At 68.9% G+C, this 57,262-nt stretch carries 56 protein-coding genes and 1 tRNA gene (1 of these 57 cut by a window edge); 53 read left to right on the top strand and 4 right to left on the bottom strand.

The window, feature by feature from the left end; translation table 11 throughout:
- From VKZ50_18785 to VKZ50_18750, 8 genes are all read left to right on the top strand, one after another.
- Positions 1-1,173, top strand: the 3' portion of a protein-coding gene (locus tag VKZ50_18785) for an MmgE/PrpD family protein (protein HLJ61776.1). Its footprint begins 210 nt before the window's first position; 1,173 of the gene's 1,383 nt are visible here — the last part of the coding sequence; the start codon falls outside the window, past its left edge; its stop codon occupies positions 1,171-1,173.
- 35 nt (positions 1,174-1,208) lie between these two features.
- Positions 1,209-2,333: an amidohydrolase/deacetylase family metallohydrolase gene (locus tag VKZ50_18780; GenBank protein ID HLJ61775.1), complete on the top strand. Its 1,125-nt coding sequence runs from the start codon at positions 1,209-1,211 to the stop codon at positions 2,331-2,333.
- 76 nt (positions 2,334-2,409) lie between these two features.
- A complete protein-coding gene (locus VKZ50_18775; GenBank protein ID HLJ61774.1) occupies positions 2,410-3,213 on the top strand; it encodes an aspartate dehydrogenase in 804 nt (267 codons plus the stop codon).
- 105 nt (positions 3,214-3,318) lie between these two features.
- Positions 3,319-4,254, top strand: coding sequence for an acetamidase/formamidase family protein (locus VKZ50_18770; protein ID HLJ61773.1), 936 nt, complete (start codon positions 3,319-3,321; stop codon positions 4,252-4,254).
- Positions 4,255-4,475: 221 nt separating this feature from the next.
- A complete protein-coding gene (pgi, locus tag VKZ50_18765) occupies positions 4,476-6,113 on the top strand; it encodes a glucose-6-phosphate isomerase (GenBank protein HLJ61772.1) in 1,638 nt (545 codons plus the stop codon).
- A 364-nt stretch (positions 6,114-6,477) separates the two neighbouring features.
- Positions 6,478-8,526, top strand: a complete 2,049-nt coding sequence (locus VKZ50_18760) for a hydantoinase/oxoprolinase family protein (protein HLJ61771.1) — start codon at positions 6,478-6,480, stop codon at positions 8,524-8,526.
- The gene (locus VKZ50_18755) at positions 8,523-10,565 is read left to right on the top strand and encodes a hydantoinase B/oxoprolinase family protein (GenBank protein ID HLJ61770.1); all 2,043 of its coding nucleotides are present in this window, start codon (positions 8,523-8,525) and stop codon (positions 10,563-10,565) included. Before VKZ50_18760 ends, VKZ50_18755 begins: the two co-directional genes overlap by 4 nt.
- 284 nt (positions 10,566-10,849) lie before the next feature.
- A complete protein-coding gene (locus VKZ50_18750; protein HLJ61769.1) occupies positions 10,850-11,368 on the top strand; it encodes a hypothetical protein in 519 nt (172 codons plus the stop codon).
- On the opposite strand, the gene VKZ50_18745 is transcribed toward VKZ50_18750, so the two are convergent.
- Entirely contained in the window at positions 11,358-11,954 is a 597-nt protein-coding gene (locus tag VKZ50_18745; protein ID HLJ61768.1) for a LysE family translocator, read from the bottom strand. The genes VKZ50_18750 and VKZ50_18745 overlap by 11 nt on opposite strands.
- Positions 11,955-12,056: 102 nt before the next feature.
- On the opposite strand from VKZ50_18745, the gene VKZ50_18740 reads away from it, so the two are divergent.
- Positions 12,057-12,875, top strand: a complete 819-nt coding sequence (locus tag VKZ50_18740; GenBank protein ID HLJ61767.1) for an AraC family transcriptional regulator — start codon at positions 12,057-12,059, stop codon at positions 12,873-12,875.
- A 328-nt stretch (positions 12,876-13,203) separates the two neighbouring features.
- Here the strand turns inward: VKZ50_18740 and VKZ50_18735 are convergent, their stop codons facing one another.
- Both VKZ50_18735 and VKZ50_18730 read right to left on the bottom strand, forming a co-directional pair.
- On the bottom strand, positions 13,204-13,428 hold the full coding sequence (locus tag VKZ50_18735) for a hypothetical protein (GenBank protein ID HLJ61766.1): 225 nt from the start codon (positions 13,426-13,428) through the stop codon (positions 13,204-13,206).
- 205 nt (positions 13,429-13,633) lie between these two features.
- Positions 13,634-13,710 (bottom strand) — tRNA-Pro (locus VKZ50_18730).
- Positions 13,711-13,855: 145 nt separating this feature from the next.
- Here VKZ50_18730 and VKZ50_18725 point away from each other — a divergent pair.
- The 24 genes from VKZ50_18725 to VKZ50_18610 all read left to right on the top strand — a co-directional run bounded on the left by VKZ50_18725 (position 13,856) and on the right by VKZ50_18610 (position 36,610).
- Positions 13,856-14,776, top strand: coding sequence for a DMT family transporter (locus VKZ50_18725; GenBank protein ID HLJ61765.1), 921 nt, complete (start codon positions 13,856-13,858; stop codon positions 14,774-14,776).
- A gap of 110 nt (positions 14,777-14,886) precedes the next feature.
- Positions 14,887-15,666 carry an enoyl-CoA hydratase-related protein gene (locus tag VKZ50_18720; GenBank protein ID HLJ61764.1) on the top strand — a complete coding sequence of 260 codons (780 nt, stop codon included), beginning with the start codon at positions 14,887-14,889 and terminating at the stop codon, positions 15,664-15,666.
- A 65-nt stretch (positions 15,667-15,731) separates the two neighbouring features.
- Positions 15,732-16,970: a CoA transferase gene (locus VKZ50_18715; protein ID HLJ61763.1), complete on the top strand. Its 1,239-nt coding sequence runs from the start codon at positions 15,732-15,734 to the stop codon at positions 16,968-16,970.
- 137 nt (positions 16,971-17,107) lie between these two features.
- The gene (locus VKZ50_18710; GenBank protein HLJ61762.1) at positions 17,108-17,626 is read left to right on the top strand and encodes a helix-turn-helix domain-containing protein; all 519 of its coding nucleotides are present in this window, start codon (positions 17,108-17,110) and stop codon (positions 17,624-17,626) included.
- Between the two features lie 4 nt (positions 17,627-17,630).
- Complete coding sequence (locus tag VKZ50_18705) at positions 17,631-18,797, top strand: glycosyltransferase (protein HLJ61761.1); 1,167 nt, start codon at positions 17,631-17,633, stop codon at positions 18,795-18,797.
- Between the two features lie 16 nt (positions 18,798-18,813).
- Positions 18,814-22,443, top strand: coding sequence for a chromosome segregation protein SMC (smc, locus tag VKZ50_18700; GenBank protein HLJ61760.1), 3,630 nt, complete (start codon positions 18,814-18,816; stop codon positions 22,441-22,443).
- Entirely contained in the window at positions 22,436-23,386 is a 951-nt protein-coding gene (gene ftsY / locus VKZ50_18695; protein ID HLJ61759.1) for a signal recognition particle-docking protein FtsY, read from the top strand. Before smc ends, ftsY begins: the two co-directional genes overlap by 8 nt.
- A gap of 82 nt (positions 23,387-23,468) precedes the next feature.
- A complete protein-coding gene (locus VKZ50_18690; GenBank protein HLJ61758.1) occupies positions 23,469-23,903 on the top strand; it encodes a sigma factor-like helix-turn-helix DNA-binding protein in 435 nt (144 codons plus the stop codon).
- Positions 23,900-24,508 carry a methyltransferase gene (locus tag VKZ50_18685; GenBank protein HLJ61757.1) on the top strand — a complete coding sequence of 203 codons (609 nt, stop codon included), beginning with the start codon at positions 23,900-23,902 and terminating at the stop codon, positions 24,506-24,508. The genes VKZ50_18690 and VKZ50_18685 overlap by 4 nt, the downstream gene beginning before the upstream one ends.
- On the top strand, positions 24,501-25,829 hold the full coding sequence (gene ffh / locus VKZ50_18680; GenBank protein HLJ61756.1) for a signal recognition particle protein: 1,329 nt from the start codon (positions 24,501-24,503) through the stop codon (positions 25,827-25,829). Before VKZ50_18685 ends, ffh begins: the two co-directional genes overlap by 8 nt.
- 54 nt (positions 25,830-25,883) lie before the next feature.
- Positions 25,884-26,162 (top strand): 30S ribosomal protein S16, encoded by a 279-nt coding sequence (gene rpsP / locus VKZ50_18675; protein ID HLJ61755.1) that lies wholly within the window; start codon positions 25,884-25,886, stop codon positions 26,160-26,162.
- On the top strand, positions 26,159-26,392 hold the full coding sequence (locus VKZ50_18670) for a KH domain-containing protein (GenBank protein ID HLJ61754.1): 234 nt from the start codon (positions 26,159-26,161) through the stop codon (positions 26,390-26,392). The genes rpsP and VKZ50_18670 overlap by 4 nt, the downstream gene beginning before the upstream one ends.
- Before the next feature lie 64 nt (positions 26,393-26,456).
- Positions 26,457-26,915 carry a YlqD family protein gene (locus tag VKZ50_18665; GenBank protein ID HLJ61753.1) on the top strand — a complete coding sequence of 153 codons (459 nt, stop codon included), beginning with the start codon at positions 26,457-26,459 and terminating at the stop codon, positions 26,913-26,915.
- 109 nt (positions 26,916-27,024) lie between these two features.
- Positions 27,025-27,537, top strand: a complete 513-nt coding sequence (gene rimM / locus VKZ50_18660) for a ribosome maturation factor RimM (protein HLJ61752.1) — start codon at positions 27,025-27,027, stop codon at positions 27,535-27,537.
- On the top strand, positions 27,537-28,277 hold the full coding sequence (gene trmD, locus VKZ50_18655; protein ID HLJ61751.1) for a tRNA (guanosine(37)-N1)-methyltransferase TrmD: 741 nt from the start codon (positions 27,537-27,539) through the stop codon (positions 28,275-28,277). Before rimM ends, trmD begins: the two co-directional genes overlap by 1 nt.
- A gap of 76 nt (positions 28,278-28,353) precedes the next feature.
- Positions 28,354-28,695, top strand: a complete 342-nt coding sequence (gene rplS, locus VKZ50_18650; GenBank protein ID HLJ61750.1) for a 50S ribosomal protein L19 — start codon at positions 28,354-28,356, stop codon at positions 28,693-28,695.
- A gap of 10 nt (positions 28,696-28,705) precedes the next feature.
- Positions 28,706-29,314: a signal peptidase I gene (lepB, locus tag VKZ50_18645; GenBank protein HLJ61749.1), complete on the top strand. Its 609-nt coding sequence runs from the start codon at positions 28,706-28,708 to the stop codon at positions 29,312-29,314.
- 81 nt (positions 29,315-29,395) lie between these two features.
- Positions 29,396-30,232, top strand: coding sequence for a ribonuclease HII (locus tag VKZ50_18640; protein HLJ61748.1), 837 nt, complete (start codon positions 29,396-29,398; stop codon positions 30,230-30,232).
- Positions 30,233-30,679: 447 nt separating this feature from the next.
- Entirely contained in the window at positions 30,680-32,350 is a 1,671-nt protein-coding gene (locus VKZ50_18635) for an ABC transporter substrate-binding protein (GenBank protein HLJ61747.1), read from the top strand.
- Between the two features lie 81 nt (positions 32,351-32,431).
- Positions 32,432-34,087: an ABC transporter substrate-binding protein gene (locus VKZ50_18630; protein ID HLJ61746.1), complete on the top strand. Its 1,656-nt coding sequence runs from the start codon at positions 32,432-32,434 to the stop codon at positions 34,085-34,087.
- Positions 34,088-34,126: 39 nt separating this feature from the next.
- Complete coding sequence (locus tag VKZ50_18625) at positions 34,127-35,146, top strand: ABC transporter permease (GenBank protein HLJ61745.1); 1,020 nt, start codon at positions 34,127-34,129, stop codon at positions 35,144-35,146.
- A gap of 3 nt (positions 35,147-35,149) precedes the next feature.
- On the top strand, positions 35,150-36,031 hold the full coding sequence (locus tag VKZ50_18620; GenBank protein ID HLJ61744.1) for an ABC transporter permease: 882 nt from the start codon (positions 35,150-35,152) through the stop codon (positions 36,029-36,031).
- 121 nt (positions 36,032-36,152) lie between these two features.
- Positions 36,153-36,377 carry a hypothetical protein gene (locus VKZ50_18615; protein HLJ61743.1) on the top strand — a complete coding sequence of 75 codons (225 nt, stop codon included), beginning with the start codon at positions 36,153-36,155 and terminating at the stop codon, positions 36,375-36,377.
- Positions 36,378-36,397: 20 nt separating this feature from the next.
- Positions 36,398-36,610 (top strand): hypothetical protein, encoded by a 213-nt coding sequence (locus VKZ50_18610; protein HLJ61742.1) that lies wholly within the window; start codon positions 36,398-36,400, stop codon positions 36,608-36,610.
- 137 nt (positions 36,611-36,747) lie between these two features.
- Here VKZ50_18610 and VKZ50_18605 read toward each other — a convergent pair whose 3' ends face one another.
- The gene (locus VKZ50_18605) at positions 36,748-37,263 is read right to left on the bottom strand and encodes a DinB family protein (protein HLJ61741.1); all 516 of its coding nucleotides are present in this window, start codon (positions 37,261-37,263) and stop codon (positions 36,748-36,750) included.
- Positions 37,264-37,481: 218 nt separating this feature from the next.
- Here VKZ50_18605 and VKZ50_18600 point away from each other — a divergent pair, with 218 nt between their 5' ends.
- The 20 genes from VKZ50_18600 (at position 37,482) to VKZ50_18505 (ending at position 57,110) form a co-directional block, all read left to right on the top strand.
- Positions 37,482-38,684, top strand: coding sequence for a Xaa-Pro peptidase family protein (locus VKZ50_18600; protein ID HLJ61740.1), 1,203 nt, complete (start codon positions 37,482-37,484; stop codon positions 38,682-38,684).
- Positions 38,685-38,724: 40 nt separating this feature from the next.
- Positions 38,725-40,311 (top strand): ABC transporter substrate-binding protein, encoded by a 1,587-nt coding sequence (locus VKZ50_18595; GenBank protein HLJ61739.1) that lies wholly within the window; start codon positions 38,725-38,727, stop codon positions 40,309-40,311.
- A gap of 64 nt (positions 40,312-40,375) precedes the next feature.
- On the top strand, positions 40,376-41,293 hold the full coding sequence (locus tag VKZ50_18590) for an ABC transporter permease (protein ID HLJ61738.1): 918 nt from the start codon (positions 40,376-40,378) through the stop codon (positions 41,291-41,293).
- 64 nt (positions 41,294-41,357) lie between these two features.
- On the top strand, positions 41,358-42,167 hold the full coding sequence (locus VKZ50_18585; GenBank protein HLJ61737.1) for an ABC transporter permease: 810 nt from the start codon (positions 41,358-41,360) through the stop codon (positions 42,165-42,167).
- Positions 42,168-42,307: 140 nt separating this feature from the next.
- Positions 42,308-43,282, top strand: coding sequence for a fumarylacetoacetate hydrolase family protein (locus VKZ50_18580; protein HLJ61736.1), 975 nt, complete (start codon positions 42,308-42,310; stop codon positions 43,280-43,282).
- 184 nt (positions 43,283-43,466) lie between these two features.
- Entirely contained in the window at positions 43,467-44,861 is a 1,395-nt protein-coding gene (locus VKZ50_18575; protein ID HLJ61735.1) for an MFS transporter, read from the top strand.
- Positions 44,828-45,034 carry a hypothetical protein gene (locus VKZ50_18570; GenBank protein HLJ61734.1) on the top strand — a complete coding sequence of 69 codons (207 nt, stop codon included), beginning with the start codon at positions 44,828-44,830 and terminating at the stop codon, positions 45,032-45,034. The genes VKZ50_18575 and VKZ50_18570 overlap by 34 nt, the downstream gene beginning before the upstream one ends.
- A 697-nt stretch (positions 45,035-45,731) precedes the next feature.
- The gene (locus VKZ50_18565; GenBank protein HLJ61733.1) at positions 45,732-45,896 is read left to right on the top strand and encodes a hypothetical protein; all 165 of its coding nucleotides are present in this window, start codon (positions 45,732-45,734) and stop codon (positions 45,894-45,896) included.
- Positions 45,896-48,013, top strand: coding sequence for a type I DNA topoisomerase (topA, locus tag VKZ50_18560; protein HLJ61732.1), 2,118 nt, complete (start codon positions 45,896-45,898; stop codon positions 48,011-48,013). Before VKZ50_18565 ends, topA begins: the two co-directional genes overlap by 1 nt.
- Positions 48,010-48,567, top strand: coding sequence for an ATP-dependent protease subunit HslV (gene hslV / locus VKZ50_18555; GenBank protein HLJ61731.1), 558 nt, complete (start codon positions 48,010-48,012; stop codon positions 48,565-48,567). The genes topA and hslV overlap by 4 nt, the downstream gene beginning before the upstream one ends.
- A gap of 6 nt (positions 48,568-48,573) precedes the next feature.
- The gene (gene hslU, locus VKZ50_18550; protein ID HLJ61730.1) at positions 48,574-50,001 is read left to right on the top strand and encodes an ATP-dependent protease ATPase subunit HslU; all 1,428 of its coding nucleotides are present in this window, start codon (positions 48,574-48,576) and stop codon (positions 49,999-50,001) included.
- Entirely contained in the window at positions 49,998-50,711 is a 714-nt protein-coding gene (locus tag VKZ50_18545; GenBank protein HLJ61729.1) for a carbonic anhydrase, read from the top strand. The genes hslU and VKZ50_18545 overlap by 4 nt, the downstream gene beginning before the upstream one ends.
- A gap of 289 nt (positions 50,712-51,000) precedes the next feature.
- Positions 51,001-51,813, top strand: coding sequence for a 30S ribosomal protein S2 (gene rpsB / locus VKZ50_18540; GenBank protein ID HLJ61728.1), 813 nt, complete (start codon positions 51,001-51,003; stop codon positions 51,811-51,813).
- A gap of 69 nt (positions 51,814-51,882) precedes the next feature.
- Positions 51,883-52,479 (top strand): translation elongation factor Ts, encoded by a 597-nt coding sequence (gene tsf, locus VKZ50_18535; GenBank protein HLJ61727.1) that lies wholly within the window; start codon positions 51,883-51,885, stop codon positions 52,477-52,479.
- Complete coding sequence (gene pyrH, locus VKZ50_18530; GenBank protein HLJ61726.1) at positions 52,479-53,255, top strand: UMP kinase; 777 nt, start codon at positions 52,479-52,481, stop codon at positions 53,253-53,255. Before tsf ends, pyrH begins: the two co-directional genes overlap by 1 nt.
- Positions 53,230-53,784 carry a ribosome recycling factor gene (gene frr, locus VKZ50_18525; GenBank protein ID HLJ61725.1) on the top strand — a complete coding sequence of 185 codons (555 nt, stop codon included), beginning with the start codon at positions 53,230-53,232 and terminating at the stop codon, positions 53,782-53,784. The genes pyrH and frr overlap by 26 nt, the downstream gene beginning before the upstream one ends.
- A 104-nt stretch (positions 53,785-53,888) precedes the next feature.
- Complete coding sequence (locus VKZ50_18520) at positions 53,889-54,137, top strand: PASTA domain-containing protein (GenBank protein ID HLJ61724.1); 249 nt, start codon at positions 53,889-53,891, stop codon at positions 54,135-54,137.
- Between the two features lie 165 nt (positions 54,138-54,302).
- Positions 54,303-55,085 carry an isoprenyl transferase gene (locus VKZ50_18515; GenBank protein HLJ61723.1) on the top strand — a complete coding sequence of 261 codons (783 nt, stop codon included), beginning with the start codon at positions 54,303-54,305 and terminating at the stop codon, positions 55,083-55,085.
- Positions 55,078-55,956 (top strand): phosphatidate cytidylyltransferase, encoded by an 879-nt coding sequence (locus VKZ50_18510; protein ID HLJ61722.1) that lies wholly within the window; start codon positions 55,078-55,080, stop codon positions 55,954-55,956. The genes VKZ50_18515 and VKZ50_18510 overlap by 8 nt, the downstream gene beginning before the upstream one ends.
- Complete coding sequence (locus VKZ50_18505) at positions 55,941-57,110, top strand: 1-deoxy-D-xylulose-5-phosphate reductoisomerase (protein HLJ61721.1); 1,170 nt, start codon at positions 55,941-55,943, stop codon at positions 57,108-57,110. Before VKZ50_18510 ends, VKZ50_18505 begins: the two co-directional genes overlap by 16 nt.
- Positions 57,111-57,262 lie beyond the last annotated feature (152 nt).

Genomic DNA, 57,262 nt, shown 5'->3' with positions numbered 1-57,262 from the left:
CCGCGTGCGAGCGTGTTCGGCCGGCCGCAGCGGACGTCGCTCGCGAACGCCGCGCTCGTGAACGGCACCCTTGGCTACTACTGCGACGTCGAACCGCATCACCCCGCGTCCGTCATGCACGCGCTCGCCGCGGTGTTTCCCGCAGCATTCGCCGTCGGCGAAGCCGCCGCCAGGGGCGGGCGGGCTGTCCTGACCGCGACGGTCATCGGCGTGGATGTGGCGTGCCGCCTCAGCGAGGCGCTGGACCCGCGCGCCCTGTACGCCCGCGGGTTCCACCCGTCGGCCGTCGCCGGCGCGTTCGGCGCCGCGGTCGCGGCCGGATGTCTGCTCGACCTGGACCAGGTCCAATGGCGGAACGCGCTCGGGTTGGCGTCGCTCCAGGCGTCGGGGCTGCTAAGCTGGACCAGCGACCACAGCGAACAGTCGCGCCCGTTCAACATCGGGATCGCGGCGCGAAACGGCGTCACGGCGGCGAGCCTCGCGGCCCTCGGGTTCGGCGGACCGACCGCGGTGTTGGAAGGGAAGTACGACCTCTTCACTGCGTTCTCCGGCGTCCGACGGCCGGCGCGGCTCACCGACGGCCTCGGCGTCCGCTACGCGACGTCGGCGCTCGCCGTCAAGCGGTATTCGTGCTGCGCGTTCCTGCACCCCGGGCTGGACGCCCTGACGGAGATCCTGGACCGGTACGGGGTCACCGCGGGCGAGATCACCTCGATCGACTTTCGCTTCCCGCGGTCAGGCGCGTCCGTGATCGACAACAACGAGCTCCGGTCCCATAACGCGCAGTACATCCTCGCGGTCGCCGCGGTGCGCCGCGCGATCACGATCGACGACATCCTCGCGGACCAGCGCGAGGACCCCGAGATCGCCCGGTTGGCCCGCAGCGTGCGGGTCGTCCACGACGATGTGCTGGACGCCCGGTATCCTGCGGAGTACAGCACCGTGGTGTCGGTCGCGACGGCCGATGGGTGCCGGCATGAGGCGCGCGTGGACCACGCGAAGGGCACGCCGCAGAACCGCATGACACACGACGAGGTCGTCGCGAAGTACCGCGCGATGACGGCGGGCGCCGCCGACGCGGCGCCGGTGCGCACGATCGCCGATCTCGCGCTGCGCCTGGAGGCGGTGGACGACGTGCGCGCGCTCGGCGACGCGATCCGGGCACTGCGGTAGGGCGGACGCCGGCCGGCGCCGGGCGGAGGAGGAGCATGGCGGAGCGCTACGACATCATCGTTCGCGGCGCCAGGGTCATCGACGCATCGCTGGCGCTTGACGGGCCGGCCGACATCGCCGTCGCCGGCGGCCGTATCGCGCGAGTGGGAGATCTCGCCGGCGCCCAGGCCGCGCGCGTGATCGACGCGCGCGGGCTCGTCGCGTCGGCGGGTTGGATCGATCTGCACGTGCACTGTGTCGAGGGCCCGAGCGTGGGCGGCGTCGACCCCGACCGCGACGCCGGGGTGGCCACCGGCGTTACGACGATCGTGGACACCGGTTCGATCGGCGCCGACGGGCTTCCGCTGTTCCTGGATGTCGCCCGGCGCGCGCGGACGCGCGTGCTCGGCTACCTCAACGTGTCCGCGACGCGAGGCTCGCCCATTCACGGAGACTGGCAGGCGTTCGACCAGGCGCGCACGATCGCGGCTGCGGAAGCCCACCGGGACCTGATCGTCGGCATCAAGGTGCTCGCCTCGCAGCGACACTGCGGCAACCTCGGCATCATCCCGGTCCAACTCGCCGCGCAGGCGTCCCGCGAGGCCCGCACGGGGTTGATGGTCCACATCGGGGTGGCGCCGCCGGTGATCCAGGACGTCCTGAACCTGCTCGGTCCGGGCGACGTCGTGACGCACTGCCTGAAGGGGTTCCCGGGCGGCCTGATGAGCCGGCGCGGGTTCCCGCTCGCGGAGGCGTGGGCCGCCGCGAGCCGCGGGGTGCGGTTCGATGTCGGCCACGGGTCTGGCAGTTTCTGCTTCACGGCGGCGAGGCAGGCACTTGCCGCGGCGTTTCCGATTCACTCGATCTCGACCGATCTGCACGGCTTGAGCGTCAAGGGCCCCGTGTACACGCTCGGCCGCACGATGGCGAAGTTCCTGCACCTCGGTCTTGCGCTTCCGGACGTTGTGCGCCTCGTGACCGTGGGGCCGGCGTCCATCGTCGGCCGTGCGGACGACTTCGGCACGCTGCGCCCGGGCGCGTGCGCGGACGTGACCGTGTTCCGCGTGACGGAAGGGCCGATCGCATACACCGACAGTCACGGCGTGACCGAGCAGGGGAACGTCGATCTGGTACCCGCGTGCACGGTGCGGGCCGGCGCGGTCGTCCAGGAGGCGTGGTGAACGACCCACAAGCCGGCCGCGGGGCGGGCCGAACGGGTCGAGGCGCGGGTCGGGGGGGAACGCGGTGGACGGGGTGATGCGGGTCGGCATCGTGGGCTTCGGCGCGGTCGGACAGCAGATCGCGGCCGCGATGGATCGGGGCGTGCCGGGCGCGGCGCTCGCGGCGATCACGAGCCGGGACCTCGACGCCGCCCGGCGACACGCCGAACGGCTGCTGCGCCGGCCCCCGCCCGTCGTCACGCTGGCGGACGCGGTGGCGCGGTCGGATCTTGTCGTCGAGGCGGCGCCGGCCGCGGCATTCCCAGAGATCGCGCGCGCCACCCTCGCCGCCGGCAAGGAGCTGCTCGTGCTCACGGTGGGCGCGCTGCTCGACGCACACGACGCGTACGTCGCGTTGGCGCGGCGTCACGGCGGCGTGATCCGCGTGGCGTCCGGGGCGATCGGCGGGCTCGATGCGATCGCCGCGGCGGCAGTCGGTGCCGTCGAGTCGGTAACGATGACTACTCGCAAGCCCCCTCAAGGGCTCGCCGGCGCACCGTATCTTGCGGCGCACGGTATCGATCTGACGGATCTAAGTGGTCCCCGCGTCGTGTTCGAGGGCAGCGCCCGAGAAGCGTGGCAAGGCTTCCCCGCCAACGTCAATGTGTCCGCGGCGGTGAGCCTCGCGGGAATCGGGCCCGACCGGACCCGTCTGCGCATTGTCGCCGATCCCGCCCTCGACCGGAACATCCACGATGTGGAGGTCACGGGCGAGTTCGGTCGGTTCGCGGTGCACATCGAAAACCGTCCCTCCGCGAATCCGCGGAGCGGTGTGCTGACCGCGCTGTCCGTGATCGCAACGATTCGGCGACTCACGGGCCCATTGCGCGTGGGTGGGTAGGCTCGGCGCGCGCGGCGGCGTGCGGGTTCCCACGGGGAGGAGCGTGCCGCGGCCTGCGGAAAGGGTGAGCGTCTGGACGATACCACGAGGAACGGGGGCCTGAGGATGCCGGTGACGCGGTACCTGCCCGAAGACAGCGTGCGGTTCACCTGGGATGTTAGCCATCCGCCCGCGATGACGATCGACAGCGGCGACGTCGTGGTCGTACACACGCGCGACGTGAGCGACAATCAGATCACGCCGGAGTCCACGACCGCCGATCTGCCCGGTCTCGACTGGCAGCGTGTCTACCCGCTCGCCGGACCGATCGCCATGGCCGGCGCGCGGCCGGGCGACACGCTTGCGGTGGAGGTCCTGGATATTCACACCCAGGGATGGGGCTGGACCGCGATTCTACCCGGGCTCGGTCTCTTGGCCGACGACTTCAAGACGCCGTACCTCAGAATCTTCGATCTCAGCGACGCCGACACCGCGTACCTGCGCGATGACATCGCGATTCCGATCGAGCCGTTCTTCGGGACGATGGGTGTCTGCCCAGCCGGGGCCTCGAACCAAGCCGTGATGCCGCCCGGCACGTTCGGCGGTAACATGGATACCCGACAGCTGGTCCGCGGCTCGACGCTCTACCTTCCGGTGCAGGTCGAGGGGGCGCTATTTGGGTGCGGGGATGCGCACGGCGCTCAAGGCGATGGCGAGGTCTGCGTGACGGGGATCGAGGCGCCGATGTACGCCGCGCTGCGCTTCACCCTGCTCAAGGGTCGAAAGATCCCGGCGCCGCAGTTTGCCACCCCCGGGCCGCTCACGCCCCGCGTCGGCCACAAGGGATGGTACGGGACGACCGGGGTGGGGCCGGACCTCTACAGGGCGGCGCAGGATGCGGTGCGGGCGATGGTCGCCCACCTGTCCGGGACCTACCGCCTGTCCGGAGAGGACGCTTACCTCTTGTCCAGCCTGTGCGTGGACCTCAAGATCTCGGAGATTGTGGACGCCGGCCAGTACATCGTAAGCGCGCTGTTGCCGCTCGCGGTGTTTCGGACCTAGACCGACGGGAGAGCGGCGCTCGCGAGTCGGCCCGACCACCGCGGTCCGGCCGCCGTCCCCCGAAGCTGAGCACCGATGCGCGTCTGGCCGGCGGCACATCAACCGGGAGCGTCTCCTGCGCGTCGTGTGGGCCCGCCCGGGGCTCCGGTGAATGGGGCGCAGGAGGACCGCTCACCGTAGTCGTATTCGCTGCCGAGAGCGCGAGGCAGAAAGGAACCGCGATGACCACCACGGCTCGGACGCTCGCCGACGCGTGGAGTGCGCTTGCGGCCCACCACGCGAAGATTTCCTCTGTGCACCTTCGCGAGTGGTTCGCCGCGGACCCGAACCGCAGCGACCGGATGAGCGTCGAGGCGGTTGGGCTGTTTGTCGACCATTCCAAGCATCGGGTGACGGACGACACCCTCGTATTGCTGCGCGCCCTCGCGGAGGCGTCCGGACTCCGTGCGCGCATCGATGCGATGTTCCGAGGAGAGAAGGTCAACACGACCGAGCACCGAGCCGTCTTGCACGTGGCCCTGCGCGCGCCGCGCAGCCAGGCGATCGTCGTGGACGGGCAGGACGTCGTGCCGGAGGTGCACGCGGTGCTCGACCGGATGGCGGACTTCTCGGATCGGATTCGCAGCGGCGTCTGGCGCGGACACACCGGGAATCCGATCCGCAACATCGTGAACATCGGCATCGGCGGTTCAGACCTCGGCCCCGTGATGGCGTACGAGGCGCTGCGGTGGTACAGTCGCCGCGACATGACGTTTCGGTTCGTGTCCAACATCGACGGCACCGACTTCGTCGAGGCCACGCGCGATCTCGATCCCGCCGAGACCCTGTTCATCGTCTCCTCGAAGACCTTCACTACGCTCGAGACCCTCACGAACGCGAAGGCCGCGCGCGCGTGGACGCTGCACGCCCTCGGCGATGAGCAGGCGATCGCGCGGCACTTCGTGGCCGTGTCGACGAACGCGAAGGACGTCGCCGCGTTCGGCATCGACACGGCCAACATGTTCGGCTTCTGGGACTGGGTGGGTGGCCGGTACTCGATGGACTCGGCGATCGGCCTGTCGACGATGATCGCCGTCGGCCCGGAGCAGTTTCGCGCGATGCTCGCCGGGTTCCACGCGATGGACGAGCATTTCCGCACGGCGCCGTTCGAGCGCAACCTGCCGGTGCTGATGGGGCTCCTCGCCGTCTGGTACAACAATTTCTTCGGCACCCAGACCGTGGCCGTGCTGCCGTACGATCAGTACCTGCACCGCTTCCCGGCCTACCTGCAGCAGTTGACGATGGAGAGCAACGGCAAGTCGGTCGCCCTCGATGGGTCGCGGGTCACGTACCAGACCGGGTCGATCTACTGGGGCGAGCCCGGCACCAACGGCCAGCACTCGTTTTACCAGCTGCTCCACCAGGGGACGAAGCTCGTGCCGTGCGATTTCATCGCGTTCGCGCGCCCGCTCAACCCGCTCGGCACCCACCACGATCTCTTGATGGCGAACGTGCTTGCCCAGGCAGAGGCGCTGGCGTTCGGCAAGACGGCCGACGAGGTCGCGCGGGAGGGAACCCCGGCCGCGCTGGTGCCGCACCGGGTCTGCGAAGGGAACCGGCCGTCCACGGTCATTCTCGCCGACCGGCTTGACCCTGAGACGCTCGGCAAGCTGGTGGCCCTCTACGAACACAGCGTGTTCACGCAGGGTGCGATCTGGCGGATCGACTCGTTCGATCAGTGGGGCGTCGAGTTGGGCAAGGTGCTCGCAACGCGGATCATCGCGGAGCTCGGCGCGTCCGGCGATGCCGCCCTCTCCCACGACGGTTCGACGAACGCCCTGATCCGGCGCTACCGACGGATGCGGCAGAGCGCCGGTTAGTGCGAGCGCCCGACCACCCGCGCTGACAGCCCACGACGCATCGCGGCGCGCTGACCGAGCGGACCGCCGCGGTCGCGGAACGTACGACGCCTGCCCGCGGTGTGTTCGCGTATCGCGCGGGTCCCCGCGAGGATGGAGATTCGACGCAGACACCGCGCCGCAACCAGGGTCGCGCAGCCGCCCAACGGTCCCGCGTGAGCGCGTCCGTGTGCGTGCGGCGCGCCCCCCAAGGAAACGGCGTGGCGCAAAGGAAATACTGAGACACATCGGAGACCAGCGTTCCGGCGGACGTGTGCCGGCGCGACGTGTCCGTGCGCACGCGAGATCCGTGTCGCAGCACATCGACTTCCCGGAGGCCAACACGTTGGACGCATTTCGCCTGGGTGTGGACATCGGCGGCACGTTCACCGATTTCGTGCTGCTCAACGAGTCGACCGGCGCCGTGAGCATTCTGAAGATCCCCACCACCCCGCGTGCGCCCGCGACGGCGGTGACCCGCGGCATCAAGTCGCTCGCGGCCGGGGTGCGGATCGATCCGGCCGCGATCCGCTATTTCGTGCATGGGACGACGCTCGCGGTCAACACGCTCATCGAACGTTCCGGAAGCTCGGCCGGCCTGTTCGTGACGACGGGCCTCGAGGATATCCTGGAGATCCGCCGGTTGCGCCTGCCCGATCCGCAGAATTTCTTCACGGATCCTCCGACGCCGCTGGTGCCGCGCTCGGCCGTGCGCGGCATCGACGAACGCCTGGCGCCGAACGGCGCGGTCGAGCGGCCGGTGGATCTCGACCACGCCGAGGCGGAAGCGGCCTCGCTCGTCGCCTCGGGCTGTAACGCGCTCGCGATCTGCTTTCTCCACGCCTACGCGAACGATCGGCACGAGAAGGAGGTCAAGGCTCGCATCGCCGCGCGATTTCCTGGTCTGTATGTGTGCGCGTCGAGCGAGGTATGGCCGCAGCGCCGCGAGTACGAACGGGCCCTGCTCACCGTGATCAACGCACACGTCGGCGAACGGATGCGCGAATACTTTCGCGCGCTGGAACGCGATCTGCGCGATCTCGGGGTGCGCGCGCCGATCCTGTCCACGAAATCCAACGGCGGGGTGATGACCGCGCGCACCGCCGGCGAGCGGTCGGTCGAGACGCTGTTTTCCGGCCCGGCGTCCGGCGTGATCGGCGCACACTGGATCGCGACGCACGCGGGGTTTCCGCGGGTGATCACGTTCGACATGGGCGGCACCAGCGCGGACGTGTCGATTGTCACGGAGCGGCCGTCGTACTCGACCGAGGCGCAAGCGGGAGATTTTCCGATCTTGATGCCGTCAATCGACGTCAAGTCCGTAGGGGCGGGCGGCGGGTCGATCGCTTGGATCGACCGCAGCGGAGTGTTGAAGGTTGGGCCCCAGAGCGCGGGGTCCGAACCGGGCCCGGCCTGCTACGCTCGCGGCGGCACCGAACCCACGATCACCGACGCGTATCTCGTGTTGGGGTGGTTGAACCCCGAGCGGTTCGCAGGCGGCGGTGTCGCGCTCGACCGGGCCGCAGCGGCGAGCGCGTTGGCGCGCCTTGGGGATCGCCTGGGGATGGGCATCGAAGCGGTCGCGTGGGCGATCGTGGAGGTGGCCACCGCGAACATGTACGCGCAGTTCACGCCGTTTCTGACCAGTCGCGGCGTGGACGCCGAGGAGTATGCCGTCGTGGCCTACGGCGGCGCCGGCCCGACGCACGTCTGCCTGCTCGCGCAGGAGCTTGGCCTGCCTCGCGTGCTCATCCCCCAGGTCCCCGGCGCGCTCTGCGCGATGGGGTGCCTGGTCGCCGATCTTCGAGCGGACTTTGTGCGCGTGTTCGGCGCGCGGTGTCAGGCACTCGAGCCGGACGTCCTGGAACGTCAGTTCCGTGAGCTCGAAGCGGAGGCACGCATGTGGCTGGATCGAGAGGCGCTGCCCGTCACGGCGTGCCGCTTCGAGCGTTCCGCGGACATGCGCTACGTCGGCCAGTCGTTCGAGCTGACGGCGCCGTTGCCCGACCGCATTACAAGTTCGCTGGCGCCGGTGCTCGATGCGTTCTACGGCGTCTACCAAGACGTCTACGGGTACGTCGACCATGAGGCGCCGGTCGAGATCGTCGACCTGCGCGTCCAGGTCGTCGGCGTCACCCCGAAGCCTCAGCCGACCGCGCGCCGCAGCGGCGGCGCGTCCGATCAGGAGCACCGGCCCCCGGCCAAGACGCGCACCATCTACTGGGCGGGCCGCCATGTGGAGGCGAGCGTGCATGAGCGCTCGGCCCTGCGGTCCGGGGATCGCTTGACGGGGCCCGCGGTGATCGAGCAGGATGACACGACGACCGTGATCCCGTCCGGGTTTGCGGTGCGCGTCGACGACCAGCTCAACGTGATCGCGGAGGGACGCAAATGACGACCAACGGACGCGCGACGAATCCCGTCCTGCTGGAAGTGCTCCGGAACCGGTTTCAGGCGATCGCAGAAGAGATGGCTTCCCTCGTTCTCCGCGCCGGCCACACCGTGTTGGTGAAGGAGACCGCCGATTTCGGGGCGGCGTTGGTCTCGCCGGACGGCGAGGTCGTGGCGGCGCCGATCAACACGGGAATCGCGCTGATGGTCGGCGTCCCGTGCGACGTTGCGATCCGGCACTCCAACGAGCTCGGGGTCGAAGACGGCGACGTGTTCGTGTCCAACGACGTGTGGAACACCGGGGGCATGGCGACCCATCTTCCCGACATCTATGTGTGGAGACCGATCTTTCACGACGGGCAGGTCGTCTGCTACGCGTGGGCGTTCGTGCACTCTTCGGACGTCGGCGGGATCGTCCCGGGCAGCATTGCGCCGTCGAGCCACGAGATCTATCAAGAAGGGCTGCGCATCCCCGTCTCCAAGCTGTTTCGCCGCGGGGCGCTGAACCGGGAGTTGCTCGGCGTGATCATGGCGAACTGTCGCATCCCCGACCAGAATTGGGGCGACATCAAGGCCATGGTCTCGGGGCTCTCGCGCGCCGAGCAGCGCATCGGCACGCTGATCGCCCGCTACGGCATCGACGCCGTGCGTCGCGGCATTCTGGATGTGCTGGACTACGCGGAAGAGCAGGCGCGGGAAGAGATCGAGAAGATCCCGGACGGGACCTACGTGTTCTGGGACTATCTCGAAGGTGATTCCGGCGGGGGACGAGCGATTCGGCTCAAGGTGCGGATGACGGTCGAGGGCAGCAGCATGACGCTCGATTTCTCCGACACCGATCCGCAGACTCGGCAATCGTACAACCTGCCGTCGCATTCGCGACGCGGCCACTGGCAGTTTGTGTTCTCGTTGATCGGGTATCTGCGGTCGGTCCGCAAGGGCATCACGTACAACTCGGGCCTGGCGCGCCCGATTGCGATCACCATTCCACGCGGGAGCGTGTTGAACCCGGAACCCGGCGTCGCGGTCGGCAACCGGTCCGCCACGCAGATTCGTCTCGTCGACGTGCTGATGGGCGCGCTCGCGCAGGCCCGTCCGGAGACGGTGCCGGCCGCCGGCGCGGGGCAGGGGTCGATCTTTCTCCTGCGCGTGCCCGACATGGAAACCGGACAAAGCAAGGTCAGCGTCATCCAACCACTCTGCGGGGGGTCTGGCGGCCGGCCAAACAAGGACGGCATCGACGGGATCGAATTCTCGATCGGCTTCTTACGCAACATCCCCGTGGAGTCGATCGAGGCCGATATGCCGGTGCGCATCCGCCGGTATGCCCTGCGGCCCGACTCCGGAGGGGCGGGACGAACCCGCGGCGGCGCCGGCTTGGAGATTGAGATGAAGCTGCTGGCCCCGGAAGCCACCGTCACCTCGCGCGCGATGGACCGCTACTCGTTCCGACCGTGGGGTCGGCTCGGCGGTCGTCCCGGCGCCTGCGGCTACACCGTGCTGAACCCCGGCACCCCGTCGGAGACGAACATCGGGAAGATCGACGTGCTCCACCTGAACTACGGCGACGTGCTGCGCATCGGCACCCCCGGCGGCGCCGGGTACGGCGACCCGCTCGAGCGCGATCCCGACGCCGTGGTGCAGGATATCCGCAAGAGCGTGCTGACCCGACCTCACGCGGCTCGCGAGTACGGCGTCGTCGTAAACGAAGACCTCACGATCGACGGGACCGAGACGCGCCGGCGGCGTGAGGCACTGGCGGCCGCCCGCGGCCCGGCCCGCGACTTTGACTTTGGTCCGGAGCGCGAACGCTACGAGGAGATCTGGTCCGATGCGTTCGTGACCGAACTCAACCGTAGCCTTTCGCCGTATCCTCCGCGTCTCCGGACGTTGCTGCGGGAACGCCTGTGCCGGTTGGTGGATGAGGCGGTTGCGGGCGACGGACGGCCGCCTGCACGGACGGAGCTGCCGGCGCTCCTCGAGCGGCTGTTGGCTCAGCTGGGATACCGGCCCGAGTCGGTGGTTCCGACGCCGGCGAGGTGACGCCGCGTAGAGAACTAGGAGGGCTGGGCCCACGTCACGCAGGGGGACGATCTGGGACAATCGTTCAACGTCCTGGGCATCGTGCGCCTACGGCTCCTGGAGCGGGGCGTCGCGACGGCGATCACGCCCCCGGGATGCACGCGTAGCGTCGTCGCGATACCGTCCATGAGCTGGAAGCGAGCGGCGGCCGGCCACTCCTCTTTTGTGGTGGCCGAACGACGGGTGAGAGGACAGCGGCCGCGCATCTCAAGGCAGACGTGCAGGGAGAGCGGCAGGCATTCCGAATGACCGGCGAACACGTCAAGCCTATGAACCCGCGTGCTCCGGTCGCGCCCCGGACGGGCGAGTACGATCCCTTCGCCCGGGGTCGATTTCCCGTTGGTGTGCGTACGGGCCAGGCGCTTGATACCCAACGGGACCGTCTGTTCCCGGTTGAAATCTGGTATCCTGCCGCGGCGCAACATGCGGGCCAGGATCTTACACCAGGGACCCAGGACGTCTTCACCGCGCCGGCACGCGCCACACCACGTAGCCAGATGGCTGTCCGCAACGCCGCCGCGCGGCCCGGCACCTACCCGTTGATCATCTTCTCCCATGCCAGCGGACATCACCGGCGGGGCGCCCCGTTTCTGTGCACGCACTTGAGCAGCCATGGGTGGCGGCAAGAGGACGCGCGGCGGTTCCTCGGGGGCGACACCGAAGCTGAGTTCGCGGCGCGGGCGTCGACGGGATGGTCCATAGAGCCTGACGCCGAGGACGGATCCGGCGACGCGCCGCTCATCCACCGCGACGCTACGAGATGAACAGGATCACAGACGAGGCAAGCAGCGCGCCCATGGCGACACTGAACAGACGGAACGCACGTTCGGATCGCAGGGCGCGCAGCAAGACCGCGCCGAAGGCGAGCCAGGGAAAACAGCTGGGCAAGCACGCAAGGAAGAAAACGAGCCCGAGTGCGGCGGACTGCCCCAGCGCGCTGCCCGGTCCCTCGTGGAGAAAGGTGGCGGCGGCGCTGGCACACACAAGCCACGACTTTGGGTTGACCCATTGAAAGGCCGCCGCGCCGATCAAGCCGATCGGTTTGCCGTCGGTCGCCGCGCCGGCACGGCGGGCCGTCGCGATCTTCCACGCGAGCCAGCAGAGCACCGCGGCGCCGCACCATTTGACACCCTTGAGGACGAAGGGATTGTTGAGGATCGCGCTGCCGAGGCCGAACGCCACGATGAACATCATCCACGCCATCCCGATCGCGACCCCCAAGAGGCTGGAAAGGCCGCGCAGCACACCGACACTGGCCCCCGTGGCGGTTAGCAGAACGTTACTGGGCCCGGGCGTGCCGGCGGCGGCGACCGAGAACACGAAGAAGGCGATGGCTTGCTCCCGCGTCATTTCAAGCGGCCTCCGCGTCTCGGGTATACTACCGGCATGGCATCTATCTTAGCGGGGCCCCGCGGCGAGGATCTTGTATGTTCGTGCGACGGCGGAGACTGGGTGTACACGTCCGAGCCGGGGGAGGGCGTCGGGCTGCTGCGCGCCTGGTTCAGAGGGCGCGCCTTCGGCAAGCATCGCCACGACACCTACGCCATCGGTGTCACCGACGTCGGCGTGCAGATGTTCGACTATCGTGGCAGGGTCGAACGCAGCACGCCGGGCCAGGTCATCGTGCTCCATCCCGACGAAATGCACGACGGCCGCGCCGGAACCGAGGTCGGGTTCAGCTACCGGATCGTCTATGTCGATCCCGCGCGCATCGCCGCCGCCCTGGGCGCGATCAGAGAACGACCGGCGTCACTGCCGTTTGTGCGCGAGCCCGTGTCCCACAACCCAACGCTCGCGCGGGCGGTTGCGGCCGCATTTCAGCCTGCCCCGGAGCCGTTGGCGCTCGACGCCCTGGTCCTGCGCCTGGCGGAAGGCCTGGTCGAAGGGGATCCCACCAGCCGCACTGCTGGTCCGCCCCGCCGCTTCGACCACGCGGCAATCGAGCGGGCCCGCGCATTCCTCGATAGCCGGCGCGCCATCGTACGGTCGGCCGAACTCGAGGCGGTCACCGGACTGAGCCGCTACGAACTCGCGCGTCAGTTCCGGATCTCGTATGCGATCAGCCCGTACCGCTATTCGCTCATGCGACGGCTCGAGTTCGCGCGGAACCGGCTGGGCAGCGGGACGCCGTTAGCCGAGTTGGCATTGGCGGCCGGTTTTGTCGACCAGGCGCACTTCACGCGCATGTTCAGATCCGCCTTCGGTGTCACGCCGGGACGCTACGCCCGGTTGCGCCGCGTGGAACCGGGCTGGAAAGGCCAGGGCGCATAGCCGGCACCCCCCCAAGAGGTCGCAAAACGTGAGTCCGCGTAGTACCGTGGGGCTCGCCCTCCACCACGACTGGATACGGTGAACTCGGAGCTGATGGATTCTCTGCGGTAACGATCAGGCAACGGGCGGTCTCGATGGCATGTCGAACGACGCGCACGCTTCCCGGATCGTGTCCCCGGTGTTGACGCGTCGCCGCCCTCGGCCATTCCCGTGAATAGGCTCGAGGAACATTGGCGCGCCGACATCCGTTATGTGGAATGTACGTGCGTGATGGAGCGTAGCCTGCTCGTCCCCCCGACGGCTACGCTCCTTCTTCTGGGAGTTTCCGCTACGCGACCTCGTGTCTGCCGGATCGAGCGATTGAGATCGGTTGAATGTGATGGTGCTGGTTCCTCCGGTTGAACGCGGTGGCCGTCCATTGAACTTTCCGCCGGGCATCAGCCCAACCTGCAGCCTCGATGTGTTTCGTCAGGATGTCCGCCTCGACCCGGTCGGCGGTGGCGGACCACACCACGAACTGCGCAGTATAGAGGTGCGAGGGACTGGACGCCATCGTGCGCTCCTACACTCATACGGTCGTGACATCGGGTTCGTCGGCGCCTGTCCTGTTTCCTTGAGCCGCCCGCATCGCGGCGCCCCAAGCTTGCCTGGGCAGGGTCGAGAAGCGCACGGAGGGCAAGCCGGGATGACAGAGGAGCGAAGGCGGGACAATCGGAGGCGCCGCCCGGAACATCTTCTTGATATAGAGGAGGTGCAGATGGTCGGGGAGGGGGGACTTGAACCCCCGGCCTCAGCGTCCCGAACGCTGCGCGCTACCAAGCTGCGCCACTCCCCGGCGCCGTTCATTGTAGCATCGGGTCCGGACGCTGACAATCAAGGCCCCCGGCGTCGGCGGGCGAAGCCCAGGACGCCTCCGCGCCGGCGGCGTATTGAGCACCATGTCACTTCAGTCGTCCCTCTCCCGCCGCGGGACCTTCGCCGTGAACCTGCCTGCGGCCACGCAGGGCACCGCGCTCGTCCTGATTTCCGCCGTCGGCTTCGGGACGATGTCGATCTTCGCGAAGACCGCGTACGCCGCCGGCGCGAACGTGCCCACGACGCTCTTCCTCCGTTTTCTGCTGGCGTCGGTTCTGCTCTGGGGCGGGCTCGCCGCCACAGGGCGCGTGCGCTTTGGGCTGTCGGCCCGGCAGGTCCTCGTATGCGTCGCCCTGGGGGCGATCGGGTACGCGGCGATGTCGCTGGCATTCTTCTCTGCGTTGGAGTACGTGCCGGCCTCGCTCGCGTCGCTCGTGCTGTACACGTATCCGCCGGTCGTGACCCTGCTCGCGTTCATCTTGCTGCGCGAGGGATTGGACGGGCGTAAGTGCCTGGCCCTGGCTGCGGCGGCGCTCGGGCTCATGCTCGTGCTGGGCATCGGTACGGGGGCGGTGCGCGGCGTCGGGGTCGTGCTCGCGCTCGTCGCGTCCGCGTCCTACTCGGCGTATATCATCGCGGCGCGCGTCCTGCTTCGCAGCGTCCCGCCGGTGGCAGCCTCTGCGATCGTGATCGCGGCTGCGGGAACGACGTTCGGGATCTACGGCGCGGCGTCGGGAACGCTGCGGCTTTCGATGTCGATTCCGGCCTACGCCGCGATTGCCGGGATGGCCGTCGTGTCGACCGTGCTGGCGATCGGTGCGTTCTTCGCGGGACTCGAACGCGTCGGCGCGTCGCGCGCTGCGATCCTGAGCACGGTCGAGCCGGTCGTGACGCTGGCGCTGGCCGCGGCGGTCCTCGGTGAGCGCCTGGCACCCGTGCAGGTGGCCGGTGGCGCGTGCATTCTCGGGGCGGTGTTCCTGTTGCACGCCGGGTCAGGACGCCGTGCAAGGCCGGCCGCGGACGTCTCCCGATCCGGCGAAACGTAGTCGCGAGTCACCCCGCATCGCTCGCGGTATGATGCGGGGACCCCGGGAATCCGCGCCGCGGTAGCGAAATAAGGGTGCAACGACTCGGACGTCGCACCGGAGGCGGTCGGATGGACGATCTGCGCATCGTGCGTGACGGACCGATCGCGACACTGGTGCTGAACCGACCGAACAAGCACAACGCGATCACGATCGAGATGTGGCGGACGATTCCGGGTGCGCTGCGCGGACTGGAACACGATCCGTCCATCCGGGTGCTCGTCGTCCGCGGCGCCGGCGAAGAGGCGTTTGCGTCGGGCGCCGATATCTCGGAGTTCGAGCGCGAGCGCTCGGACGTGCACGCGGCGCGCACCTACAGCGCGACCGTGGCCGGGGCGGAGCGGGCCCTCGCGAACTTTCCCAGGCCGACGATCGCGATGATCCACGGGTTCTGCGTGGGCGGGGGGTTGGAACTCGCGCTGGCGTGCGACCTGCGCTGGGCGGCCCAGAGCGCCAGGCTTGGCGTCACCGCGGCACGCCTGGGGATCGTGTACAGCGTTGAAGCCACCCGCCGCCTCACGAGTATCGTCGGACCGGCCCACGCGCGGGATCTGCTGTACAGCGGCCGGCTCGTCGACGCGGACGCCGCCTTGGCGATGGGCCTCGTCAACCGCGTCTGCGCCTCGGACCGGCTGGAACCCGACGCGTACGAGTACGCGTGGGGGCTCGCGCAGCAGGCGCCGTTGTCGCAGCGAGGCGCGAAGCTCATGCTGCAACACTGGCCGGGCGAGGGCGAACTCACGCAGGATGAACTCGCGGAGATCGTGGACCGGGCGTATGAGAGCGCGGACTACCGCGAGGGCGTCCGGGCGTTTCTCGAACGGCGGGCACCGACGTTCCGAGGAGAATAGACGAGGTCGGTGCCTGCGCCGCCGGCGAGCGTCGCCGCGGCATCGCGAGGAGGCGAGTGGACGGCATGTTTCCCCTGGACGGGATCAAGATCGTTGACCTGACACGGTTTCTCGCCGGGCCGTACTGCACGATGGAGTTGGGGGACTACGGCGCTGATGTGATCAAGATCGAGCCCCTCGAGGGCGATCACTCCCGATCCCAGACCCTCCGGCCCGATCTCGTCGGCAACAGCTACTTCTTCGCGGCCGCAAACCGCAACAAACGCAGCATCACCGTGGATCTGACGACCGATGACGGTCGGGAGATCGTGCTGCGGCTTGCCCGCAGCGCGGACGTCGTGATCGAGAACTTCCGGCCGGGCGTGATGGAACGCCTGGGGCTCGGCGCGCAGCGCCTGCGCGAGGCAAACCCGCGGTTGATCTATTGCGGCGTGTCCGGATTCGGACCAACCGGTCCGTACCGGACGCGCCCCGGCTTCGATCAGGTCGCGCAGGGGATGTCGGGGTTCATGAGCATCACGGGTCAGGAGGCCACCGGGCCGACGCGCGCCGGGATCGCGCTCGCCGACCTCACGTGCGCCACGACGGCGTGCCGCGGCGTGCTCTACGCGCTGCTCGCGCGGGAGCGCACCGGCCGCGGTCAGGAAGTGTATGTCGCGATCGTGGATTCGATGGTGGCGCTGCTCACGTGGAGCGCCGGGATGTACTTCGAGACCGGCACGCCGCCGGGCGTGGCCGGGAACCACCACCCGTTGTCCTCGCCGTTCGGCGTGTACCAGGCGAAGGATGGACCGTTTAACCTGTGCGCCGGCAATGAGGTGATCTGGAAGCGGTTGTGCGAGGCGGTCGGCCGCCCCGAACTGCCCGCCGATTCGCGATTCGCGACGGTGAACGACCGGGTGGCCCATCGTGAAGAGCTCAATCAAATCCTGACGGCGGCGCTGCAGGCTCGGACCGCGTCGGAGTGGGTGACGTACCTCAACGAGCGTGGCGTTGCGTGCGGGCCGATCTACAATCTGGCCGAGGTCTTCAACGATCCGCAAATCCGGCACCAGGAGATGCTCGTCGAGATGCCGCACCCGGTGCACGGCACCGTGAAGATGCTCGGCCTGCCCGTGAAGCTGTCGGAGACGCCGGGGCGGATTCGGCGTGTCCCGCCGCTCCTCGGCGAGCATACGGACGAAGTGCTCCGGGACGCGGGGTACGGTCCCGACGAGATCGCGCGCCTGCACGACGCACGGGTCGTGGGGGAACCGGTACGTGGCGGCGTGCCTTCGAGGCAACACCGCGACGGCGGCCGGTGACTGTCACGATGTTCGGGGGCGTACGCGCAGGTGTTCGCACGTTTGAGGTAGGCGACGGCAGGATTTTTCTCAGTATTCTCGAACTACGCCCCAAACTTAACATCGAAAAACCTACGCAGCATTCATCGGAGCAGCATATGCGACAGCGACTGCAGGACTGGTATCGCTATCTCGAGCAGCAAATGCACGTTTCTCTGCCGGAAGGGCCGCCCGATGTGCCTCCCGGGTACCGACGCGGGGGCGACGTCCTTCAGGATCTTCCTCGAAATGGTACGCCCCGCGGGGGTATCCTGTCAGAATCGCCGGGGTCGGTGGTTCGTCCGGCCCGGGCGCGGCTCGCCGCACCGCCGGGCGCCGTGGCGGGCGCGCACCCGCCGCGGGTGTTGCCGGTCGGGCCACGGTCACCCGACCCGAGGCGGCGAGGGGGGCGGCGTCCAATCACCGAGACGCGCGAGGAGATCATCCGCCGACTGCTGGATCCAGAGCTCACGTTGCACGAGGCCGCGGCGGTGCTGAACCTCTCCAAGGCCACGGTGCGCCGCTACACAGATCAGGGCAAACTGGTGTGCCTCCGGACCCACGGGGGACAGCGCCGGTTTCGCCTGTCGACGCTGCTGGCGTTCCTCGACCGCCAGACGGCGGAAGGAGACGAATAGCCGGGTGCACATCGGGCTCTTCACCGACAGCTATCTGCCGCGACGGAGCGGTGTCGTCCAAGCGGTCGAGGCGGCGGGCCGCCACCTGCGGCGCCGCGGCCATCGCGTGTCGGTGATCGCGCCGGCGTATCCCGGCTACGTGGACGAGGACCCGGATGTGCACCGAGTGCCGTCCCTGGCCCCCCCGGGCCATCCGGACTTCCCGCTCGCGGTTCCCTATTCCGCATCCCAGCTGCGCGAGATCCGCGACCTGGGGCTCGACGTGGTGCACACCCACTCGCCGTTTCTGCTGGGCGGGGTGGGGTTGTGGATCGCGCGGACGCTCCGGCACGTGCCGGTGGCCTTCACCTATCACACGTTGTACGCCGAGTACGCGCACTACGCGCCGATCGTCGGGGATCTGACGCGGCCGCTCGTGGCGGCGTACACGACGGCGTACTGCAACCGATGCGACCTCGTGCTCGCGTCGGTGCCGTCGCTCGCGCGGCTGTTGGGACGCTACGGTGTCCGGGCGCGCATCGAAGTCATCCCGAGCGTCGGGATCGAGCCCGACACCTTCGCGGGCCCGCCCGCGCGCGGCGTCCGCGCGGCGTTCGGCGTGCCGGACAGCGCGCCGCTGCTGGTATTCGTCGGGCGGCTGGCCAAGGAGAAAGACGTACCGCTGCTGCTGGACGCGTTCGCCGCGGCCCCGGTGGACGCGCGGCTCCTGCTCGTGGGCGACGGTCCCGAGCGGGCGGCGCTCGTGGAGCACGCCGGCCGTCTCGGCCTGTCCGGCCGCGTGCTCTTCGTTGGCGGCCAACCCCACGCGCAGGTGGTGGAGATCCTGCGCGCGGCCGACCTGTTTGTGTTTCCGTCCCAGACGGAGACGCTCGGGCTCGCCCTGGTCGAGGCGATGGCGGCTGGGCTGGCCGTGGTCGCCGTGCGCGCCGGAGCATCGGCCGACATCGTGCGCGACGGCGACACGGGCCGTCTGGTACCGGCGGACCCGGCGTCGTTCGCGGACGCGGTCCGCGCGCTGCTGGGCGACCCCGCGCGGCGGGCGGAGATGGGCCGGCGTGGGCAGGTCGAGTCGGCCGCGTACACGCAGGATCGGATCATCGACCGACTGGTGACGCTGTACGAGACGCTCATCGCGGAACACGTCGTACCCGCGTCGCATCCAACGAGCTGACTTCGGGAGGCATCACGTGCGTCTCAGGCGACTGGAATTGGCGGGATTCAAAACCTTTGCGGAGCGAACGCCGCTGGAGTTTTCGCCGAGAATCACGGCGATCGTCGGACCGAACGGCAGCGGGAAGAGCAACATCTTCGATGCGATCCGGTGGGCACTGGGCGAAGGGAGCCTGCGATCGCTGCGCGGGGTCCGCAACGAAGACGTGATCTTTGCCGGGAGCGAGCACCGGCGTCAGCTCGGGATGGCCGAGGTGACGCTGACACTGGATAACGCGGACGGAACCCTCACCCTGCCGGCGGCGAGCGACGACGATGCGCCGCCTACGCCGCTGGCCTTCGCCGAGGTCACCGTGACCCGCCGTGCGCTGCGCGGGGCGGACAGCCAGTATCTGATCAACTCGCTGCCGTGCCGGCTGCGCGACATCCAAACGATGTTTCTCGGGACCGGCCTCGGCGGGCATTCGTACGCGCTGATCACCCAGGGCGAGGTCGACCACACGCTCGACGCGACCCCGGAAGAGCGGCGGATGATCCTCGAGGAAGCGGCGGGGGTAGCCAAGTACAAGCGGCGCCGCCGGGACGCCGAACGCCGCATGGCCGCGGCGGATCAGTTGCTCCTCCGCGTTACCGACATCCTCGGCGAACAGGAAGGCCACGTCGCGCAGCTCGCCGCTCAGGCCGACGCGGCCCAGCAGTACCAGGCGTACACTCAGGAGCTCCGTGAGAAGGAGCTCGCGCTGCAGGTCGAGGAGGTGCGCCGTCTCGCCCGCGCCCACCGCCGGGTGCGCGAGCAACTTGAGCAGGTCGCCGCGCGCCGGCGCGAGGTCGACGGGGTGTTGCGCGCGCTCGAGTCGGAGCGGGAGACGCTCGACCACCGCGCCGCAGAAGCCGGGCGTGAGTGGGACGAGGCGCAGCGCGCGCTCGTCCGCCTGACAGAGCGGCGCACCGCGGAGGAGGCCGGTCTGCGGCTGTTCGCGGAACGACGCCGCGGGCTCCAGGTGCAGCGGGACCGGATCGTCCGTGAAGCCGAGCGGTACGACGACGAAGGGACGGCGCTCGAGCGGGAGCGCGCCACGCTCGATGAGGCGGAGCACTCGCTCGCCCTTGAGCGGGACCGGGCGCAGGCCACGGTGACGGCCGCCGAGGCGCACCTCGCGGCCGTGGAGCGCGAAGCCGCCGAGGCCGAGCATCGTCTCGACGCGGGGCGCGACGAAGCGCGGGCCGTGGCCGAGGCGCGCAGCCGGGCGCGCAACGCGCTTGCGGCCGCCGAGGCCCGCGCGGCGGGCCATCGCGACCGGATCGCGTCGCTGATCGAGCGCAGGGCGTACCTGGACGCGCAACGGGCCGCATTGGACGAGCGCCGCCTGGAGCTTTCGGCGTCGCTCGATCGCGCGGCCGCCGACCTCGCGGCGATCCGGGAGCGCCTGGGGGTCCTTCGCGAAGCGCACGTCCGGGAGTCCGCGGCGCGCGAAGAGTTGCGCGCGGGGCTGCATCGGGTCGAGGTCGAGCAGGAGACGGCCCGCTCACACCTCCGGCATCTCGAGGACGCCCACGCCCAGTATCGCGGATACGACGCGGGCGCGCGCGAGCTGCTCCTCGCCCGCCAGCGAGACCCGGACGCGTTCGCGGCGATTCAGGGCGCCGTCGTCGAGGCCCTCGGGGTCCCGCGCGAGGCCCGCGTGGCGATCGAGGTCGCGCTCGGCCCCGCGTTGTCGGCGCTGATCGTGAAGTCCGTGGACGACGTGCGCGCCCTTCGGGAGGCGTGGGGCGCGCCGGACCTCGGCGCCGTTACGTTCGTGCCGGTCCCGCTGGCGCAGCGCCGGACACCGGAACCGCTCGTTCCCGCCGTGGCCGCCGACCCCGGCGTCCGCGGGCGCGCGCTCGACATCGTACGGGTCTCCGGGCCTCACCCCGAGGTGGTGAGCGCGCTGCTCGCGGACGTGCTCGTGGTGGAGGATCTGGACGCGGCGCTGCGGGCGCGCGTGACCGGCTATCCTGGCGCGATCGTGACGGTGGCGGGCGACCTGCTGTCGCGTGAGGGCATGCTCACGACCGGACGCGGCGCCGCAGCGCGCGGGACCGTGGTCGGCCGCGTGGAGGAGATCGAGGAGGCGAGGGCGGCGCTCGCGCGCGTGGAGCGTGCCACGCGGGAGCAGGGAGGGAAGGTCGAGTACGCGGCCACCCGGCTGCGTGAGATCGACGCCGCAATTGCCGACGCCGACGGCGCGATCGTCGGCGCGGCGGAGCGACGGGCCGAGGCCGAGCGGCGCCTCACGCTGCTTGACGCGGAGGCCGCGCGGATCGGCGAAGAAGCCGCCGGCCGGGCGGCGGAACAGGAGGCCGCCCACCGCGAGGCGGTGGCCCAGGAGACGCTCTGCGAGGGGTTACGCACGCAGGCGGAGGCGCTCGACGCGCGCCTCGCCGGGCTCGAGGCCGAAGCGGCGTCGTTGGGTACCCTCCTTCGCGACCAGGCCGCGGCGGCGCGCGAGGCACGCGACCAAATCCTCGAGATCAAGGTGGCGCTCACCGAAATCGCCGGCCGGGGCGCGTCGCTCCGGCTGCGGGCGGACGAGGTGACGCGCGCGGCGGCGCAGGCCGCGACACGCCGCGCCGCGTTAGACGAGGAAGCCGCGCAGCTCGACGCGGACGCGGCGCGCCTCGACGCCGACGAGGCGGTCGCGCGGGCCCGGTGCGAGGTGCTCGCGCACGAGGCGTCCGACCTCGAGCAGGCGATGCAGCAGCTCGATGCCGAGCGGACCGTCGTTGCGACGCGGCGCACCGCGCTCGACGGCGAACATCGGGAAGCGGCGGTCCGGGTCGACGCGCTCGCGGAGGACGCGCACCGCGTGGAGCTGCGCCAAGCCCAGGTGGATGCGGAGATGGGCAGCGCGCGGCGCCGCATCGAGGAGGAATTTGGACAGCCGTTCGAGCGCGCCGCCGAGGGCGTGGCGGAGGCGCTGGGCCGCGACGAGACGCTCGGCCGGATCGAGGCGCTCCGCGGGTTGATCGCCGCCCTTGGCCCCGTCAACCTGATCGCGATCGAGGAACACCGCCAGGCGGCCGCGCGCGCGGAAGCGCTGCGCGCGCAGCTCGGGGACGTCCAAGGCGCGCTGCTGGCGCTCCGAGCGACGATCGCCGATCTGGAGACAGTGATCCGGGAGCGGTTCGACGAGACGTTTCGGGCGGTGAACGCGGAGTTTTCGGCGCTGTTCGTGCGGTTGTTCGGGGGCGGCCGGGCCGGTCTCGAGTTGGTGGAGGTCGAGGGGAGCGACGAGCCCGGTGTGGATATCGCGGTGCAGCCGCCCGGCAAGGCGCTCCGCAGCCTGAGCGCGCTCTCCGGCGGCGAGCGGGTGATGGTCGCGCTGGCGCTGATCTTCGCGATGCTGCGCGTCCGTCCGAGCCCGTTCTGCGTGTTCGACGAAGTGGAGGCCGCCCTCGACGAGACCAACACCCGCAAGATCGCGCAGGTGCTCTGCGAGATCTCCGAGCGGTCGCAGATCATCATCATCACGCACAACAAGGCGACGATGGAGGTCTGCGACGTGATGTTCGGCGTGACGATGGAGGAGCCGGGGATTTCCCACATGGTATCGATGCGGCTCCAAGACCGCGAGCAGATCGAGGCGGGACAGCCGGTTGGCTAGCGCCGGCGGGTGGTTCGGCCGGTTTCGAGAAGGACTCGCCCGCACGCGCCAGGCGCTCTCCACGCGTCTCGACGACCTGCTCGGCCGCGAGCTCGATCCCGCGTTCTACGAGGAACTCGAGGAGACGCTGCTTCAGGCGGATCTCGGGGTCAGCACAACCGACGCCGTGATCGCGCGGCTCAAGGAGCAGGCGCGGGCCGGGGCGCGGACGCCGGACGCCGCGCGACAGGCGCTCCGGGAGATCCTCGCCGCTTCCCTCGGCGCCGGTGTTCCGCTCCTGCTCGAACCACCGCCGGCCGTCGTCTTGGTGCTCGGCGTGAACGGCGCCGGGAAGACGACCACGATCGGCAAGCTGGCGCACCGCCTGCGCGGGGACGGTCGCAAGGTGCTCCTCGCGGCCGCGGACACGTTTCGCGCCGCGGCGGCCGATCAACTCGAGGTGTGGGCGGCGCGCGCGAGCGTGGATCTGATCCGCCACCGCGAGGGCGCCGACCCCGCAGCGGTCGTGTACGATGCGGCCCAGGCCACGCGCGCCCGGCACGTGGACGTGCTCATCGTGGACACTGCGGGGCGCTTGCACACCAAGACCAACCTGGTTGAGGAGCTGAAGAAGATGGATCGCGTGGTGCGGCGGGAGCTTCCCGGTGCGCCAATTGAAGCGCTCCTCGTGCTCGACGCGACGACCGGGCAGAACGGCATCGCACAGGCGCGCCAGTTCAAGGCGGCGCTGCCCGTCACCGGGGTCGTGCTCACGAAGCTGGACGGGACCGCCCGGGGCGGGATCGTCGTGGCGATCACACAGGAGCTCGGCCTGCCCGTGAAGCTGGTCGGGCTCGGCGAGGGGATCGAGGACCTGCAGCCGTTCGATCCCAGTGCGTTCATCGAGGGCTTGCTCGCGTCCGGCGCGGAAGCCTCGTCCGGCACGCCGCGCGACGACGCCTGACCGCCGGCTCGTCCCCGCGCGTGCCTGGGCGCGGCACGGGGTGTGCGCGGATTCTCCCGGATCTTCCATCCGCCCCTGCGGTATGATATACTCGCTGTCAAGTATTATGACTTTACAGAGATCACCTTCTTCACCCAACGGACGTACGCGCACCCTCGCAGAGCGCACCGTCGTCATCGGATTGTTCGATGCGTACGCCGATCTGCTGACGGAACGGCAGCGCGTACTCGTGCGCATGTACTACCACGACGACCTCTCGCTCGGGGAGATCGCCGAGCGCCGCCGGATCACGAGGCAGGCCGTGTTCGACGCGCTGCGAAGGGCCGTCGCCGAGATGCAGCGTCTCGAAGGCCACCTCGGCGTGGCGGCCGGCCGTGAGCGGGCGGCGCGGGCGCGCGCGGAGGCGGACGCGCATCTCGCGGCGCTGGAGCACGGGCTCGCGCGCCTCGGCGCGCACAACGGCGCAGACGTTGCGTCGTTGCGCCGGGTGCTCGGGGCGCTCCGGGACAGCCTGTGAGCGGCTCGGCTCCGCAATACTTCACGCCGCTGCCGGCGACCGAACTGCGATCGCGGCTCATCCGGTGGCTCGACGGAGACCACGAGTTCGGGTTCCGCACCGCCGCCGGGGTGTTCTCGCGGAGCAGCGTGGACCGGGGCACACGCCTCCTCTTGGAGGCCGCGGACGTCCGCGGCGCGAGCGCCATCCTCGATCTCGGATGCGGGTACGGCGTCGTGGGGATCGTGCTGGCGCATCGTGCTCCCGACGCCCGGGTCACCCTTGTGGACGTGAACCCGCGTGCGGTCGCGCTCGCGGTCGAGAATATCCGGCTGAACGACGTGCCGAACGCGGAGGCGCTCTGCGGCGACGGATACGCGCCGGTCGCAGGACGGACGTTCGACGTCATCGCGATGAATCCGCCGATCCGCGCCGGGCGGGCGGTTGTGCTGCGGCTCCTCCGGGAAGCGCGCGACTGCCTGGCGCCGTCGGGGCGGTTGTACCTGGTGGCACGGACGAGTCAGGGCGCGCAGACGCTGGGGCGATTGATGGGGGAGATGTTCACGCGGGTCGCCGAGATCGAGCGGGGCGGCGGCTTCCGGGTCTACGAGGCAACTCATGTTTGAGCAGCTGCAAACCAAGCTCGGCGATATCCTGACTCGGCTGCGGGGACGGGGCACCCTCTCGGCGGACGACGTCGAGGCGGCGCTCCGGGAGATCCGGCTCGCGTTGCTGGAGGCGGACGTGAACGTCGGGGTGGCGCGCACGTTCATCTCGCGGGTGCGCGAGGCCGCGGTCGGGCAGGAAGTGTGGACGAGCCTGAGCCCAGGCCAGCAGGTCGTGCAGATCGTGTATGCGGAGCTGACGCGCCTGTTGGGGTCTGCGAATCACTCGATCTCGCCCGCGCCGCAGCCCCCGACCGTGATCCTGCTGGTGGGCCTGCACGGCACCGGGAAGACGACGACCGCCGGAAAGCTCGCGGCCTATCTGAAGAAGCGCGGGCGCACGCCGGTGCTCGCGGCGGCGGATCTGTCGCGCCCGGCCGCCGTCCGCCAGCTGGAGATCGTGGGCCAGCAGGCGGGGGCGACGGTTGTGGTCCCGGACGGCGGCGAGGATGCGGTTGCCCTCGCTCGTCGGGCGTTGACCCGGTGTCGCGAGCTCGCCGCCGACACGCTGATCGTGGACAGCGCCGGCCGGCTGCACATCGACGACGACCTTGTGGCCGAGTTGGTGCGCGTGCGGGAGACGGTGTCGCCGCACTACACGCTGCTCGTCCTGGACGCCATGGCCGGGCAGGACGCCGTGCGGATGGCGGAGGGGTTCCACGCCGCTGTGCCGCTGGACGGGCTGATCCTGACCAAGCTGGACGGCGACGCCCGAGGCGGCGCCGCGTTGTCCGTCGTCGCGACCCTGGAACGGCCGATCTTCTTCATCGGGACCGGCGAGCGAATGGATGCGCTCGAGGCGTTTCACCCCGACCGGGTGGCCTCGCGGATCCTGGGCATGGGCGACGTGCTCACGCTGATCGAGCGTGCACAGGAGCAGGTCACCGTCGACCAGGCCAAGGAGCTCGAGCGAAAGCTCCGGCGCGCCGAGTTCACGCTTGAGGACTTCACCCAGCAGATCCGCCAGGTCCGCGCGATGGGGCCGCTGGACCAGGTGCTCTCCATGATTCCGGGCATGGGCGCGAAGCTCCGGGGGGCGCAGATGGACGAGGGTGAGCTCAAGCGGATCGAGGCGATGATCGGCTCGATGACCCCGGGGGAGCGACGCCACCCTGAGACGATCGATGGCAGCCGGCGGCGGCGCATCGCCCGAGGAAGCGGAACCTCGGTGCAGGAGGTGAACCGCCTGTTGCGTCAGTTCGGCGAAGCCCGCAAGATGCTGAAGCAGATCGAGGGCATGGGGCGACGTAAGGGCAAGCTGCCGCTCCCCTTTCAGTCCTAGAGACGCACGACCGGAGCCGGCCCGATGCCGGCGAGATCGCAAGGAGGGAAGAGAATGAGCGTCAAGATCCGACTGATGCGCCGGGGCGCCAAGGGGCAGCCGTTCTACCGGCTGGTCGTCGCCGATTCTCGGAGCCCCCGAAGCGGGCGCTACATCGAAACCGTGGGGTTCTACAACCCGAGAACGGAACCGTCGACGATGACGGTCAACGCGGAGAAGGTGATCGCGTGGCTCCGGAAGGGGGCGCGGCCGTCCGACGCCGCGCGCGTGGTGCTCGAGAAGACCGGGGTGCTCCGGCAGTGGGAGGAGTCCCGGGCGAAGGCGGCGCGGTGAAGGCGCTCGTCGAACTCGTGGCACGATCCCTCGTGGAGCGCCCGGAGGCGGTCGCCGTGCGCGTTGTGGACGGTCCGCAGGAGACCGTGATCGAGGTGCAGGTCGCGGCGGAGGATGTCGGTAAGGTGATCGGCCGTGGCGGCCGCGTGATCAAGGCGATCCGGACGCTCGCGCGCGCCGCGGCGACGCGCAGCGGCAAGCGGGTCAACGTTGAAGTGCTCCGCCCATAGGTCTCGCAGGCGCGCGGGACCGGTTCGGTCCAGTTGGCGGGAGCACGACAGAGGAGGAGTTGAGATGGCGTCGATTACGGTGCAGCGGCCGGTCGTCATTAAGGCGATCGTCACCGAGAGTTTCAAGCGTCTGTACGTCGCGGACCTCGAGGATGCGATCAAGCGGGTGGACGCGATCGTCCAGCAGATCGATGTGCAGTTCCGCCGGTTCGAGTTGGAACGCCAGGTGAACCCGCAGTCGAGGGCGATCCGGCAGCAACTCGAGTTGGAGCGGGCCCGCCAGGACGCGACCCGCATGGAGTTGCAGGCGAGACTGCGCGAGGCCCAGGAGTTGGAGCTGAACTCCGAGTTCACGCAGGGCACCATCGAGGGGACCGTGGAGGTCGCCGTCGGGGACAATCTGTTCGACAAGATCTCCCGCACCGAGATCATCGTCAAGGACGGCATCGTCTTGGAGATTCGAGAGGCGGCTCCGTCCATGGTACCTCAGTCCGGCGGGATCATCACGCCCGCGACGCGGTAGCCGCGTGACTTTGCCGCGCCCTCGGTCGGCGTCGCGCGAGGTGGAGCGGGGCTCTCGGCCACCCCGAGATGGCCGCGGGCCGCGCCCGTTCCCGCGTCGACCGATCGAGGTGTCCGATCCCCGGGATCTCGTGATCGTTGGGGAAGTAACTCGCCCGCATGGGCTGCGGGGAGCGGTGCGGGTCGTACCGGTGACGGACTTCCCCGACCATCTGGTCGCGCTCGCGGAGGTCGTGGTCGTGGACGACCACGGTGCCCGGACCGCGTCGGTCGAGTCGGCGCAGGCCGCGGGGCGATTCGTCGTCATGAAGCTCGCCGGGGTCGACACGCCGGAGGCGGCCGAGGCGCTGCGTGGCGCGACGCTCCGGATCGCCGCCTCCGAGGTCCGGCCGCTCCCCGCGGGGCAGTACTACGTGTTTCAGATCGTGGGGCTCCGGGTCAAGACCCCGGAGGGACAGCCGGTCGGCGAAGTCACGGACGTGTTGCGCACGGGCAGCAACGACGTATATGTGGTGCGCTCGGCCGGCGGTCGCGACACGCTGGTGCCGGCCGTCGAGGGCGTCATCGAGACCATCGACGTGGCGGCAGGGGAGATCGTCGCGCGCCTCCCCGAGTGGCTGTGATGCGGATCGACGTCGTTACCATCTTTCCCGAGATCTTTCCGGGGCCGCTCGGTGTGGGCATCCTCGGCCGGGCCCGTGAGCGCGGCCTGCTCGATCTGGTGGTGTGGGACCTTCGGGCGTTCACCGATGACCGGCATCGCACCGTGGACGACGCGCCGTACGGCGGGGGCGTGGGCATGGTCATGAAAGTGGAGCCGATCGTCCGGGCCGTCGACGCCATTCGCGCCGTCCACCCGGGCGGACAGCCGACCGTGCTCCTGACCAGCCCCCAGGGTAAGGTGCTAACTCAGGCGCGGGTGCGCGCGTATGCTGCCATCCCGCATCTCGTGCTGGTGTGCGGTCGATACGAAGGCGTGGACGAGCGCGTCGCGGCGCTGCTGGGGGCCGAAGAGATCAGCATCGGCGACTATGTGTTGACGGGCGGCGAGCTCGCGGCGATGGTGATTGTCGAGGCGGTGGGGCGGCTGCTGCCCGGCGCCGTCAAGGACGAGGCCTCGGTCGCCGGAGACTCGTTCTCGACGGGCCTCCTCGATTTCCCCCAGTACACCCGGCCCGTGGAGTACCATGGCCTGCCGGTGCCCGAGGTGCTGCTGAGCGGACATCATGAACAGATCCGGCGGTGGCGGAAGCGCGAGGCGCTCGAACGCACGCTTCGCCGTCGGCCAGACCTGATCGACGCCGCCGCGCTCGACGAGGAGGCGCGGGTCCTGCTCGCGGAGCTGCGGCAGCGTCCGACGTAGACGTCGCATCCGGCTTGTGACCGTGACGAAACGCATGCTATAATGCGCTGTCACGAGTGCAGAAGGGGGACATGGAATGGAGAAGCTCATGGCCATCGAGCGGCAGCAGCTCAAGCCCGGCCTGCCGTCCTTTGGCGCCGGCGACACCGTTCGAGTCCATATGAAAGTCGCCGAGGGTGGGCGCGAGCGCCTGCAGGCGTTCGAGGGCGTCGTGATCGCGCGTCGCGGTGGGGGGATCCGGGAGGCGTTTACGGTCCGCCGCGTCTCCCACGGCGTCGGCGTCGAGCGCACGTTCCCGTTGCACTCGCCCCGCGTCGAGAAGATCGAGATCCTCCGGAAGGGGCGCGTGCGCCGCGCGAAGCTGTACTATCTTCGGGAGAAGATCGGCAAGGAGAGCCGTATTAAGGAAAAGCGGTAGCGTCGGGGCCGTGGGCACCCTCAGCATCCCCACCGTCATCCTCGGGATCTCCGCGCTGCTCGTGGCGTCCCGTATCATCATCAAGCGGGCGGCCCAAATTCCGCAGGCCGCGCGCAGTTCGATCATCGAGACGCTCGACGCGTGCATCTTCGCCGCGGTTCTCAGTCTCGTCATCATCACGTTTGTGGTGCAGGCGTTCTACATCCCGTCCGGCTCGATGGAGCCGACGCTGATGGTGGACGATCGCATCCTCGTCGCGAAGTTTCTCTACCGGTTCGAGCCGGTCCAGCGGGGCGACGTGATCGTGTTTCGCTACCCGCTGAACCCGTCCCGCGACTTCGTGAAGCGCGTGATCGGACTCCCGGGCCAGCACGTGCAACTGAAGGAAGGCGTCGTTTACGTCGACGGGGCCCGCGTCTCGGAGAAAGGCTACACGATCCGCCCGGACTTCGGCAACTACGGACCAATTACGGTGCCGCCGAATGAGTACTTTGTGCTCGGCGACAACCGGAACAACAGCGAGGACAGCCGGTTCTTCGGCTATGTGCCTCGTGCGAACATCATTGGTCGGGCGGTCTTCATCTACTGGCCGCCCCAGCGGATTGGCTTCGTGCGTTAACCTGGGCCCGGGACGTGGCGGGGCGGGTGTGACCCGTGCCGCGGCGTCCGTCGTCCGGGCTGCGGTCTTGCCGGGTGTCCGATGGACCCCGCGCGACTGACCGTTCCCCAAATCGCCGCCTATCTGGCGTCGGCTCGCCGAGTGCCCGAAGAGGTGTTCAGGCGTCTCGCGGGTGACCCCCGCGCTTCGGTGGCCGCCTTGGTCGGCCGGTATCAGGCGATCCGGGCCGCCGAGCGGCGGGAGCGCGCGAGGCTGCGTGCCCTGTACCGAGAAGACCGACGGCGCACACCGTTGGGGCGGCTCGTGGCCGGCGTCGACGAGGCAGGCCGGGGTCCGCTCGCCGGCCCGGTGTTCGCCGGCGCGGTCATCTTGGGCTCGGCGGTCGTGCTGACCGGCCTCGACGACAGCAAACGGCTCACCCCCGAGGCGCGCGAGGTACTCGACGCCGAGATCCGCGCCTGCGCGCTCGCCGTGGGGATCGGTGAAGCTTCGGTCGAGGAGATCGACCGCTGGAATATTCTCGGCGCAACGCGCCTCGCGATGCGTCGAGCGGTCGCGGCGCTGACGCCGCCCCCCGATTACCTGTTGATCGACGGTCGGGATCGATTGCCCGCGCAGGTGGCTCAGGCCACGGTGATCGACGGGGACGCGACCTGCGCCTCGATCGCGGCGGCCTCGATCGTGGCGAAAGTCGCGCGCGATCGGACGATGCGGGCGCTCGACGAGGTGTTCCCCGGATACGGGTTTGCCCGGCACAAGGGATACGCGACGGCGGAACACCTCGCGGCCCTCGCCCGCCACGGGCCGTGTCTTGCGCACCGCCGTGCGTTTCTCCCCGAGGACCAACTCTCGTTGTTCGAGTGCGAGCCGTCTCAATCGGCGCACCTAGGGAGCGCGGGAGGCGGGGGGGCGCGGTGAACGGGGCATGATCGCCACGGGTGGGACGGGCGCGTGGTGTGGCAGGTCGACTGGACGTGCGGCGGGTGTACGACCACCGCGTTGGCGTGCATGATGAGTACGCGAATCGTGGCGCCAAGGCGAAGTCCACGGCTCGGCTGAAGTCGAACCAAGCGATCAAGAGGCTGGCCGTTGTTTGCAACGAAGCCCGGGAGCATCGAGGGGCGCACGTCCTTCTCAACGTCTTCACCGCGGGCAGCAGGGATGATCGGAATCCCGTCCCGGCCGATGTGTGTACGAAAACAGGAGAGATCGTATGATGGGACGAAGCAAAGCCGTTACGCAGGCCGTGGCCGAGACCGAGACGGTCCGGGCTGCGGAGGGACGGGGCGCGGGATAGCGGCGGTACGCGATTCCCGCCCGCCGGAGCGTTCTCGGCGCAGATTGGCGCCTGGAGGGGGATGAGGAATGGGCCAAGGAAAGCGGCGGCTCGGGACGAGCAGTAGCACGCGGCGGGTTAGCCGGCGGACATTTCTTCGGACGGCGGGGGCCGGGGTGGGGTTAGCCGCAGCGGGCCTGCTGAAACCCTCGCCATGGACCCCGCGGGCCGAGGCGGCGAGCGCCGACATGGGATCGCTGCTGTTTGCGATCGATTTTGCGGGAATCAAGACCCTCGATCCCGGCCGTACCATCGAAGTCACCGGCATGATGGTCGAGAAGGTCACCTATGACACCCTGTTAACGTTCGCCGGTGAAGACCTGCGCACGCCGCGGCCGCATCTGGCGACCGGCTGGACCGTGAGCTCGGACGCGAAGACGTTCACGTTCACGCTGCGGCAGGGCGTGAAGTTTGCGAGCGGCAACCCCCTGACCTCGGCCGACGTGAAGTGGACCTACGACCGGATTCTCAACCTCAAGGCGAACACGTCCTTCTTGTTCGACGGCGTGAGCAGCGTCGAAGCGCCCGACCCGAAGACCGTCGTCCTCCGCACGAAGGACCCGTTGTTGCCGTTGATCCCGATCCTTTCCCACCCCGGCCTGGGGATTCTCGACAGCAAACTCGTCATCCAGAACGGTGGGGATGCTGGGCCGAACGCCAACAACGCGGACCACGCGGAACCGTATCTGCTGGCGCACTCCGCCGGAAGCGGTCCGTTTATGACGCAAAACTACACGGCCGGCCAGGAGCTCGTGCTCGTGCGCAACCCCAACTTCTGGGGGAGTCGTCCGAAGTTGGAGCGCATCGTCATCCGAAATGTGCCGGACCCGGTCACCCAGGCGCTCCAAGTCGTGCGGGGGGACCTCGATGTCGCGGCCAACATCGGACCCGATCAAATTCCATCGCTCCGCCGCGCGCCGAACGTCGTGGTCCAGACGAGCCCGTCGGCGACCACGTTCTACGTCCTGATGAACAACACCCCCGAGGTCGGCGGCGCGTTCGCGAACCCCAAGGTCCAGCAGGCGGTCCGATATGCGCTCGACTACGACGGCATCTTGAAGATCGCCGGGCCGGGAGCCGTGCGGCTCGCCGGGGTCATTCCGACCCTGTTGCCAGGCTCGCTCCCGAGTAGCGCGGCGACGAAGACCGACCCTGAGAAGGCCAAGAGCCTCCTGAAGGAGTCCGGGCTGAGTACGGTCAGCGGGACGTTCTCGTACTCGAGCGACGCGATCCAGTTCGGCATCCCGACCGCGCTGTTGGCCCAGAAGATTCAGTCTGATCTCGCAGCCGTCGGGATCCAGCTCAAGCTCGACGGCCTGCCCACCGTGACATCGCTCGCGCTCTACCGCGGCGGAAAGGACCAGTTCGGCGTCTGGGGCTGGGCGGCCGACTATCCGGACGCCACCGACTTTCTCGTCTACGCGCCCGGGCGCGTGGTCGGGAAGCGTGCCGGCTGGCTGCCGTCGGCGTCGGCCGACGCGCAGAAGCTCGCGACGATGGCCGATGCGGCGGAGGCGGAGGTCGACCCAAAGAAGCGTGTCGCGTTGCTCCAGCAGTGGGAGCGGATGCTCGCCCAGGTCGGCCCGTACGCGCCGCTGTTCCAACCTGCGATCCCGTACGCATTCCGGTCCAACGTGCGGGGGGTGACGTACAACAGCGTGTGGGCTATGGACCTGTACACGATTAGCAAGACCGCGTAGACGACGCCACACCCGCCCCAGGGAGCACGGCGCCGACGCCGGTGTTCCCTGGGGCGTCAGTCTCGAAAAGGGGGGCCGCGCATGACACGAACGGGAGCACTGGTGGGGTCCACCGCAACAGGCCGACTGAGCCGCCGGACGCTGCTCAAGGGAACGGGCGGGGCGGCCGGGCTCGCGGTCGCGGGACGATTGGGACGGGACCGGACGGCCGCCGCGGCGACCGCGCCGACTCCGAACACGCTCATCATGGCGCCGAACTTCGTCATCCGGAGCCTGGACCCGGGGCACACGCTGGAACCGGACGGCGAGATGGTCACGCACGCGTGCTATGACGCGCTCGTGACGTTCGACGGGGCGGACCTGTCCACACCGAAGCCGCACGTTGCCACCTCGTGGAAGGTCTCCGGAGGCGGCCGGCTCTACACGTTCACGCTGCGCCAGGGGATTCGATTCGCGAGCGGCAATCCGCTGACATCAGCCGACGTGAAATGGTCGTTCGACCGGGTGATCAATCTTCAGTCGAACCCGGCGTTCTTCCTCGCCAACGTCGACGAGGTCCAAGCGCCGGATCCGCAGACGATCGTGCTGCGTCTGAAAGCCCCTCAACCGTCGATTCTGCCGATTCTGTCGAACGGGGCGCTCGGCATCATGGACAGCAAGCTCGTGACGTCGCAGGGCGGGGACGCGAGCGTCGACGCCAAGACCAAGGACCACGCCGAGGCGTGGCTCCAGTCGCATTCCGCCGGCAGCGGCGCGTTCATGATTCAAAGCTACACACCCACCCAGGAGCTCGTGCTCGCGCGGAATCCCAATCACTGGCGAGCGCCGGCGAAGATGGATCGCATCGTGCTTCGCAGCGTGCCGGAGTCCTCCACGCAGGCGCTGCAACTCGAACGCGGGGATCTTGATCTCGCAATGAGCCTCGGACAGGAAAACCTCGCGACGTTGCGCCGCCTGTCGTCCGTGACCATCCAGTCGAGCGTCGTCGCGACATCGTTTGTGATGATGGTGAACATGGATCCGTCGCTGTCCGGGCAGCTCGCGAACCCCAAGGTGTTGCAGGCGATCCGGTACGCGCTCGATTACGACGGCATTCTCCAAATCGCGGGACCGGGCGCCCAGCGCATGGCTGGGGTGATCCCGAACGATCTGCCGGGAGCGCTCGACCCGCGTGAGGCGGTCAAGACCGACAAGAATAAGGCGAAGGCCCTGCTCAAGGACGCCGGTCTGTCCGCGGCGAAGGGCCGGCTGATGTTCGCGAGTGACGCGACCTCCTACGGGATCCAGTACTCGCTGCTCGCGCAGAAGATCCAATCCGACCTTGCGTCCGTGGGCATCACGATCGACTTGGACGGCCTGCCGGGGACGATCGAACTCGGGCAGTACCGCGCAGGGAAGGCGCCGGCGCTGTTCGGCGGGTACGCAGCCGACTATCCCGACGCGACGGATTTCCTCGTGTACCTGCCCGGCCAACTCGTCGGCAAACGGATGAACTGGCCGGCGAGCGCGAGCCCGGCCGCCCAGGAACTCGCCCAGTGGGGCGACCAGGCGACCCAGGAAGCCGATCCCAAGGCGCGGGTCGCGCTCCTCCAGAAGGCCCAACGGCGCCTCCTGGAGATCGGGCCCTACGCACCGCTGTTCACGCCCGCGCTCCCGTTCGGCTTCCGATCGGACGTGCGGGGCGTGACGTACAACAGCGTGTGGGAGGTCGACTTCTACACGATCCGCCGCGGGTAGGCCGGGCCGACCGGACGCGGTGTCCAGCGGGAGCGCGACGTGAATCTTCAGGCCTACGTGGGTCGGAGAGTGCTCGTGCTGCCGCTGATGATTCTTGGAATCACGCTCCTCACGTTCGTGTTGTCGCACGCGGTTCCGTCCGACCCCATCGCGGCGAATCTCGGTGATCAGGCGGCCGCCGACCCGGCGGTCGTCGCCGCGTTCAAGCACCGCTGGGGGCTCGACCGGCCGCTGCCGGAGCAGTATCTCATCTACCTCGGCAGGCTCGTGCGCGGCGACATGGGCGTGTCGATCTCCACGCACCAGCCGGTGGTGCAAGATCTGTCGCAGCATCTGCCCGCGACGATCGAACTCGCGACCGCCGCGATGGTGATCAGCCTTGTGTTTGGGATTCCACTCGGGATCGTGTCGGCGATCCGGCGGGACTCCGTGATCGACCAGATCGGACGCGGCGGATCGCTTATCGGCGTGTCGATGCCCGTGTTCTGGTTGGGGTTGGTGGCGCTGTTCCTGTTTTACGCCCGCCTGGGTTGGGCGCCCTCCGCCGGACAGCTGAGCCCCCGCCTCGCGCTGCCGCCGTTTACGACCGGGTTCGTCGTGATCGACGCGCTGCTCGCCGGACAGACGGACGTGGCGGTGGATGCGCTTTCGCATCTGACGCTGCCCGCGCTTGTGCTGGCGTCGTCGGCTGTGGGCATCATCACCCGCATGATGCGCGGCAGCATGCTCGAGGTGCTTGGCGAGGACTATGTGCGCACCGCGCGCGCGAAGGGGCTCGCTCCGCGACGGATCACGATACGGCACGCGGCGCGGAACGCGCTCTTGCCGGTGATCACGGTGATCGGTCTCAGCTTCGGGGGCCTGCTCTCGGGGGCGGTGGTGACGGAGACGGTGTTCGCGTGGCCCGGGCTGGGTTCGTACGCGTTCCAGAGTGCGACCTCGCTTGACTTCCCCGCGATCATGGGCGTCGGGATCGTCGTCGCGACGGTCTACATCCTCGTCAACCTGCTGGTCGACATCGCGTATGCGATCGTCGACCCGCGCATCCGGATGGGCTGAGCGATGGCGGCCGACACGGCCCTGCGCGGCGCGGCGCGGCGACGCGGCGTGTTGTCCGGTGCTGTGCCGAAAGCGTTTGTGCGCTCGCCGCTCGCGATCGCGTCGATCGTTGTGGTCGCGGGGTGGCTCGCCGTGGCCGCGGCGTCCCCGGTGATCGCTCCGTATGGACCGCTGGCGCAGGACATCGCGGGGCGGCTCGCTCCGCCGGGCCCGGCCCACTGGTTCGGCACCGACCCGCTCGGCCGGGACATCCTGAGTCGGGTGCTGTACGGCGCGCGTCTGTCCATTCCGGTCGGCATCGCGGCCGTCGGGCTCGCCGTCGTGCTCGGCACGCTGATCGGCAGCGTCGCGGGCGTCGTGGGGGGCACGGTGGACGAGGCGATCATGCGTCTGACCGACCTGATGCTCGCGTTTCCCACGGTGATCCTCGCGATGATCATTTCGGCCGCGCTGGGGGCGGGGATCCGGAATGCGATCATCGCGATCATGGTCGCGTGGTGGCCGACGTATGCGCGGTTTGCCCGCGGCCTCGTGCTCGGAGCGCGCGATCGGGAGTACGTGGAGGCGGCCCGCGCCGTGGGAGCGTCGCCTCTTCGGGTGTTCGTCCGGCATGTCCTCCTGAACATCCTGTCGCCGATCGTCATCCTCAGCACGCTCGATGTGGGGCGGGCGATCCTGACGTTCGCGTCGCTGAGTTTCCTCGGGCTCGGTCCACCGCCCCAGATTCCGGAATGGGGTTCGGAGATCGCCGCCGGCCGCGACTACCTTGACCAGTGGTGGATCGCCACGTTTCCGGGGCTGGCCATCCTGACGCTCGTGGTCGCGCTGAACGTGGTGGGGGACAGCCTACGGGACGCGCTGGATCCGCGTCTGCGAAAAGCGTGACGGCAAAGAAGGAGTTTGGGCCGGGGGGCAGAACAACCAACGCGCGGTAATCGCAGCATCGTCGCAGCCGGACATCGCACGCGCCTTTCATCACAGCATTCGACGCAGAAGCGGAGGCCGTATGAACCGCGAGCAGATCGTTACCACGCTCCTATCCCGTGGCGCGCTTTCCCTGATCCAGACGATCGAAGACGTCGAAGCCGGGCGCGTACGCCGCGTGCGGCTCGACCGGATCCCCGGAGACCCCGCGTTCACCCGAGAGGTCGTCGAGCTATTCTACAGCCTCGGGGCGGACATTGACCTCGCGCTGCCGGCGTCGCGATCGCACCTGCGCCGCGTCGGGTAGTCGGGTTCCTGGCGGCGGCGATGCGCGACGAGCTGATCAGGCGCGAGACTCCACAAGGGACGGTCCGGGTGGTGGTTGCCTACGCCCGCGTCCGCGGCGGCGGTTGGCTGTGGATCGCCAGACGATCGCCCTCCGGCCCGGTCATCGGGCAGGGACGGGGCTCGACGTATGAGATCGTTCGTGCCGCAGTGGAGGAGTGGCTAGAGCAAGAAGCCCAGCAACTTACCCGATAGCTTGCGCGGCATCAGGGCGGGGCGGTCCGCGTCAGCACCGCGGGCACGTTCCCCCGTCACCGGCGTGCCCCGTTCGCGGGATGCGTGCGAGCGACCCCGCGGCCAGAATGCTTCGGGGGCTGGCGTTTCTCGTCGGTTCATTCGAGGCGTTCGAACATGACCACGCTGTAGTCGAGGTCTTGCGCCGCGACCCCGAGTTGCCGCAGCATGGCCATGACCTGCGCGCGGTGATGCACCTCGTGAAAGAACAGCTGCCCGGCGATGCCCCCGGCCGTCGCCCGCATGCGTCTCGGAGGGGTGAACATCCGGTTCGTGAACTCGATCGGCCGCGTCCCGTCCCCGAGATCAGCCAACGCCTGCCGAGTCTGCGGGTTGAGCCGCGACCACGCGGCGACGAACGGTTCAAGCTCAGGCAGCTTGTCCCCGCTGAACGGGTTGTCCGCGGGCGAAAACTCCTTGCCGCCCAGCCGCTGGGTGTAGCTGTACTGCGCGGCGGCGGTGTGGACGAGCGTCGCGCGGATCGAGCCCATGCCAAACGGAAACGCGCGTGTGTATGTTTCCGCGGGCTGGCTCCGCACCCAGCCCAGCAGCCGTTCCCGCGCCTTGCACAGGTAGTCGAAGTAGTGCGCCAGATCCACGGTGGATGTGCTCATGGTCGACCCGTTTCGCTGCGAGGGTGCGCTTCCCTGCCGGCTGCGGCACCACCGCCGGGCCCCCACGATCGCGCGGCGGGACGGCCCCGGACGAAGGACACGATCGCCGGGACGCGGAACTCCTCGGCGTTGCGCATGCCTCGCGGGTGCCCGCGGGGCCGTCCGCGTCCGTCGCGGTGCGCCCGCGGCCGCCGCGCCGACTCTCCGGAGGTGAATCGATGGGATACCTGAGCCGCCGCGTGTATCAGGACCGGCTGACCCGCATTCGCAAGGAGCTCCTCGACGCGGATCTGGCCGCCCTCGTCGTGCTGACTCCCGAGAACTTCCTGTACGTGTCCGGATACTTCCTCGACGTCCAGCCGTGGGAACGCCCGGTGGCGGCGATCATCCCGCGCGACGCGGACCCGTTCCTGGTTATGCACGAGCTATCGACGAACCATGTCCGGTACGCGACCGAGCACAAATCGATGTGGATTCCCGAGGTGCACTTCTACGCCGAGCACTACCGGATGCAGCACCGCACGTACCTGACGCCGCAGTGGCCCCAGATGGTGGCCGATCTCCTGCGGCGCAAGGGGATCCGCCGGGGCCGGCTCGGGGTGGACAGCACCGCCGGCCCAATCGGCCAGGTGCCGTCGCTCCTGCCCGGCGTTGAACTCGTCGCGGCCGGGCGTCTTCTGCGAGAGATGCGCGAGGTCAAGGACGAGGAGGAGCTCACGCTCATCCGTCAGGGCGCCGAGTTGAGCGACTGGGGACAGCAGCGGTATCGCGAGCACCTCGCGCCGGGCCGGCCGCTCGCGGAAGTGGACACGCTCGTCGCGCACGAGATCTGCACCGAAGCGATTCGGCGCTGGCCCGACTACAAGGTGGAGATCCGGGTCGCGGGGCTCACCGGCCCCAACTCCGCGTGCCCGCACGGGATCAGCGGGAACTACGGGCAGGTGATCGAACGCGGACACGGCATCGTGAACGTGATCATCCCGCGCCTCAACGGGTACGTCTGCGAGAACGAACGGACGTTTTTCGTCGGCACCCCGAGCAAGGAGCAGGCCGCGGCGTTTCAAGCGGCGTACGAGGCGCAGGACGCGTCTGCCGCCGCGTTTGTGGCCGGCGCGACGATGGCCGATGCCGACGCGGCGGCCCAGCGGGTGTTTGAGCAGCATGGCTACGGCGATCGGATCGTCCACCGGACGGGACACGGTATCGGCCTCGCGGGGCACGAGTTCCCCGACGACATCGCGTTCAACTTCCGGCCGCTCGTCGAGAACGAAGTGTTTAGTTGCGAGCCCGGGATCTATCTGTACGGCGTCGGGGGGTTCCGGCACGACGACACGGTGATCGTGAAGCAGGGCCGGCCCGAGGTCACGACCAAGTTCCCGCGAGACCTGGAGTCCCAGACCGTCGCCGCCGTACGACGGTGAACCGTCTCGGCGGCATCGTATGGGAGGGGGTGACCGCTCCATGACGGCCGAGCGCGCTGCACGCCCACCGAGGTGCCAGTGGGGTCGCCACGTCACGCGCCGAACGTTTCTCAGGATCGCCGCCGGGGCCGGGATGGCCGTGGGTGGGCTCGGTCCTGGGCCGGCCTCCACGGCCGCCGACGCCCAGGCGCACAACCAGATCACGATCGGCATCGGCAGCGAGCCGCTGACCCTGATGGGGGCAACGATCGTCGATTGGACGACCAACGCGCAGCTCGAAAACATTTACGATCTGCTGTTTACGCGGGACCCGAAGACGGAGAAGATCATCCCGTGGCTGGCGACCGGGTACAGGATCCTCGACGACAAGACCTGGGAGCTCACGCTCCGCAAAGACGTGCGGTTCCACAACCGCGAGCCGTTTACCGCTAAAGCCGTCAAGTTTACGTTCGACTACCTCCTCGATCCGAAGAACAAGACCCACTACCTGCCCCGATTCAAGTCGGTGTCGGGCGTCGAGATCGTGAACGACTACACGGTGCGGGTGCACACCTCGGAGCCGTTCCCCGCATTCCTCGACAACGTCTCGCTGCCGGGCCCGTTCATGCTGGCGCCCGAGTACGTGCAGAAGGTCGGTATCGACTACGCCGCGGCGCACCCGATCGGCACCGGTCCCTATACGTTTAAGGAGTGGGCGCGCGGACAGTCGCTGACGCTGGCGAAGACCCCCTCCTATTGGGCCGGCGCCCCGGCAATCGACGCCGTCGTGTTCTCGGTGATCCCGGAGTTCAGCGCGCGCCTCGCCGCATTGCTTTCTGGCCAGATCGATATCATGAAGGACGTGCCGCCGCAGGCGGTGGACACGGTCAATCGGAGTGGCCGGGCGACGGTTCGCACCACGGTCAGCTCGCGGATCGACTACCTGGCGTTCGAGACGCTGCACCCCGGCCCGACGCAGAACGCCAAGGTGCGGCAGGCGATCAACTACGCCATCAACGTGGACGAGCTGCGCACGTCGGTGCTCGGCGGCATGGCCACACGTATTTGCGGCTACGTCGGCCGGTATGATTCGGCCTACGACCCGGCGATCAAATGTTACGATTACGACACCAAGAAGGCGGAACAACTGCTCCGGGAGGCCGGGTACGATCCGGCGAAGCTCACCCTGACGCTGGATACCCCGAGCGGGCGGTATCCGCTCGACAAAGAAGTCTCCGAGGCGATCGCCGCGCAGCTCAACAAGCTCGGGATCACCGTGCACGTCCAGGTCAACGAGTGGCGGGATCACCTCGACAAGGTCATCAACCGCAAGGCCGGCGACATGTTCTTTCTGGGATGGGGCCCGGATCTCCAGCCGATCGGCACCGTGGATCAGCTCTTCGTCGGCACGCAAACGTACAGCGGATTCGACGATCCGCAGACCGACGCCATGATCAACAAGTCCGTACAGATCGTGGACCCCGCTGCACGGAACGCCGCGTTTCGGAAGATCCAGGAGGCGCTGCATCCGATGGCGCCGTGGGTCCCGCTGTGGAACCAGCATGACCTCTACGGTGTGGCGAACTGGATCGCCTGGGCGCCGCGTCCCGACGAGAAGGTTTGGATGTGGGAAGCGAAGGCGAAGTAGGGAACGCCGCCGGCGGGGTGGATGAGATGAACCCCGTCCACCCCGGGTAGGGGACGGTCCCCAGATGTCTCGGTATCTCCTCGGCCGCGCCGGCCAAGCGGTGCTGGCGATCTTTCTGGCGTTGACCGTCGTCTTTTTCCTCGTGCGGATCACCGGCGATCCCGTGATCCTGTTCCTCCCGCAGGATGTGCAGCCGAAGGACATCGTGTACTTTCGCCACCTGCTCGGGTTCGACCGACCGGTCTGGCAGCAGTACCTGTCGTTTCTTGGCGGGGCCGTGCACGGAGACTTCGGGCGATCGTTGCGATATCGGACCCCGGCGCTTTCGCTCGTGGTCTCCCGGCTCCCGGCGACATTTCAGCTAGCGGCCACCTCGCTCGCGATGGTGGCGTGCGCGGCCGTGCCCGTGGGGATCGCCTCCGCCGCCCGACGGGGCACGTTCGTGGACAACATCGGGATCGCCGCCACCGCGGCGGGACAGGCGGTTCCGGGATTCTGGTTGGGCCTCATGCTGATCTGGGTGTTTGGGGTCTGGCTACGCTGGCTGCCGGTCGCCGGGTACGGCGGATGGACGCACTTCGTCCTGCCGAGTCTGACCCTGACCGCGTTCTACGCGGCCCAGATCGCACGGATCACACGATCGTCGGTTCTCGACGCGCTCGGCCAGGACTACGTTCGGACCGCGCGCGCGAAGGGGATCCACGAGCGGGGCGTGCTCGCACGACACGTGCTCAAGAACGCGGCGATCCCGATCGTCACGGTGTTCGGTCTCAACGCCGGGCAGTTGCTCGGCGGGGCCGTCGTCACGGAGACGATCTTCGCCTGGCCCGGGATCGGACAGTACATCCTCAACGCGTTGCGCGGCCGCGACTTTCCGGTCGTGATGGTGGGCGTCTTCCTGACGTCGGCGATCTACATTCTCGTGAATTTTCTCGTCGACCTCTCGTACGTCTGGCTGAATCCCCAGGTGCGGTATGGCTGAGTCCGCCCGGTGGCTCGTTCCAAGGACGGGCGCGCTTCGGCGAGGCGGCAGGGGGCTTCCCGGGTTGTGGCGGAGCCGAACCGGCACGCTCGGCGTCGCGATCGTCGCGGTGGCCGTCCTGTGCGCGGCGCTGGCACCCGTGCTGGCTCCCTACAACCCGACCGCGGCACAGTTCTCGACCACGCTCCGACCTCCCAGCGCCGCGCACCCGTTCGGCACGGACCAACTGGGCCGCGACGTACTGTCGCGCGTCATCTTCGGCGCTCGGATCTCGCTGCTCGTGGGCGGCGTGACCGTGCTCATCTCGGGGTTCGTCGGCTGCGCGCTGGGGATGCTCTCCGGATACCTCGGCGGCTGGCTCGACGCGGCGGTGATGCGGCTCGCCGACGTGCAGCTCAGCTTTCCGTTCATCCTGCTCGCGCTGACCATTAACGCCGTCATCGGCGCGGGACTGCAGACGATCATGCTGAGCCTGGTCGTGGCCGGGTGGCCGCTGTACGTCCGGGTGGTGCGTGGCGAGATCCTCGCGCTCCGGCACCGGGAGTACGTGCAGGCAGCCATCGCGACCGGCGCGCGCAACGGGCGCGTGATGTGGCAGCACGTGCTGCCGAACGTCGCCACCCCGATCATCGTGGTCAGCACGCTGCAGGTCTCACAGTTCATCATCGCCGAGGCGACGATCAGCTTCCTCGGATTCGGGATACAGCCGCCGACCGCTGCGTGGGGTGGCATGGTGAGCGACGGACGGAACTACATCTTCTTCGCGTGGTGGCTCACGGCGTTTCCGGGGGCAGCCCTCGCGCTCACGGCGCTCGGCGTGAACCTCACGGGCGACTGGCTGCGCGACACGCTCGACCCGAGGCTGCGCACGTAGCGCAGCACCGGCGCCGGCGGACCGGGCCGCACGCGGGAGGGGATGCCCACCGCCTCGCGTAGTACCTTAAGCGGAGAGCCGCTCGGAACCGGTTTCTGTTCACGCTCATGTGGAGCGTTGAGGCGGAGGGAGGACATACGATGCGATTGGTGACGTTCAAGACGGGCTATGGCGCACGGCTCGGCGCGGTCGACGGGGATCACGTGGTCGACCTGAACGCGGCGTACGCCGCTCTGCTGGAGTCCCGCGGCGCGGCGCGCGCACACGCGCGCGCGCGCGCCGATGTGCCGGCGGATGCGACGCGGTTTCTGAGCGAGGGGGGCGACGCCCGACGTCGGGCGGAGGATGCGGTCGCGTTCTCGCGCCACGGTGCGGCCCCCGGCATCCGTGTGGCCCGTCGCGGGCTGGTCCTGCTGCCCGTCGTGCCACACCCGCCGAAGGTCATCTGCGTGGGGCTCAACTATCGGGACCACGCCGCGGAGACGGGGATGAAGATCCCGGACCACCCGGTGTTCTTTTCCAAGTTCACGTCGTGCCTGATCGGCGCCGGCCAGCCGATCGTGTTGCCGCGCGTGAGCGAGCAGCTGGACTACGAGGCCGAGCTGGCGATCGTCATCGGCCGGCCCGGCCGGTACATCGCTGAGACCGACGCGTACGCGCACGTCGCCGGCTACACGATCCTCAACGACGTCAGCGTGCGAGACTATCAGATGCGCACCAGCCAGTGGCTGATCGGGAAGGTCTTCGACCGGTCGACGCCGGTCGGGCCGGAGCTGGTGACGGCGGACGAGGTCCCGCACCCCGAGGCGCTGCGGCTTTCCACGACGGTCAACGGCCGGGTGTTGCAGGACTCGAACACCAGCAACTTCATTTTCGGGATCCCGCAGGTGATCGCGTCGATCTCCGAGATCCTGACGCTTGAACCGGGCGACCTGATTGCCACGGGAACGCCCGCCGGGGTCGGGTTCGCCCGCAAGCCGCCGATCTTTCTCCGGGACGGCGACGCGGTCGCGATTGAGATCGAGGCGTTGGGCCGGCTGGAGAATCCGGTGGTCGCCGAGTCCGTCCCCGCCCGCGCCGGCACTGCGCGGACCGGCGTCGGCCGGCGGCCCTAGGGCGGGGTCCCGAGCGCGCCGCTGCACGGCCCGGACGCGGTTCGGCGCGTCTGTGCGTCGCTAGCGCTAAGCGTACTCCAAGCTCCTGGCAACGGGCAGGAAAACTCAACCGAACCGCGAACTGCCGCGCACAGGTCTCCCGGGCCCGGGTGGCCGCACGCGTCCCACAGGAGGTGGTCGGCTGATGGAAGGCGTGTTCTCGCAACGCCGCTACCAAGTGCTCGGCACCGCATGGCTCGCGTGGTTCGTCAACTATATCGACCGTACTAAGACGGCGGCCCTGTTGCCGTTGATCATCGCCTCGCTCGGCATGACGACGAAGGAGACGGGGCAGGTCCTGTTCTGGTTCTTCCTCGGGTACGCATGCGTCCAACCGTTCGCCGGCTTCTTCACGGATCTGATCGGGCCCAAAAAGATGCTCGCGGTCACCATCGGCGCGTTTTCCGTGTTCACGTGGACGATGGCGTTTGTGGGCGACTGGCACCAACTGGCGCTGCGAAACCTCCTGTTCGGGATCGCGCAGGGGTTCGAGGTGACGGCTGGGTCGCGGCTGACCGCGACGTGGTTCCCGCCCAGCACGCGCGGCCGGGCGTTCGCCTTCCACCAGACCGCCTATACGATCGCGCCGATCCTGGTACCGTTCATCGTCGTGCCGATCGCACAGGCGACCGGGTCGTGGCGGTGGTCGTTCATGGTGGTGTCGTTCCTCGGCCTCCCGGTGCTCGCCGCGATCAACAAGTTTATCGTGGACCGTCCCGAGCGCGACCCGAAGATGACGCACCAGGAGCTGAACGTGATCTTCAGCGAGGAAGAACTGCGCACGCACCACGGCGACATCTCCGACCCGGCGCGGGCGCATCGCGTCGAGGAGCTTCCTCCGGGCGAGCGCCTTACACCCTACCATGAGATCTTCGCGAACCGGAACGTCGCGCTCATGTTTGGCGCGGGGTTCTTCTTCCTGCTGGCGTCGTGGGGGCTGACCACGTGGCTGCCGACCTACGGCGTGCAACAGCTCAAACTGCCGCTCATCGTCGCGGGCTCGCTGTCCTCGGTTGTCTATCTTGGGGCGCTCTGCGGAGTCCTCCTGAGCGGGTACCTGTCCGACATCGTGCTGAAGACCAAACGCACGCCGATTTGGCTGCTCGGCGGCCTGCTGATGGCGGTGACGATCGGGTGGGCGTCGACGTTTCGCCAGGGCGTGCCGATTATGACGGCCTACGTCGCGTTCTTCATCTCCGGGTTCGGCGCGTCGTGGACGCCGACCGGGACCCTGTTTGCGCCGTACCTGGCGGAGATCCTGACGCCGGGCGCGGTCGGGCGCTCGCTCGGTGTCGTTGTGCTCGGCGGCATGCTCGGGAGTACCGTGGCACAGCCGCTGACCGCGGCGATGGTTATCCAAACGCCCGCGGGACCCGACTTTCACCGTGCGTTCCTCATGTTCGCGACGTGCGGGATTCTCGGGTTCCTGTGCTGCGCGTCGTTGATCGAACCGCGCGTCCGTCGGACCTATCTCGGCTACCTCTTGTCCGGAGGGAGGGAGGGCACATGGCACCCCACGTCGCCCATGCCAGCAGCGTAATCCTGGCCCTTGCGGGCCCCGCGGCGAAGATGCGGGGTGCGGGCCCGGCGGACCCGATGCAGGACTTCGGGTCGTTGTGGTCGGTGGCCGTCGGGCTGAACGTGATCAACACGGTCATCGTGCTGTACTATCTCGTCCGGATCTGGATGCAGAAGGAGCGGCCGGTCGCCTAGGGTCCACCGCACGTCTTGTGTGCGGCCGGCGGCGTTGTGTGGCTCGCGCGCCGCCGGCCGCCACGCGATACCGCCGGGCACCAGCGGTGTCGCTGCACGCAGCGTCTGTCACGCCTCCAGCTCCGATCGAGCGAGGTCCTCTCGATCTCCTGATATCACGCCATCGGCGCCACGGTCGGCGAGGCTCCACCGGCGTCAGCATGCTCGTGCGACCGCGCACGCGCGCCTCGTTCATTTGACAATGCAAGACATCGGGGTATAGAATCCATGGGCGGTGCGGGCCGAAGTGTCGCAGCCTGATCGCGGCGCGTGTAGCGCCGCCCATCGGTCCGACGCGTATTGTCGGTGAGACGCATGTTCGGATCGACATGCACGGCGCTCCCGGCGTCCGAATCGGTGCTCGCCGCGGTTGAAGGAATAGGGACCGGGGCGGCCGCGTTGGCCGTCGGGAGGAGCCGGGTGGCGTTGCGCGGCCGCGGTGCCGTGGGCGTCCTTGGACAGGTGCCCATCTGGCGCCCGCGTCCGTTCGGTCCTCCGCGCGGGAACAATGCTCGTCCCCAGCAGAGCGCCGCTCTTTAATGGAAGCGATGTTGGCGACGCGGCACGGGGCGCGGTGCTATCGGAGCGGCGGAGTGGGCCGGGACCGAGCGAGGCCGCCCCGCAGGGCCCGGTGGGTGTCACCATTCGGGAGGAATTTGTGCATATTGACGATATGATCGCGCGGTCGGGACTCGGGGCCGCGCAGGGGACGGCCGTACCCGCGGTGCTGGAGATCCGTGGAGTGGTGCGGTACGTCGCCGGCAAGGGCCTCGCCAGGCGCGGACCTGGCCGAGCCGGACATTCCGAGTCAGGAGGCGCGTAGTGGCAAAATCACTCGTGGTGGTAGAGTCGCCGACCAAGGCGCGGACGCTCAAGAAGCTGCTGGACCGGCGGTACGACGTGGTCGCGTCGATGGGACACGTCAAGGATCTTCCGCGGAGCCAGCTCGGGGTGGACGTGGAGCACGAGTTCACACCCAAGTACGTCGTGCCGAAGGGCAAAGGGCCGGTGATCAAGGAACTCAAGTCGGCCGCCAAAAAGGCGTCCGCCGTCTACCTCGCGACCGATCCAGACCGCGAGGGCGAAGCCATTTCTTGGCATCTGGCGACCATCCTCCAGCAGGTCAACCCCAAGATCAAGCGCATCGAATTTCACGAGGTGACCAAGGACGCGGTGCGGCGTGCGCTGCAGGCGCCGCGCGACATCGACATCAGCCGTGTGAACGCGCAGCAGGCCCGCCGCGTGCTGGACCGTCTCGTCGGGTACAAGTTGAGCCCGCTCTTGTGGCGCAAGGTGCGCGGGGGATTGAGCGCGGGCCGCGTCCAGTCGGTGGCGGTGCGTCTGATCTGCGAGCGCGAAAGCGAAATCGAGGCGTTCGTGCCCCAGGAGTACTGGTCCATTGCGGCGCGCCTCACCCGCCTCGGCGACGAGACGCCGTTTGTGGCGCGCCTCGTGACGAAGGGCGGCGACAAGATCACGATCGGCAACCAGGCGGAGGCGGACGCGCTCGTCCGGGAGTTGGAGCGAGTGCCGTATGTGGTGGCCGAGGTGCGGCGCCGTGACCAGCAGCGGCACCCCACCGCGCCGTTCACGACGAGCACGCTCCAGCAGGAAGCAAACCGGAAGATCGGGTACTCGGCGGCGCGCACGATGGTCGTCGCCCAGCAACTCTACGAAGGGCTCGACGTCGGGCCCGAGGGCACGGTCGGGTTGATCACGTATATGCGCACCGACGCGGTCCACGTGGCGGCGGAAGCGCAGGAGCAGGCCCGCACCTTCATCGCGGAGACGTACGGCGCGCCGTACGTGCCGGCGGACCCACGCCGCTACACGTCCCGCCGAGGCGCGCAGGGCGCCCACGAGGCGATCCGGCCGACGTCGGTGGCGCGCACCCCGGAGTCCGTCAAGCCCTTCCTGAAGGCCGACCAGCACAAAGTGTACAAGCTGATCTGGGAACGCTTCGTCGCGAGCCAGATGGCGTCCGCGGTGATGGACACGCTCGCCGTGGACATCACCGCAGGGCCGTACGGGTTCCGGGCGACTGGGTCTCGCGTGAAGTTTCCGGGATTTCTCCGGGTCTATCTGGAAGGTCGGGACAACGGGGACGAGGAGACCCCGGAGGGCTGGCTCCCCGATCTCAGCGATGGGGAGCGGTTGCGCCTCCTCGGGCTCGATCCCGCGCAGCACTTTACACAGCCGCCGCCCCGCTACACCGAGGCGACGCTCGTGCGAGCGCTCGAGGACCGCGGCATCGGTCGGCCGAGCACGTACGCGCCGATCATCGAGACGATCAAGCACCGCGGCTACGTCGAGCTCGAAGACCGGCGGTTCTACCCCACCGATCTCGGCGTGCTGGTGAACTCCTTGCTCGTCGAGCACTTTCCGAGCGTGCTCGACGTCGAGTTCACGGCGCACATGGAGGAGGATCTGGACCGGGTCGAGGAGGGGGTGGAGGATTGGGTCGGCCTGATCCGCGCGTTCTACGGGCCTTTCGAGGAGGTCCTCCACCGGGCGGAGCAGAGCATCGAGGAAGTCGAGATGGTCCCGGAGGAGATCGGCGAGCTATGCCCTCGCTGCAGCCGGCCGCTGGTGAAGCGGCGCGGTCGCTACGGGGAGTTCATCGCCTGCTCAGGGTACCCGGAGTGCTCGTACACCCGGCCGGTCGGCATCGGCGTGCGGTGCCCGCTCGACAACGGGGAGATCGTGGAGCGGCGAACTCGCAAGGGGCGCATCTTCTACGGGTGCGCGAACTACCCGGCGTGCACGTTCACATCCTGGGACCGGCCCGTCGGGCGGATCTGTCCCGAGTGCGGCCACATCCTGGTGACGAAGCGGGCCCGGCGCGGCACGACGCCGCCCGTGGTCTGCAGCAACAAGGCGTGCACATACAAGGAGGCGCCGGCGTCCCGCGAACCGGAGCAGGTGGGCAGCCCGTCGTGACCGGACGGCAGTGCCGGCCGGCCAGCCCGCGAATCCGGTCGACGACAGTAGTGGCGGTGCGGCGGGACGGCCGGATCGCGTTGGCCGGCGACGGGCAGGTCAGCATCGGCAACACCGTGCTGAAGCACGGCGCGCGGAAGACCCGGCGCATCGGCGAGAACGTGTTGGTGGGCTTTGCCGGATCCGCGGCAGACGGCCTGACCCTCTTCGAACGCCTCGAGCAAAAGCTCGCGGAAACCCACGGGCACCTGGCCCGGGCGATCGTGGCGTTGGCGAAGGACTGGCGCACGGACCGCATTCTGCGCCGGCTCGAGGCGCTGCTGGTCGTCGCCGATCGCGAGCATTTGTACGTGCTGTCGGGCAGCGGCGACATCATCGAACCCGACGACGGGGTGGCCGCGATCGGCTCCGGCGGTCCCTACGCACTCGCGGCGGCGCGGGCGCTGCTGAGGCACTCGTCGCTCGCCGCGGAGGAAATCGCCCGGGAGGCGCTGCGCGTGGCGAGCGAGATCTGCGTCTTTACGAACGATCAGGTGACCGTGGAGGTTTTGTAGCCGGCCATGGAAGCGCGCGCGCGTCTCGAGGACCGGCTGACGATTGAGAGCCTGACACCCCGGCGAATTGTGGAAGAGCTCGACAAGTTCATTGTGGGCCAGGCCGCCGCGAAGCGTGCGGTCGCGATCGCGCTGCGAAACCGGTACCGACGGAGCCGTCTCGGCGCGGAGATGCGCGACGAGGTCATCCCCAAGAACATCCTGATGATCGGCCCGACCGGCGTCGGCAAGACCGAGATCGCGCGCCGTCTGGCACGCCTGGCCGCCGCCCCGTTCGTGAAGGTCGAGGCGACGAAGTTCACCGAGGTCGGCTACGTCGGCCGTGACGTCGACTCGATGATCCGGGACCTGGTGGAAACCGCGATCCAGATGGTCCGCAGCGAGCAGGTCGGCAAGGTGGGGGAGCGGGCCGCGACGCAGGCCCGCGACCGTCTGGTGGAGATCCTGGCGCCGGCGCCGCGCAAGGACCAGGGGTTTTCCAATCCCCTGGAGATGCTGTTCGGCGGCCGCACGTCCCCGCCCGCCCCGGAGCCCGGTGCCGCCGCCCCAGACGATCTTCATGCGCGCCGGGCGGCGATGCGGGCGCAGCTCGACCGCGGGGAACTCGACCGGGATACGGTGGAGATCGAGGTCGAAGAGAGCGCCTTTCCGACCGTGGAGGTGTTTTCGGGGCAGGGCGTGGAGGAGATGGGGATCAACCTGCAGGATCTCTTCGGCAGCGTGCTGCCGCGCCGGCGAAAGCGGCGCCGCATGCTGGTGCCGGATGCGCTCCGGGTTCTCACGAACGAGGAGGCGCAGAAGCTGATCGACATGGACGAGGTCGTTCGCGAGGGCATCCGCCGCGCGGAGCAGGCCGGGATCGTGTTTATCGACGAGCTCGACAAGATCTCCGGGCGGGAGGGCGGCGCCGGGCCCGACGTCTCCCGCGAAGGCGTGCAGCGCGACATCCTGCCGATCATCGAAGGGTCCACGGTGACGACCAAGCACGGAGCCGTCCGCACCGACCACATGCTGTTCATCGCCGCGGGAGCGTTTCACGTGAGCCGGCCGTCGGATCTGATCCCCGAGCTGCAGGGCCGGCTCCCGATCCGCGTGGAGCTGGGGTCGCTCACCGAGGCGGATTTCGTACGGATCCTCGTCGAACCGGAAAACGCGCTGACCAAACAGTACGCGGCCCTGTTGGCCACCGAGGGCGTGATTGTGGAGTTCCCGCCGGACGGTGTCCAGGAGATCGCGCGGATCGCGGCGGCGGTGAACGCGGAGCACGAGGACATCGGAGCCCGGCGGCTGCACACGATCTTGGAGAAGGTGACCGAGGCGCTCTCGTTCGCGGCCCCCGAGGCGCCGGCGCACGTCGTCATCGATGCGGCCTACGTCCGTGAGCGACTCGCCGGGATCCTGGCCGACCACGACCTGCGGAGGTACGTGCTGTGACCAGGGCTGTGGACGTGACGGCGGCGGGCGATTATGCTCGGCGGCTGTCCCGCAGGGATCTGCTCGCCGCGGCCGCGGCGGCCGGGTTGGCGGGCGGGATGACCGCCGCCGCGTTGCCCCAGCGGCCGGCGGAGGCGCAGAGCGCGCTCTCGCCCGACCAGGCGCTCGAGCGGCTGATGACGGGGAACGCCCGGTACGTCAATGGCGGCCTGACCGCGTTCAACGCGGACCTTGCGATCCTCAAGCAGGGCACCGCGGAGAAACAGGAACCCTTCGCCTCGGTGTTGTCGTGCGCGGACTCGCGCGTGCCCGTGGAGATCGCGTTCGACCAGAGTATCGGGCACGTGTTCGTTTGCCGGGTCGCCGGCAACGTCGGGACTCCCGAGATCATCGGTAGTCTGGAGTACGGGGCGGCGGTCCTGGGGACGCCGCTGATCGTGGTGCTCGGGCATGGGCGGTGCGGGGCGGTGTCGGCGGCGATCGCGAACAAAGCGGTGCCCGGGCAGATCAGCAGTCTCTTCCCACACCTCCGCCCGGCGGTGCAGCGGGCCGGGTCCAACCTCGAGGCCGCGATCAAGGCAAACGCGACGATCCAGGCGGAGCTGCTCCGGACCTCGTCCCCGGTGCTCGCGGGACTCGCCAAGGAAGGGAAGCTCAAGATCGTCGCGGCGTACTACGAGCTGACGACCGGACGCGTGTCGCTCCTCTAACCGCGTCAGCGTCACCGCGGGCGGTGGTCGCTGCGGAGGACGCGCCTCACGAACGGGCTCCGCTCGATGCACGACATTTGATCACGTGCGCGGCGCGCTGGTGCACGCGCCGTGCGTTTGTCTCCCTTCCGGGCCTATGTTATACTACGTCAGGACTTTCGCACGCTCCAGGGACCGGACCGGCGGTGCCCGGACGACGTCGCGATCCCCGGCGGGGAGTCGGGGTGCGCGTCCGGGTTCCGGTGCGGAATGAACGGGGCGGACGCATAACCGGAAAGGGGAGGGTATCGTGGCTGTTGTCACGATGAAGCAGTTGCTCGAGGCGGGCGTTCACTTCGGCCACCAGACGCGCCGGTGGAACCCCAAGATGTCCCGTTTCATCTTCACCCAGCGCAACGGGATCCACATCATCGACCTGCAGAAGTCCGTGCCGCTGATCGAGACGGCCTACCGGTTCGTCCGGGACACCGTCGCCTCGGGCGGTACCGTGCTGTTCGTCGGGACGAAGAAGCAGGCGCAGGACGCGATCCGCGAGGAGTCGACGCGGGCGCACCAGTTCTACGTCAACCAGCGCTGGCTCGGCGGCATGCTCACGAACTTCGCGACGATCAAGAGCCGCATCGACCGGCTGCACGAGCTCGTCGAGATCCGCGATAACGGGACGCTGGAGATCCTTCCGAAGCGGGAGCAGGCCGGGCTGATGGACGAGCTGGCTCGGTTGGAGAAATACCTCGGCGGGATCTCGGAGATGAAGACGCTGCCGACCGCCGTCTACATCGTCGACACGCGCAAGGAACACATCGCAATCGCGGAGGCGCGCAAACTCGGCATCCCGATCGTGGCGATCATCGACACGAACTGCGATCCGGATGAAGCCGACTATCCGGTTCCGGGGAACGACGATGCGATTCGCGCCGTGCGGTTGATCACCAACCGGATCGCGAACGCGGCGCAGGAAGGGTACGAGGAGCGCCGGAAAGCCGAGGTCCTCGAAGAGGAAGCGGCGGCCGCGGACGCGGTCGAACCCGCTCCGATGGCGGCGCTGCCAGGCGAGGAAGAGGTTGTCGACGAGGCGGTGGAGGAGCAGGAAGTTCAGGCGTAGCGCGCCGCCCGACCGCCACGGCGGGCGTGGCGCGTCCGTTCGGCACGAGGGACACACAGGAGGCACGGGTTGGCTGACATCAGCGTGAACCAGGTGAAGGAGTTGCGGGCCCGGACCGGCGCCGGCATCGTGGACTGCAAGAACGCCCTCACCGAAGCGGGGGGCAACCTCGAGAAGGCGCAGATGCTGCTGCGGGCCAAGGGCCTGGCGGCCGCGGACAAGAAGAGCGGTCGCGTGGCGAAGGAAGGCCTCGTCGCGTCGTACATCCACGGCGAAGGGCGGCTCGGCGTGCTCGTCGAGATCAACTGCGAGACAGATTTCGTCGCGCGGACACCGGAGTTCAAGGCGCTCGCGCGGGACGTGGCGATGCAGATCGCGGCGAGCGATCCTCGGTACGTCTCCCGTGACGAGATCTCGGCCGAAACGATCACGGCGGAGCGCGAGATCTATCTCGCCCAGGCCAAGAACGAGGGGAAGCCGGACGCGATCGCTCCCAGGATCGCCGAAGGGAAGCTCGAGAAGTGGTTCGGGACGGTGTGTCTGCTCGACCAGCCGTTCATCCGCGACGACAGCAAGAAGGTCGCCGACGTGGTGAAGGAAGCGATCGCGAAAACCGGTGAGAACATCCAGATCCGCCGGTTCGCCCGGTTCCGGCTGGGGGAGTAATGGCGACGCCCGGCGCCGTTGAGCCCACCGCCGGCTACCGGCGGATCCTGTTGAAGCTCAGCGGCGAGGCGCTCGCCGGCACGGCCAGCGTGGGCGTGGATTCCGAGGTGTTGCACCTCGTCGCGCGAGAGGTGAGGTCGGTCAGGGACGCTGGCGTGGACGTCGCGATCGTTGTCGGCGGCGGCAACATCGTCCGCGGCGTTCAGATGGCCGAAAAGACGGGGGTCGCGCGCGTGACCGCCGACTACATGGGCCTGCTCGCGACGGTAATCAACGCGCTGGCGCTGCAGGACGCGATGGAGCGCGAGGGGCTCGAGACCCGGGTCCAGACCGCGGTGGAGATGCGGCAGGTGGCGGAACCTTACATCCGCCGACGGGCGATCCGCCATCTCGAGAAGGGGCGTGTTGTCATCTTCGCGGGCGGCACCGGCAGCCCGTACTTCACGACCGACACGGCGGCCGCGTTGCGGGCGATCGAGATCGAAGCCAACGCCATCCTGATGGCCAAGAAGGGCGTGGACGGCGTCTACGACAAGGACCCGCGGGAGAGCGCGGATGCGGTCCGCTTCCGCACGCTGGACTATATGGACGTGCTGAACCGGGGTCTCAAGGTGATGGACGCGACGGCGACGTCGCTGTGCATGGACAACGGCATGCCGATCATCGTGTTCGACATCGCCCGGCCCGGCAACGTGAAGCGGGCGGTGTTCGGAGAGGAGATCGGCACCCTGGTGGGAGGAGGGGCCGAGGATGCACGCCGTGCTCGCGGACGCTAAGTCGCACATGCAGAAGGCGGTGGAGGCGGCCAAGCGGGAGTTTGCTGGCGTTCGAACGGGCCGGGCCAGCCCCGCGTTGCTTGAGCGCGTCACCGTGGACTACTACGGGGTGCCGACGCCGGTGACGCAGGTCGCGACGGTCACCGTGCCCGATCCCCGGTTGATCGTCATCCAACCGTGGGACAAGAACCTGGTCCGCGAGATCGAACGCGCGATCCAGAAGAGCGAGCTTGGGCTGAACCCCGCGAACGATGGGAACGTAATACGACTGCCGATCCCGTCGCTGACGGGGGACCGGCGGCGCGATCTCGTGAAAGTGGTTCACAAGCAGGCCGAGGAGGCCCGGGTCGCGGTGCGCAACATCCGCCGGGACCACAAAGAGCAGCTCGAGCGGCTGGAGAAAAAGGGCGAGTTGTCCGAGGATGACGGACGGCGCGCCGTCGAGGATCTACAGAAGCTGACCGATCAGTACATCAAGGAGATCGAGGGCCTGTTGGCCGCCAAGGAGGCGGAGATCACCGAGGTGTGAGCCGGGTCGAGGCGCCAGCGACCCTCGGGTCCCGAGCGCGCGGAACCAGCCCCGCAGATCCGGTGACGATCCTGATCCACGCGCGGCGCGATGGAGCCACAACGATGAGCGCGGAACGACGTCCTCCCGATATCGTCGGCTATACGCTCGATGTCGCCCGCGAGCGCCTCGCCGAGGCGGGGTGGCCGGCGGTCGAGGTCGTGGAGGCGCGCTCACCGAAACGGACCCTTCACCCGCCCCAGCGTGTGGTGCGCCAGCGGACCGGCACGGGGGATCGGGTGCTGTTGGTGGTGTGCGGTGAACGGTCGGATGAACCCGAGCGTGCGCGTGATCGCGAGCGGTCGGCCGGGTGACCGACGCGGGTAGGCCTGGCATCGACAGGTGTGAGCACGCGGCACCCCGGTGCGCGGGTGTGGGAGCGGAGACGTGGCCCCCTGACGTTGAGGGGGCCGTCTTGCATCGAACCGGAGGGCCCGCGGCGACTCCGTGCCGCCGGCGCGACGGGTGCGAGGAGTGATATGCGCGCGACCGAACATGAGGCATCCGCGGAACTCAAGCAGCGCGAGGACGTCTTGCGGGCCTCGCTCGACCCAACGCGCATCCCGCGCCACGTCGCGATCATCATGGACGGCAACGGACGCTGGGCCGAGCTCCGGGGTCTGCCGCGGCTGGAGGGCCACCGAGAAGGACGCGAGGCCATACGGCGCACGCTCGAGGGGGCGCGAGAGTGCGGCGTGGAGATCCTGACCCTCTACGCGTTCAGCACCGAGAATTGGCGGCGGCCGCCCGAAGAAGTGCAGGCCCTGATGAGCCTGTTGATCGAAACGTTGGAGTTGGAGGCGGAAGGCCTCAACCGCAACGGGGTCCGCTTCCGGGCCTCTGGGTTGATTGCGGAGATGCCCGACGACGTGCAGGGAGCGCTCGCACGCGTCATCGCTCTGACCCGCGACAACACCTCGGTGACGCTGAACCTCGCGCTGAATTACGGCGGACGGCGGGAGCTGACCGAGGCGGCGAGACGGCTGGCCGAGGCCGTGGCGGCGCGACGCCTGTCGGTCGACGCGATCGACGAGGACGCGATGGCGAGTCGCCTCTTCGCCCCGGATCTGCCCGATCCCGATCTGCTGATCCGGACCGGTGGCGAGCAGCGGCTGAGCAACTTCTTGCTCTGGCAGGCCGCCTACGCGGAACTGTACTTCACCGACGTGCGCTGGCCGGATTTCGGCAAACTCGACCTCTTCGCCGCGATCCGGGAGTTCCAGGGGCGGGACCGACGATTCGGGGGCGTCGACCTTGGATAGCCTGCCGCGCCCCGGCGGTGTCGTGACGCCGCCGACGCCCGTGCCCGTCATCGGGCCCGAGCGCACCCTGCTGAGCCGCACCGTTACGGCGCTGGTCGGCGGGGCGCTCACGGTCGGCCTCATCATGCTCGGACTGCCCTGGTTGCCGGTCGGGGTGACCGTGGTCGTCGTGATCGGCCTCTGGGAGTTCTACCGCATGGCGGAGCGAGCCGGCTACCATCCCGTGTGGGAGGCGGGGATCGTGGGCGGTGTGCTGTTCGTCGCCGCGGCCGCGTATCCGTCCGCGTGGGAACCGATGCTGGTGCCGGCGCTGCTGGTGTACACGATGCTGGTGCAGTTGCGCGGCGGCCGGGCGGACCGGGCCTTGGCCAACGCCGGCGTGACGCTGCTCGGCGCTCTGTACGTCGGTTACCTCTTCAGCTACCTGGTCCGGCTGCGCGCGCTTCCGTTCGGGGCGGCGCACGCCGCCGGGCCGCTGCCGGCGCTGCTCGTCGTCTGTGTCGTCTGGGCGTCCGACAGCGCGGCGTACTTTGTGGGCCTGGCGTGGGGGCGGCGGAAGCTGCTGCCGACGATCAGCCCCCGCAAGTCGCTCGAAGGGGCCGCGGGAGGCGTCGCCGCCGGCACCTTCGCCGGCGCGGCGTTCGCCGTGATCTTCGGACTGCCGCCTGCGGTCGGGGCGGTGGTCGGTGTGGTCTGCGCGCTCGCCGCCGTGTGCGGTGACCTGTGGGAGTCCGCGGTCAAGCGGGAGGTCGGCGTGAAGGACGCGGGGTTCGTGCTGCCCGGCCATGGCGGCATCCTCGATCGTTTCGACGGACTCCTCCTGGCCGCGGTCGCCGGGTATGCGGTAATGACCTGGTGGCCGGGACGCTGATGCGGCGCGTCATCGTGCTCGGATCCACCGGGTCGATCGGGCGGGCGGCGCTCGACGTGGCCCGCCGTCTGCGGGACCACGTGGAAGTCGTGGGGTTGTCGGCGCGACACGATGTCGCGACGCTTGCAACGCAGGTTCGGGAGTTCCGCCCTGCCGCCGTCGCGGTCGATACTCCGGGGGCCGTCGACGCGCTGCGGGACGCGGCGCCGGAATGGCGGGGAGAGGTGTTCCGCGGTCCCGAGGCGCTCTCCGCGTTGGCATCCGGACCGATGGCCGATGTCGTGCTCGTCGCGGTCGTCGGAATTGCGGGTCTGCGTCCGACGCTCGCCGCGCTCGCCTCCGGCCGCGACGTCGCCCTGGCGACGAAGGAAGTGCTCGTCGCAGCGGGCGCGCTCGTGATGGAGGCGGCGGCGCGTGCGGGACACCGGGTGCTGCCGGTGGACAGCGAGCCGTCCGCGGTGTTCCAGTGTCTTGCCGGTCGCGATGTGCGCGATGTCGCGCGGCTGTGGCTGACGGCGTCGGGCGGCCCGTTTCTTCGGACCCCTGCCGACGCGATGGACGCGGTGACGCCCGCCGCGGCCTTGCGGCATCCCACGTGGCGGATGGGGGCGAAGGTGACGATCGACTCCGCCACGCTCATGAACAAGGGGTTTGAGGTGATCGAGGCGCACTGGCTGTTCGACGTTCCGTCCGAGCGAATCGAGGTCGTGATCCATCCGCAGAGCATCGTGCACTCGTGTGTGGAACTGACCGACGGCGCCGTGCTCGCCCAATTGGGGCCGCGCGACATGCGGATCCCGATTCAGTACGCGCTGACCTACCCGTCGCGCAGGACGAGCCCGGTCGCGCCGCTCGATCTGCGGCAGCTCGGAGCGCTCGGGTTCGAGCCGCCCGATCCGGGCCGGTTCCCCTGCCTCGGGTACGCTCGGGAGGCGCTCGCGCGCAGCGGCACCGCCCCTGCGGCGTTGGGGGCGGCCGACGAGACCGCCGTGCAGCTCTTTCTCGACGGACGGATCGGTTTTCTCGAGATCGCGCGAGTGATCCGCCGCGTGCTCGATCGCCATCGCGTTCGTCCCGCCGATTCGCTGGAGGGCGTGCTCGAGGCCGACCGGGAGGCCCGCACGGACGCGGCGGCGGCGTATGCAGCGATGTGAAGCGCCGCGCGCTGCGGCCCGGACGGCGGCGATCGCTGGCGACGTGTTCTGTTCGGCGTGCCCGGGGTCCCCGAGGACTCGCGTCACCTGGGCGAACGCTCGGGGGGGGCAAAGGGAGGGTGGTTGGCGGTGCCAACGATAGTCTTAGCGAT

Source organism: bacterium (assembly GCA_035295165.1).
GTDB lineage: Bacteria > Sysuimicrobiota > Sysuimicrobiia > Sysuimicrobiales > Segetimicrobiaceae > JAJPIA01.
Note: the sequence above shows the minus strand (reverse complement) of the source record. Positions and strands in the feature narration are given on the sequence as shown.

Bases quoted from the DNA above. Each gene is read 5' to 3' on its own strand.
- VKZ50_18780 (HLJ61775.1), top strand. From the start codon at position 1,209: ATGGCGGAGCGCTACGACATCATCGTTCGCGGCGCCAGGGTCATCGAC.
- VKZ50_18775 (HLJ61774.1), top strand. From the start codon at position 2,410: ATGCGGGTCGGCATCGTGGGCTTCGGCGCGGTCGGACAGCAGATCGCG.
- VKZ50_18770 (HLJ61773.1), top strand. From the start codon at position 3,319: ATGCCGGTGACGCGGTACCTGCCCGAAGACAGCGTGCGGTTCACCTGG.
- pgi (HLJ61772.1), top strand. From the start codon at position 4,476: ATGACCACCACGGCTCGGACGCTCGCCGACGCGTGGAGTGCGCTTGCG.
- VKZ50_18755 (HLJ61770.1), top strand. From the start codon at position 8,523: ATGACGACCAACGGACGCGCGACGAATCCCGTCCTGCTGGAAGTGCTC.
- VKZ50_18750 (HLJ61769.1), top strand. From the start codon at position 10,850: ATGACCGGCGAACACGTCAAGCCTATGAACCCGCGTGCTCCGGTCGCG.
- VKZ50_18745 (HLJ61768.1), bottom strand. From the start codon at position 11,954: ATGACGCGGGAGCAAGCCATCGCCTTCTTCGTGTTCTCGGTCGCCGCC.
- VKZ50_18735 (HLJ61766.1), bottom strand. From the start codon at position 13,428: ATGGCGTCCAGTCCCTCGCACCTCTATACTGCGCAGTTCGTGGTGTGG.
- VKZ50_18720 (HLJ61764.1), top strand. From the start codon at position 14,887: ATGGACGATCTGCGCATCGTGCGTGACGGACCGATCGCGACACTGGTG.
- VKZ50_18715 (HLJ61763.1), top strand. From the start codon at position 15,732: ATGTTTCCCCTGGACGGGATCAAGATCGTTGACCTGACACGGTTTCTC.
- VKZ50_18710 (HLJ61762.1), top strand. From the start codon at position 17,108: ATGCGACAGCGACTGCAGGACTGGTATCGCTATCTCGAGCAGCAAATG.
- VKZ50_18690 (HLJ61758.1), top strand. From the start codon at position 23,469: ATGATATACTCGCTGTCAAGTATTATGACTTTACAGAGATCACCTTCT.
- ffh (HLJ61756.1), top strand. From the start codon at position 24,501: ATGTTTGAGCAGCTGCAAACCAAGCTCGGCGATATCCTGACTCGGCTG.
- rpsP (HLJ61755.1), top strand. From the start codon at position 25,884: ATGAGCGTCAAGATCCGACTGATGCGCCGGGGCGCCAAGGGGCAGCCG.
- VKZ50_18665 (HLJ61753.1), top strand. From the start codon at position 26,457: ATGGCGTCGATTACGGTGCAGCGGCCGGTCGTCATTAAGGCGATCGTC.
- trmD (HLJ61751.1), top strand. From the start codon at position 27,537: ATGCGGATCGACGTCGTTACCATCTTTCCCGAGATCTTTCCGGGGCCG.
- rplS (HLJ61750.1), top strand. From the start codon at position 28,354: ATGGAGAAGCTCATGGCCATCGAGCGGCAGCAGCTCAAGCCCGGCCTG.
- VKZ50_18640 (HLJ61748.1), top strand. From the start codon at position 29,396: ATGGACCCCGCGCGACTGACCGTTCCCCAAATCGCCGCCTATCTGGCG.
- VKZ50_18635 (HLJ61747.1), top strand. From the start codon at position 30,680: ATGGGCCAAGGAAAGCGGCGGCTCGGGACGAGCAGTAGCACGCGGCGG.
- VKZ50_18630 (HLJ61746.1), top strand. From the start codon at position 32,432: ATGACACGAACGGGAGCACTGGTGGGGTCCACCGCAACAGGCCGACTG.
- VKZ50_18620 (HLJ61744.1), top strand. From the start codon at position 35,150: ATGGCGGCCGACACGGCCCTGCGCGGCGCGGCGCGGCGACGCGGCGTG.
- VKZ50_18615 (HLJ61743.1), top strand. From the start codon at position 36,153: ATGAACCGCGAGCAGATCGTTACCACGCTCCTATCCCGTGGCGCGCTT.
- VKZ50_18610 (HLJ61742.1), top strand. From the start codon at position 36,398: ATGCGCGACGAGCTGATCAGGCGCGAGACTCCACAAGGGACGGTCCGG.
- VKZ50_18605 (HLJ61741.1), bottom strand. From the start codon at position 37,263: ATGAGCACATCCACCGTGGATCTGGCGCACTACTTCGACTACCTGTGC.
- VKZ50_18600 (HLJ61740.1), top strand. From the start codon at position 37,482: ATGGGATACCTGAGCCGCCGCGTGTATCAGGACCGGCTGACCCGCATT.
- VKZ50_18595 (HLJ61739.1), top strand. From the start codon at position 38,725: ATGACGGCCGAGCGCGCTGCACGCCCACCGAGGTGCCAGTGGGGTCGC.
- VKZ50_18590 (HLJ61738.1), top strand. From the start codon at position 40,376: ATGTCTCGGTATCTCCTCGGCCGCGCCGGCCAAGCGGTGCTGGCGATC.
- VKZ50_18580 (HLJ61736.1), top strand. From the start codon at position 42,308: ATGCGATTGGTGACGTTCAAGACGGGCTATGGCGCACGGCTCGGCGCG.
- VKZ50_18575 (HLJ61735.1), top strand. From the start codon at position 43,467: ATGGAAGGCGTGTTCTCGCAACGCCGCTACCAAGTGCTCGGCACCGCA.
- VKZ50_18570 (HLJ61734.1), top strand. From the start codon at position 44,828: ATGGCACCCCACGTCGCCCATGCCAGCAGCGTAATCCTGGCCCTTGCG.
- hslU (HLJ61730.1), top strand. From the start codon at position 48,574: ATGGAAGCGCGCGCGCGTCTCGAGGACCGGCTGACGATTGAGAGCCTG.
- pyrH (HLJ61726.1), top strand. From the start codon at position 52,479: ATGGCGACGCCCGGCGCCGTTGAGCCCACCGCCGGCTACCGGCGGATC.
- frr (HLJ61725.1), top strand. From the start codon at position 53,230: ATGCACGCCGTGCTCGCGGACGCTAAGTCGCACATGCAGAAGGCGGTG.
- VKZ50_18520 (HLJ61724.1), top strand. From the start codon at position 53,889: ATGAGCGCGGAACGACGTCCTCCCGATATCGTCGGCTATACGCTCGAT.
- VKZ50_18515 (HLJ61723.1), top strand. From the start codon at position 54,303: ATGCGCGCGACCGAACATGAGGCATCCGCGGAACTCAAGCAGCGCGAG.